We start from the raw sequence: 57,671 nt of genomic DNA, 5'->3' as shown, positions 1-57,671 counted from the left end.
GAAATCGCTTGCCGCGGTGCTGCGCCAGCGTCTTGAGAAGCTCACCTGCCATTTCCCGCTTCGCGAGAACTATTTCGCCTGGCAGGCTTTCGCGCGACGCTATCCGCAGCCCCACGAAGGTGAACTGCCGGCCTATCTGCAGGCCGAGAACCACGAAGCGATCCGCACCCATGCGGACCGCGTCGAGGTCCACCACGCAAGCGTTACCGAGTTGCTTGCCCGCAAGGTGGCTTCGTCCGTCGATCGTTACGTCCTGCTCGACGCGCAGGACTGGATGACCGATCGGCAGTTGAACGACCTTTGGACGGAGATCACGCGCACCGCGGATGCCGGCGCCATGGTGATCTTCCGCACGGCCGCGGAAGCAAGCATCCTGCCGGGCCGCGTTTCCGCGGCACTGCTCGACCAGTGGCACTACGATGCCGAAGCGTCCGTAAAGCTCGGCGCCGAGGACCGTTCTGCCATCTACGGCGGCTTCCACGTCTACCGGAAGAAAGCATGAGCGCCGCTCAGCCCTTGGAAAACAATCACGCCCGCCTCATGGACCAGATGTACCGCTATCAGCGGTACATCTATGATTTTACGCGGAAATATTATCTCTTCGGGCGCGACACGCTGATTCGGGAGCTCAATCCGCGGCCAGGCGCCTCCGTGCTCGAGGTCGGCTGCGGCACTGGCCGCAACCTCGCGATGATCGGTGAGCTCTATCCGGATACCCGCCTGTTCGGTCTCGATATTTCAGCAGAAATGCTCGCCACCGCGCGAACAAAACTTCAGCGACAGGGCCGGTCGGACGTAACTTTGCGCGTCGCCGATGCGACGAATTTCACACCCGCCGCTTTCGACCTGCCAGGTTTCGACCGGATCGTCATCTCCTATGCGCTGTCGATGATTCCCGAATGGCAGAGATCGCTCGACGCCGCGATCGCCGCGCTCAATCCGGGCGGTTCGCTTCACATTGCCGACTTCGGCCAGCAGGAGGGATGGCCCGGCGGCTTCCGCCGCCTGCTCCAGGCGTGGCTGAAACGCTTTCACGTGACGCCGCGCGAGACGCTTTTCGAGGTCATGCGCGAGAAGGCCGAGAGAAACGGGGCGACGCTCGAATTGAAGTCGATCGGCCGAGGATATGCCTGGCTGGCCGTCTACCGCCGCCCGGACCGGAACGGGGTCTGATAACACTCGATGCATCGCCGGCGAGGCAAGCGCTCGCGCCGGCGACACGGAGCCGTTCGTCCCGTCACAATTCCCGCTTGAGCTAACTCAATTTTTACGATGATATGGTGAAAATGGGGCACGCCTCCGAGGGGAAAATCATCATCATGGAAGCCATCGCGTGAGGCAGGATCGTCGATTGTCTCGAAACGGGAACCCCATGCGCCGGCTTCTCCTGGCTTTGCTGCCTGTTGCAACCCTCCTTTCCGCCTGCACCTCCACTGACTACGACCTGGTCCAGACCGCGTCGATATCACCGCGGTTCCACGATACGGACCCGCAGGATTTCGGCGGTCGCGCGCCGCATCGTCACAACATCCACGGCATCGACGTTTCCAAGTGGAACGGCGACATCGACTGGGCGCGGGTCAAGAATTCAGGCGTCTCCTTCGCCTTCATCAAGGCGACGGAGGGCAAGGACAGGATCGACACGCGCTTCAACGAATACTGGCAGCAGGCGCGCGCCGCCGGAATTCCCTATGCGCCCTACCATTTCTATTACTTCTGCTCCACCGCCGACGCCCAGGCGGACTGGTTCATCGCCAATGTGCCGAAGAGCGCCGTCTATCTGCCGCCCGTGCTCGATGTCGAATGGAACGGCGAGTCGAAGACCTGCCGCTATCGCCCCTCGCCTGCGACCGTGCGCGCCGAGATGAAGCGCTTCATGGACCGGCTTGAGGCGCATTACGGCAAGCGGCCGATCATCTATACGTCCGTCGACTTCCATCGCGACAATCTCGTCGACCAATTCAAGGACTATCACTTCTGGGTGCGCTCCACCGCCAAGCATCCGGGCGAGGTCTATGTCGAGCGCCGCTGGGCCTTCTGGCAATACACCAGCACCGGTGTAATCCCCGGCATCCAGGGAAGCACGGACATCAATGCCTTCGCCGGCTCCGCGAGAAACTGGCAGAAGTGGGTCGCGGCGGTTTCCCGTGGCGGATAGACGGGAATAGTCGTTCAGATTGCTCGCACAAACCCCGCGTTTCTTCATTCGGTCATAATGCTCTGAGAGAGCTTCGGCAGACTCCTTACGGCGCCGGCGTCTCTCAGACGCATGAAGGTCGCTGGGGGCATTTCAAATGGCTGCCTGTTTTCTCAAATCGATGCGGGTCTGAGAAACAGGCGTGAGACAGATTGCACGCTCGCCGGCCTTTGGGGCCGCGCGGCGACGGAAAGGAATTATGATGACTGGCACAGCCCGCAAAGCTCTTCTCACCCTCGGACTGCTGGCGCTCGCCGGCACGTCGGCACTGGCGCAAACCCAACCGCAAACGACGCCACGCGTGGCCTGCGGCGGTGATCTCGCCGCGTTCCTCGAGGGCGTCAAGGCCGAGGCCGTTGCCAAGGGTGTTCCTGCCGATGTCGCCGACCGTGCGCTCGCCGGCGCCGCAACCGACAAGAAGGTGCTGAGCCGCGACCGCGCCCAAGGCGTGTTCAAGCAGACGTTCACCGAGTTTTCCAAGCGCACCGTCAGCAAGGCGCGGCTCGATATCGGCGCGCAGAAGATGAGGGAATATGCCGACGTCTTCGCGCGGGCGGAAAGCGAATTCGGCGTGCCGGCGCCGGTCATCACTGCCTTCTGGGCGATGGAGACGGATTTCGGCGCGGTCCAGGGCGACTTCAACACGCGCAACGCGCTGGTGACGCTGGCACATGATTGCCGCCGCCCGGAAATGTTCCGGCCGCAGCTCGTTGCTGCGATCGAAATGGTGCAGCACGGCGACCTCGACCCGGCGACGACAAGCGGCGCATGGGCCGGCGAGATCGGCCAGGTGCAGATGCTGCCGGAAGACATCATCGCCTATGGCGTCGACGGCGACGGCGACGGCCACGTCAATCTCAAGAAGAGCTCACCCGACGCCATTCTCACGGCGGCAAAGTTCATCCAGAGTCTCGGCTTCAAGGCCGGCCAGCCCTGGATCCAGGAAGTCAGCGTTCCGGAGAACCTGCCCTGGGAGAAGACCGGGCTGCAATCCGGCATGACGGCGGGCGACTGGTTCGCGCTCGGCGTCGCGCCGCGTGACGGCAACACCGCCAACAGCGCGCTTGAGGCATCGCTTGTGCTGCCGCAGGGTCGCAAGGGCGTTGCCTTCCTGACCTATCCGAATTTCAAGATCTATCTCGAGTGGAACCAGTCGTTCATCTACACGACCTCCGCCGCCTATTTCGCGACCCGCCTTGCCGGTGCCCCGCCCTATCAGGCCGGCAATCCCGAGCCGGGCCTCGGCGACGTCGAGATGAAGGCGCTGCAGACACGACTCCAGGCGCTTGGCCACGATGTCGGCAAGATCGACGGCATTCTCGGTTCCGGCACGCGCACCGCATTGCAGAAGGAGCAGCTGAAGCTCGGAGTGCCCGCCGACGGCTGGGCAACGCCGGAACTCCTCGGCGCGCTCTGATCCACTGCATGTTTCCTTGATCGGACCCGATTCAAGGACAAAAACATGCAGCAATTCAAAGCGCTACAGCGACCTTTATGCGTCTGAAAAGACGCATGGCGCTTTAGAATTGCGCTCGTCACTGGACGACCGTGACGGGCATGAAAACATTCGAACCAAGCAAGAAGCGGGTGGCAACGCCCGCTTCTCTGTATTAGGGCTTGCGCATAACTTGCAGATTGGCACGGGCACGACCATGAGTTCACCGGCAAAAGCGATTAACACACAGATGACGATGCGCAATTGGGCGCTCCTGACCCTGCTCGGACTTATCTGGGGTGGCTCCTTCTTCTTCGCGCGGGTTGCCGTTGCCCATGTGCCGCCCTTCACGCTGGTTCTCCTGCGTCTCGGCCTCGCGGCGCTTGCTCTCCACATCTACATCCGCGGCCGCTACGGCATCTATCCGGCGCTCAAGGAACGCTGGCCCGAATTCCTGTTGATGGGATTGATCAACAACGCCATTCCGCACGCTTTCATCTTCCTCGGCCAGACCCATATCGGCGCAGGGCTCGCCGCAATCCTGAACGCGACAACCCCGATCTGGACCGTGCTGATCGCCAACATGGCAACAGACGACGAGAAGCTGAGCGCCGCCAAGATCAGCGGTTGCCTGCTGGGCTTGGCAGGCACCGTCGTGCTCATAGGGCCGAGTGCGCTTGCGGGCCTTGTCGGCAACTCCACAACGATCCCGCTTTGGGCGCTCGTCCTGCCGGTGCTGGCTGCCGTCAGCTACGGACTGGCGGCAACCTACGGTAAGCGCTTCCGCAGTCTGGCGCCGCCGGTGACGGCAGCCGGACAATTGACGGCATCGACACTGATGATGTTGCCGATCGCGGCCCTCGCCGATACGCCCTGGATGCTGCCCGCGCCGCCGATGACCGCCGTGTTCGCGATCCTTGGCCTCGCCCTTGTCTCCACCGCCTACGGTTACATTCTCTATTTCCGGATCATGGCGGAGGCCGGTGCGACCAACGCTTCGCTCGTCACGCTGCTCGTGCCGCCGAGCGCCATACTGCTTGGCTATCTCTTTCTCGGCGAGACACTGCAAGCGGCGGATATCGCCGGCATGGCGCTCATCGCAGCCGGCCTCGCGGTCCTCGACGGACGCATCCTGAGGCTTCGATATTCGACCTGAAACCGAATCAAAATGGCTTCGGCGAGGCTCACGGAGCATTACAAACGGTTACATTAATCAGCGCGAAGCAATTGTGAAAAAAATGTGGCAGTGGAAAATATCAAACAATTTCCGACACTTATGCCTGTGAACGACGTTTTTTGACATTCTGTCTTTCGCAGCGCAGCACAAGTTTCGCTTTCATGCGCCGTTTTTTCGCCCTATGTTTTACCGGTCAACGCAGGGAGGATCAGCTTATGGGACTTACACATTCGTTGAATGTCCTCATGATCAGTGCAGCGTTCGCATTCGTGGCCGTAATGCTTTTTGTCTGAGCAGGGCCGCTGAAAGTCCAAACCGAGACAAGGACTTAAATTTCCGGAAAAGCCATTTGCAGCAAGATTTGTAGGCAGGCCACTCAGAGAGTACCCGGTCAACAGGCTGCGATAAAAACCAAAGCCCATGAACGCCGATCCGTTCATGGGCTTTATCGTTGCCAGAAACCTGGCTTCCGAACGGCGACGTCTACGCGCTCGCCACCGCCCTCATCGGACGCTCGACAGCAGCCTCCTGCGCCGGCACACGCGCGTAACCGACAAGATCGCAAACGGCGGTGACAAGCGGCGAGCGGTTCATCGTGTAGAGGTGGAAATCGCGCACGCCGCGCCGGGCGAGGTCGACAATCTGTTCGGCGGCGATATGGGTCGCTTCCTTGAACCGCTCCGCGGGCTGATCTTCAAGATGGGCGAGCCGCGAAATGACCGCCTCGGGAATCCGCGCACCACACAATCCGGCGAACCTCTGCACCTGAGCGAGATTGTTGATCGGCAGGATCCCCGGCACGATCGGAACCTGGATGCCGGCCCTTCGCACGCGCTCCAGATAGCGCTCGAAATCATCGTTATCGAAGAAGAACTGGGTGATCGCCCGCGTCGCGCCGTTGTCGACCTTGCGCTTCAGCATGTCGATGTCGGCATCGACATCCGGGCTCTCCGGGTGCTTTTCCGGATAGGCCGAAACCGAGATTTCGAAGTCGCCACGGGCGCGCAGGGCCTTCACTAGGGCAGCGGCGTTTTCATAACCGCCCGGAAACGGTTGATAGGCGCTGCCGATGCCGCCCTGCGGGTCGCCCCGGAGCGCCACGAAATGCCGGACGCCGAAGGCCAGGAACTCCTCGATCACCGCATCGACTTCGGCTTTCGGGGCGCCGACGCAGGTCAGATGCGCCGCGGTGTTTCCAAGGCCCATCTCCCCGATCATGCGCCTGACCGCCGTCAGCGAACGGGCCTTCGTCGAGCCGCCGGCGCCATAGGTCATGGTGACGAAGGCCGGGTTGAATACGGAGAGATCGGCGACCGTCTGGAAGAGCTGCACCTCCATCTCGTCGGTCTTCGGAGGAAAATACTCGAATGACAGCCGGAGATTACCGCGCTCGGCCGGATAAAGCGTGCGTGTCGCCATTCTCAAACTCCCCCTGCCTGAACGCGCTGACGCGGCATATCGGCGATGTGATCGGCGACGCGCTGATCGCGCGCCAGCCAGATCGTCACTGTCAGTTTGCCCTCGTCCGCGCCTTCCGGCGCGAGGTCGGTTGTTTTCTCGAGCGCGAGGCCAGCCTTCTGCAGCCAATCGGCCATCGCCTGATGGGAGAAGCCGAGGCGTGCATGGGCATGCTCGTTACGCAGATATTCGAGCCCATGCGGTGCGAAATCGATGATGACGAGCCGGCCTCCGGGTGCGAGCATGCGCGCGGCCTCGGCAATCGCCGCTTCCGGCTCCTCCAGGAAATGCAGCACCTGATGGATCGTCACGAGATCGAAAGCCTGCCCGTCGAGCGGCAGGTTGAAGATATCGCCGTGGCGGATGGAAGCTTTCGTGATCCCGGCCTTATCGAGGTTGGAGCGCGCCACGGCAAGCATGTCGCGGCTGGCGTCGACGCCGATGCCGCGCCGGTAGATGCCCTCGAAAAGTTGCAGGATGCGACCGGTGCCCGTGCCGAGATCGAGCAGGCTTTCGACCGGCTCCTCCCCGACCATCTCCTTCAACGTGGCTTCGACATCGCCTTCGCTGATATGCAGCCGTCTCAGTTCATCCCATTCGGCGGCATTGCGGCTGAAATAGGCCTGCGCCTTCTCGGCACGCTGCCGTTTCAGGATGGCAAGCCGCGTGGCATCCCTGGCCAGAATGGCGTCTTCGGCCGCAGCCGCCGCGAGCAGCTCACGCACCAGCGCGACGCGCCCCCCCTCCTGCCGCAGGCGGAAATAGGCCCAGGCCCCTTCCTGGTAGCGATCAATGAGCGCCACTTCGGCAAGCAGCTTCAGATGCCGGGAGATACGAGGCTGCGATTGTCCGAGAATTTCGGTAAGATCGGTCACCGTGAGGTCGCCCGCGGAAAGCAGCGCGAGGAGGCGCATCCGCGTCGGCTCACCCGCCGCCTTCAGCACGTCCACCAACGCGTCCAACCCAAGCGTTCCTCGGCTCACCATCGTCTCCTCATCAACACATAAAGATATGTTTATGTAATTTGCGAGGCGTGCGCAAGCGAATTTGCGCGCAAAGACAATCGAATGACGCGGCGAAGACAGGATAAGGAGACGGGCGGACCCTGTGATCCGCCCGTCCAAAGATAGCCCTACTGCATGATTCCTTAAATCGATACCGATTTAAGGACAAAATCATGCGGCAATTCAAAGTGATACAGCTCCGCGCGTCCATTTGGATGCGCGGAGCTCTCGAACTTATGACTTTGGACGCTTCGCCCCCCAAAGCCGCCACCGACTAAAGCCGTCGTGTTCGGCAATCTCATGCGACGCGCTTTAGTTCCTAATTCTTATGCATGTCGTTGTCCCAAAACTGCTGCACACTTTTGGGCGACATGCATTAACGCGTCAGACGCTTGTAGGTCACGCGCTTCGGGTTGACCGAATCCGGGCCGAGGCGGCGGATCTTGTCCTTTTCGTAATCCTCGAAGTTGCCTTCGAACCACTCGACATGGCTGTCGCCCTCGAAGGCAAGGATATGGGTTGCCAGACGGTCGAGGAACATGCGGTCGTGGCTGATGATGACCGCGCAACCGGCGAAGTTTTCGAGCGCGTCCTCGAGTGCCGCAAGCGTTTCGGTATCGAGGTCGTTCGTCGGTTCGTCGAGCAGGACCACGTTGCCGCCGGACTTCAACATCTTCGCGAGGTGCACGCGGTTGCGCTGGCCGCCCGAAAGCGTGCCTACCTTCTGCTGCTGATCGCCGCCCTTGAAATTGAAGGACGAGCAATAGGCGCGCGAGTTGACCTCGTGCTTGCCGAGCTTGATGATGTCGCTGCCGCCGGAGATCTCCTCCCAGACGGTCTTGTTGGGGTCGAGCGCGTCGCGGCTCTGGTCGACATAGGCGAGTTGCACGCTGTCACCGATCCGGAACGAACCATCGTTCGGCTGCTCCTGGCCGGTGATCATACGGAATAGCGTCGTCTTGCCGGCGCCGTTCGGACCGATGACGCCGACGATGCCGCCGGGCGGCAGCTTGAAGCTCAGGCCGTCGATCAGCAGTTGGTCGTCATAGCCCTTGGAAATATTCTCCGCCTCGATAACCACCTGACCCAAGCGCTCGCCGACGGGAATGATGATCTGGGCGTCGCCGGGACGCCGGTCGGCGGCTGCCTTGACCAGTTCGTCATAGGCGCGGACACGCGCCTTGGACTTCGCCTGTCGGGCTTTCGGGCTCGCGGCGATCCACTCCTGCTCGCGGCTGATGGCCTTCTGGCGGGTAGCCTCCTCGCGTCCTTCTTGCGCCATGCGCTTGGCCTTCGCCTGCAGATAAGCGGAATAATTGCCCTCGTAAGGAATGCCGCGGCCGCGGTCGAGCTCGAGGATCCAGCCGGTGACGTTGTCGAGGAAGTAACGGTCGTGGGTGACCATCAGCACGGCGCCGGGATATTCACGCAGATGCTTCTCGAGCCAGGCGATCGTCTCGGCGTCGAGATGGTTGGTCGGTTCGTCGAGCAACAGAAGATCGGGCTGCGACAGCAGCAGCTTGCAAAGTGCCACACGGCGCTTCTCACCGCCCGACAGATTGTTGACGTCCGCGTCACTCGGCGGGCAGCGCAGCGCGTCCATCGCCATTTCCACCTGGCTGTCGAGATCCCAGAGGTTCTGGCTGTCGATGATGTCCTGGAGCTTGGCACCCTCTTCCGCCGTCTCGTCGGAATAGTTCATCATCAGCTCGTTGTAGCGATCGAGGATCGCCTTCTTGGTGGCAACGCCTTCCATGACGTTCTCGAGCACGGTCTTTGCGGGATTGAGCTGCGGTTCCTGCTGCAGAAAGCCGACGGTTGCGCCCTCGGCGACCCAGGCTTCGCCGGTATATTCATGGTCGAGGCCCGCCATGATCCTAAGGACCGTCGACTTACCGGCGCCGTTGGGGCCGAGAATACCGATCTTCGCGTCCGGGTAGAACGAAAGATGGATGTTCTCCAGGACCTTCTTGTTGCCATAGGCCTTGTTGAGCCCGGCCATGTGATAGATGAACTGACGTGCCATAAGGGAATGCTCCGCATCGGAAGGGAAATTTGCCCGCTATGTAGGCGAATTATGGTGGCGGGGCAATCCGCCAAGGGCCTGCCCACGCCAATCCCTTCCGGCAAGAACCGTCGCGGATCAGCTGCGCCCGGCAGCGTCGGCGATCCCTTTGGCGCACTTGAACTCGGTCGTCCCGGCCGCCTGGATCAGGCTTTTAAGGTCGTCCTTGCCTGCGAGATCCCCGGAAAGTCCGATGGTGAGGCCGGTGATGACGCTGCGGCCGTTGACCGTCTGGCAACGCATGCGCACCCGGTCACCAGCACCGGCGCCGAAGCTCCGGTCAAAAGCCTGCTTGATCTCACTTTCGCCGATCTCCGAACCAAGTTTGTCGGCAAAGAGGGTCTGCACGGGGGACGAGTTCAGTTCGTCGAGAAGACGCAGTTGCTGCTTGAAGTAATCCTCGGCCTTTGCCGTCTGGCACGTGCCGCTCTGGAGCCATTGGTGGCGATCGAGGCCTGATTTGACGCCCGGCATGGCGACAAGCAGACGCGCAGCGGTCTCGTCGGACATGGCAAGCTTCGGCAACTCCAGCCAATCGCCCTTCCGATCGCGCGCCTTGAGCTCCGCCTCGACGCCGCAATAGCTTTTCTTCAGCGGCCAGAGGCCATGAAGCGAAAAGTGCGTAGCATCATAGCGGTCTGCCGTCTGGTCCGCGCATTCGTTGCGGTTCGGCCGCGTTTCGCAAAATCCCGGCTGCCAGCTGACCGCCAGCACATATTGCGTCTTGCCGGAGCTTGCCACGCCCGTCGCTTCGTCCGTCGACACTTCCTCGGCTACAGCAAAGGAGGATAGTCCCAGCCCCAGAATGAGCGTTGCAACTCTCGCAAGATTCGTTTTCACCCTCGCCCGCATTTTCAAATAGCCTCCAACAGGAAAACAAAACGAGAACAAATATCGACAAAAGCGCGAAAATTGCAACCCCTAATCTTCATTTCCGGATTCGTTGTGACCTCATGCGCAACAAGCAACAAGCAGCGATTGCCTTTGCGGCGCAAATCGATTTGATATCGGCCGGAGTGCATTTTCCGCTGAGAAGCGCATTTTCCGCTGGAAAGTGTTTCCGGTTCGCGCAACGGACGCTCCGTTGGCAACCCGCACGCGAGAGTCTGACGATTGTTCCGGGGGCATGGCATGTTCGGGCAGGTGAGGACGCATCAAAGCCCGACGGGTGCTGCGCTCGGCTGGCGGCACTTCGCCGCCTCGATCGAGCCGCGGGGCATTCTCATCGTCAGCCATGGGCTTGCCGAGCATTCCGGCCGCTACGCGCGCTTCGCCGAGGCGATGGCGAAACGTGGCTTCCACGTCTATGCGCATGACCATCGCGGCCATGGCGCAAGCCGGGCGCCGGATGCCCCGCTGGCGACCTTCGCACACCGCGACGGGGCGGCGAAGGTCATAGCGGACGTGCGGGCGATGCGCGACGTGGCCGCCGCCGGCCATCCAGGGCTGCCGATTATCCTCTTCGGCCATTCGATGGGCGGCCTCATCGCGCTCAACGCCGCAGAAACCGATCCCGAGCTTTATGACGCGCTCGCCGTCTGGAACTCCAATTTCCGCCCCGGCATTGCCGGCCGAGGCGGCCAGGCGATACTGGCGATCGAGAGGATGCTGAAAGGTTCGGACGTGCCGAGTCCGCTGCTGACGAAGCTCACCTTCGGCGCATGGAGCAAGGCGATTGCCGATCGGAAGACCGATTTCGACTGGCTGTCGCGCGACGAAAGCGAAGTCGCCAAATATGTGGCCGATCCTCTCTGCGGTTTCGATGCGACGGTTTCACTTTGGATCGACGTGTTCAAATTCGCCTTCGCCGGCGCCCGTGTGGACCGGCTGGCGCGGTTGCCCGCCAATCTGCCGGTCCATCTGGTCGGTGGCAGCGCCGATCCTTCGACATCCAACGGCGCCGCCATTCGCTGGCTCGCCGGGCGAATGAAGGCACGCGGCATGACCGACGTGACCGTTACCATCCATGACGGCATGCGCCACGAGACGCTCAACGAGATCGGCCGCGAGAAGGCAATCGAAGACTTCGCCGCCTGGTGCCAGAAGGCGGTCGATAGGAAGCGCTGACGAGACGGAAGACCATGACCGACCTCTCCCTGCCCAAAATCGCTGCCGCTCACGACCGCGTTTCCTATGGCCTGACGCTGATGGTCATCGCCGTTCTGATTTCGCCGCTGATCGACATTTTCTCCAAGCTTGCGATCGCCACGGTTCCGTCGGCCGAGATCACCGCCGTCCGCTTCCTGCTGCAGGTCGTCTTCATCCTGCCGGTCGTGCTTATCCGCCGCACCCTCTTCGATCTCACCTGGCGCAAGAGCGCGCTGCATGCACTGCGCGGCGGGCTTCTGGTGCTGACCATGCTCTCCTTCATCACCACGCTGAAGGTGATGGAAGTGGCCGACGCGATCGCCATCTTCTTCGTCGAGCCGATCATCCTCACGATTCTCGGCAGCATCTTCCTCAAGGAAACGATCGGCTGGCGGCGCTACACCGCCTGCGCCGTCGGATTCTTCGGTGCGCTGCTCGTCATCCAGCCGAGCATGCAGGAGGTAGGCTTGATCGCGCTTCTCCCGATTGTCTCCGCCTTCGGGCTCGCCGTCTTTCTGCTCGTCACGCGCATGGTTGCGCAGAACGAGGACCCCTGGTCGATGCAGTTCCACGCGGGCATCTGGGGCGGCCTCTTCTGCTTCGTCCTGCTCTCGCTCGGTGAGGGCAGCGGCTCGAGCGTGTTCGATCCCGTCTGGCCGGAGGGCAACGCCTGGCTCTATCTACTCGGCGTCGGCGTCAGCGCGACGATCTCGGGCGTGCTTGGTGTCTATGCCTATCGCGCCGCCCCGGCCTCGGTTCTCGCGCCGCTGCAATATCTCGAAATCGTCTCGGCGACGATCTTCGGCTGGCTCGTCTTCGGCGATCTGCCGGACGCACTGAAGTGGCTGGGCATCGCGATCATCATCGGCTCGGGTCTCTATATTATCTGGCGCGAGCGCAATGTCGAGAAGACGGCAAGCATCGCACCGGTCTCGCCGGCGATCTGAGGCGTCCGTAAAATGAACAAATCCGCAAGCGGATAGAATGAAATGGCATTGGGAGGTGTGTGGATGAAAACGGGTGGTCAACTGATTGTCGAGGCGCTGGTCGCAAACGGCGTCAAGCGCATCTCGTGCGTGCCGGGAGAAAGCTATCTTGCCGTACTGGATGCGCTCCACGACACCGACATCGACGTCATCGTCTGCCGCCAGGAAGGCGGCGCGGCAATGATGGCGGATTGCTGGGGACGGCTCACAGGCGAGCCGGGCGTCTGCATGGTGACCCGCGGCCCAGGCGCCACCAACGCCTCCGCCGGCCTTCATGTCGCCAGACAGGATTCGATCCCGATGATCCTCTTCATCGGCCAGGTGCAGCGCGAAGCGCGCGAGCGCGAGGCCTTCCAGGAGATCGAGTATCGCCGCGCCTTTACCGAGGTTGCGAAATGGGTGGGGGAAATCGACGATCCGGCGCGCATCCCCGAATTCGTGACCCGCGCCTTTGCCGTGGCGACCTCCGGCCGGCCCGGCCCGGTGGTGCTGACACTTCCCGAGGACATGCTGACGGAGAGCACCGAGGCCCCTCTGGCCCGTGCCTACCAGCCGGTCGAGAGCCATCCGGGCCCGAGCCAGATCGCCCGGTTCGAGGAACTGCTTGCCGCGGCCGAGCGACCGATCGCCATCCTTGGCGGTACGCGCTGGTCTGCCGAAAGCGTGGCCGCGTTCCGGCGTTTCGCGGAGCGCTGGAGGCTGCCGGTCGGCTGCTCCTTCCGCCGCCAGATGCTCTTCGATCACGTGAATCCGGTCTACGCCGGCGATGTCGGCATCGGCATCAACCCCGCGCTGGCGAAGGAAATCAAGGAGGCCGACCTCGTTCTGCTCGTCGGAGGCCGTTTTTCCGAGATGCCCTCTTCCAGCTACACGCTGCTCGACGTCCCCTACCCCAGGCAGACGCTGGTCCATGTCCATCCCGATCCCGCGGAACTCGGCCGCGTCTACCGCCCGGATCTGGCGATCGCCGCAAGCCCGCGCGATTTCGTGGCGGCACTCGATGACGTCAGGCCTGCGGGCGGCGAACCCGCTTGGTCCGCTCGCACCGCCGCGATGCATGAAGCCTATCTCAAATGGTCGACGCCGCCCGAGAAGGGGCCCGGCGACGTACAGATGGGGCCGATCATGAACTGGATCGAGGCGAATACCGCGCCCGACACGATCTTTACCAACGGCGCCGGCAACTACGCCACCTGGCTGCACCGCTTCCACCGCTTCCGCCGTTATGGAACCCAGGCAGCTCCCGCTTCAGGCTCGATGGGTTATGGCCTGCCGGCGGCCGTCGCGGCCAAGCAACTCCACCCGGAGCGGGAAGTCGTCTGCTTTGCCGGCGACGGCTGCTTCCTCATGCACGGGCAGGAGTTCGCGACCGCCATCCGCTATCAGCTACCGATCATCGTGCTCGTCATCAACAATGGCATCTACGGCACGATCCGCATGCACCAGGAGCGCGAATATCCCGGCCGCGTCAGCGCCACGGACCTCACCAACCCGGATTTTGCAGCACTTGCACGCGCCTATGGCGGCCACGGCGAAACCGTGGTGCGGACCGAAGAATTCGCGGATGCGTTCCTCAGAGCCCGCGCCAGCGGCAAGCCGGCCATCATCGAAATCAAGCTCGACCCGGAAGCGATCACGCCCACGCGAACGCTCAGCGAAATTCGCAACGGTTGAGGGGAGACAAGAGCCGAACCCTGGCGCCTTGCACCTGGCGGGCGCCAAACCGGTCCCGTCAGCTGCGGATATGCTGTGTCTGCTGATAAACTGCAGTAGAGCGGGCGCCGGAACGGCAGTAGCCGAGCATCGGGCGCTGGAACTCGTCGAGTGCATCGACCATGCGGGTCACCGCATCGGCGGTCACGCCCATCGGACCCACAGGAATATGCGTGATTTCCAGGCCCAGCTCGGCGGCGCGCGCGGCGATCGCATCGAACGTCGGCTGATCAGGGGTCTCGAAATCCGGGCGGTGGCAGACGATGGACTTGAACCCGAGCGCCTTGATCTCGTCGAGGTCCTCGACCGTGATCTGGCCGGAGACCGAGTATTCATCGTTGATCTGGCGAATGTCCATGATGATGCTTCCTCTGACGGTGTTGCCTTGATTTAGGCCTCGCGTCAGGCGGCGTCAATCGCCGCTGCATGTTTCCTCAATCGAAGCCGATTTACGGACAAAAACATGCAGCAATTCAAGGTGCTACGGCGACCTTTGTGCGTCTGAAAGGACGCACGGCGCTGTAGTGCGGGGAGAAGAAGGGTTTCCGCTCACAGCCCGCTCTGGCAATTGCGATCGGTCAGGACACTGCGAAGCCGAGCGCATAGCCGTGCGACTGGCCGGGCTCGATGGCGCCGAGTTCGCCCGATGCGGCCAGTTCCCCCCGCTTTGCCAGGCGATGCGACGCCGGCTCGATGCTGATGACATTGGCGCCGCCGCGCTGGCAGCGCCACATCTGCAGGAATGGCAGCGTGTCCACGCGAAACCGAACGGCAAGCCGCCGCCCGCCAAGCCCCGGCAACGGCGCGAGCAAAACCTCCGACCAGCCTTCCTCGCCAACCGCCGGAATACAGAAATGGGCGCTCTCGCCCTCGCCGAACTGCCAGCCGAGCGATCCGCCTTCGATCGAAGGACTGACAATATGCGTTTCGGGGCCGAGCAGCCGGCCACCGATATTCATGTGGTACATCATCATCGGCGCGAAGGCCGATTGGCCGATGTTCGTTACGCGGTCCTCAAGCATCACGCTTTGCCCGTTTTCGCTAACGTACCACCGACGCTCGACGGCCGCCTTGCCGCCACAGGCGAGATCCACCTCGGTCAGGGCCTCGCAACGAGTGTCGTCGGCGGACATCTTCGCCCGGGTGACGGTCGTGCCTGCAAGCGAACCGTGCAGAGGGTAGCGCCTCCCTTCATCGCAGCCTTCGACGGGTTCGGGATGGCGGATGTGATCGGGACCGCAGGTAAAGAGAAAGCCGGCGAGCGCATGGTCGATCCGCGGGTCACCATCGGACGGAATGGCCGAACCTGGAGAAAGGTCCGTGCCATCGACCACGAAGGCGGCAATGTCGAGCGCCGACAAGCGGTCGAACAGGAGGTGGCCAGGGACGCCGTCACGTGTGCTGGTCAAGGTCGCTTCCATAGGTTGCTCCGGCTGGCACACGCGAATCGCGCAGGTGCAAACGCATGATAAAGCAAAGCAAAACGCCCCGAACATGATAATTTCCGACTGAACAATCGGGGTTCGCGAGCGTTAGTGGCATAGACGGCGGGGGAATGCAGGGTGAGGATCGCTTTCAGTCCCTGACCCACCCATTCTCCGCGGTTGAAACAGACGCCATACCGATCTACTACGGTTAACCGATCGGTCATGATGAATTTTAACCAACCGTTCACGATGGATTCACTTTTTTCACATTAACGTCCAAATCGGCATGTACCGCCCGGATCAATCATCATGAAAACAGGTTCTATCGTGACGACTGCGACCCGCACCGGCCTCTCGCTTCTCGCCGTAGCCGGCCTTTTGGCCGTGGAGCTTACACCTGCCGCCGCGCAGGAAGGCTATTACCGCGGCGGCGGCGATGTCATCCTGGTTACCCCCAACGGCGAAATTCTCGACTACATGCCGGGACAGGACGAGGTCCGCGCGATGCGGGACCACCGCGGCCGCACCGTTCTCGTCGATCCATGGGGCAATGTTGTCGCGACAGTGATGCCGTCGGACGGCTACGGCAGAGCCCGCCGCCGGCAAAGCGACGTCGACGTCTATTCGAACGACGGCTATGCTGACTACGGCGACCGCGGCTACGGCTATTCCGAGCCCGGCGAGTTTACGGGCACGGTCCCGGACTACCGCGAACGGGCCCCGGTCGAGCGCGAGGAGTTGCGGGACAACCTGCCGGGCTTGATGGATGGCAGCGAGCAGGCGGCCTACGATCCCCAATATGACGACCCGCTTAGGCAGCCGATGCCGCCGGCGATGTCGGTGAAGGGCAAATCGCGTGCGGAAATCACGGCACTGCAGGTGTTTCTCGACCGCGAGGGCTTCTCCCCGGGTGTGATCGACGGCAAGATGGGCTCGAACGTTACCAAGGCCATCGAAGCCTGGCAGCAGGCGACCGGCGAGACGCTCGATCCGAACAACACCGAAGACATTCTCGAACGCTTGCGTTTCAACGGCGGGCTGCCGATCACCACCTACACGATCACGGCTGCCGACGCGGCCGGGCCCTTCGTCGCCGCGATTCCCGAGGACTACGCCCACAAGGCGATGCTCCCGCATCTTTCCTTCACGTCCACGGTCGAGATGCTCGGCGAGAAATTCCACATGGACGAGAACTACCTGCGCGAACTCAATCCTGGCGTCGATTTTTCCATTCCGGGTACGATCATCAAAGTCATCAATCCAGGTCCGAACAAGGCGGGCAAGGTCGCGCGGATCGTGGCCGACAAGGGTCGCAAGCAGGTGCTCGCCTACGATGCGACCGATAAGCTCATTGCCGCTTATCCTTCTACGATCGGCTCGTCGGACACGCCCTCCCCGTCCGGCATCGTGTCGGTCGAGCGGATCGCCTTCGATCCGGGCTACACCTACAATCCGAGGATCAACTTCCAGCAGGGCGCGAACGACAAGATTCTGACGCTGCAGCCCGGTCCGAACGGTCCCGTCGGCACCGTCTGGATCGCACTGTCGAAGCCGACTTACGGTATTCACGGCACGCCGGATCCGTCGAAGATTGGCAAGACCCAGAGCCACGGCTGCATCCGCCTGACCAACTGGGATGCCACTGAACTCGGCAAGATGGTGAGCAAGGGCGTGACGGTCGAGTTCGTCGATTGATCATGTAGCGCGCCCGGCGAAGGGGACGTTCTCTTTCTCCGGTGAGCCCACCCGGAACCGGCTCTCCAAAAGTGCGTGCGCAGGCGATTTCCTGCTCGCATTTGCGGCGGCCACCCGGCATTGCACGTCTTCATGACCTCATGAAACATTGTCATGAAAAACTCTGCGGCAATGGTTCTATCACTGACGAAGAGTTTTCCATCACGATCAATCGGCGCAGGATAAAGATGGGCGTTTCCGCCTTCCTTGTCCCGCTTCGAAGACAAAGGAATGTCCGCAATGGCAACGGAGCGTGCTCTCCCCAACCTCTGGCATGCGACGGCACCGGCCGCGCCTGAAACCGGTCCGCTCGCAGGCGAGCTCGCCACCGACGTAGCCATCATCGGCGGCGGTTTTACCGGCCTCTCCGCCGCGCTGCACCTTGCGGAAAAGGGCGTGAAGGCAACCGTGGTCGAAGCGCGGATGATCGGTTTCGGCGGCTCCGGGCGCAATGTCGGTCTCGTCAATGCCGGCATGTGGGTAAAACCGGACGATCTCGTGGCAACCCTCGGCGCCGACGCAGGAAACCGCTTGTTGAAGGAGCTCGGCGACGGTCCGTCGCTTGTTTACGATCTCGTTGCGAAACACGGTATGCAGTGCGAAGCGGTGCGCAATGGCACGCTCCACATGGCTGTCGGCGCCGATGGCCTTAAGGACATCCAGGATCGCGAGGCGCAGTGGAAGAAGCGCGGCGCACCGGTCGAAGTGCTCTCGGCCGACAAGGCGCACGCGTTGTCAGGCGCCGAGGGTTTTGCCGGTGCGTTGCTCGACCGTCGCGCCGGAACAATCCAGCCACTCGCCTACGCAAGAGGGCTGGCGCACGCCGCCCTCGCCGCCGGCGTCAGGATATTTACCGACACACCTCTCCTTGCCGCCGAGCGCCAGGGCGATCTATGGAAGCTGAAGGCCGGCCGGGGCAGAATTACCACCCGCCATGTCATTCTGGCGACCAACGCCTATGGTGGCCTCGTTCCCGACGCGCCGTGGAAGGCGCATACCCAGGAACTGACGATCCTCCCCTATTTCCAGTTCGCGACCAATCCGCTTCCCGGAAAGGTGGCATCGCGAATCCTGCCGGAGCGTCAGGGCGCTTGGGATACCGGACTCGTGATGACCTCGTTCCGCATGGACCAGCAGAACCGTATGATCTTCGGTTCGATCGGCCGCCTCGACGCCATGGCCGAGGGCACACATCGCGCCTTCGCGGCCCGCTCGCTGCGCAAGCTCTTTCCCTATATCGGCGATTTTCACTTCGAGTACTGGTGGGACGGCAACATCGGCATGACGACCAACAACCTGCCCGCCATGCACGTGCTCGCGCCGAATGTCGTTTCGGTGAGCGGCTACAATGGCCGCGGCATTGCGCCCGGAACCGTCTTCGGCCGTGCGCTCGCCCAACACGTCATGGGCGACGCCTCGGCAATCCCGCTTTCAGAAACACCGATCACGCCGGATCCGTGGCGGACCGTGAAGTCCGCGTTCTATCAAGCCGGCGCGCAGGCAAAGCACTTCGTCGATCGGCGTTTTTAGTCATTCCTCCCGGCGTCTCACCGAGCGGCGATCTCTGCGCTCCCGTCACCCCTGTACTCGCCAGAGGGACCCGGCCGCGGCGCGTCCGCGCGTGGCGTGACAGCCATTCGGTGCAGGTACAACAAAAAGTTCAATCGGAACTGACGAACGTCAATTCCGGTCCGCAGAAAGATGATGATCGAGTTGGCCCGGACGCGACTATGCGGCGCGCAGTTGCGCCCAGGACGGCACCCGCGAAGCCCAGGAGCGCTGCGGGCGAGCAGGCAAAAGCGCCTGGACCTCTTGGGCAAGCGCAAGTGCATTCTCGCGCGCCTTGTCGAGATTGCTGACACGGCCCGCGTCCATCGTCTGCAGCGTTCCGCCGCATTCGAAAATCTCGCGATAGGCGGCGCGTTCGACGATTGGCGTTTCGAGCATTGCAACACCGCGCGACGCAAGGAGCGTCTTGATCGTCTGGAGCGCACGCGTCGTCACCAGCGAGTTGACGCGCGTGAGCACCACGGAATGCTTGATGCGAACCGTCGCCTTTTGTTCGATATGGCGGATCAGTTCCAGAATCTGCACGGCGCCCTGCGCGTCCATCGCGCACCCCTGGACCGGGATCAGCACCTGATCGGACAGGCCGAGTGCCAGCGCGACGATTGCATCCTTCGCGCCGGCGAGGTCGATCACGATGAAATCGACATCGTCTTTCAGTTCGCGGATATGACAGGGCAGCGAAGCCGGCGTGATGTGCGAAATCACTTCGAGATTGGCGACATGGCCGGAAACTTCCGACCAGCGCGTAATCCATCGCTGTGGATCCGCGTCGAGCACCACCACCCTGTTGCCCTGTCTCGCCAGTTCCGTCGACAGAATCAATGCCGCCGTCGTCTTGCCGGCGCCGCCTTTTGCGTTGGCAAATGTGATGACCGCCATCTTCCACCTCATTCCATCATTGTTTCGAGGCTCCGACCGATGCGTCAGCAGGCGGCGCCCTTAACAGAGCCTTTCAGAACATGGTTAACGAAATGGAAATTTTGGCGGGCAAAGATTAACCCGCACGCCCGGCTGTCAACGGCGACGGATTAAAAAGGCCCGGAAAACCAAGGTCTCCGGGCCTCAGAAAAATTAACACGATTCGGCTCAGATGCATTCTCTGAACAGTTTTTTCGCCGCTTCGACGGTCAGTTCGACCGGGTTGCCGCCAGCTGTCGGGTCGACGATCGCCATTTCCGCCATTTCATCGATACGATCGGTGCCGACGCCGAGCGCGGAAAGCTTGTCCGGCACGCCAAGTTCCTCGCGCAGCTTCAACACGTAGTCGTAGAAACCGTCGAAACCGCCGGCGATGCCGAGATAGCCCGCAGCCCGCGCGATCTTGTCCTCGATCGCGGAACGGTTGAAGCGCAGCACCGGCGGCATCACGACGGCATTGGTCATGCCGTGATGCGTGTTGTAGATCGCGCCGACCGGATGGGAGAGCGAATGGATTGCGCCGAGTCCCTTCTGGAATGCGACTGCACCCATCGCCGCGGCACTCATCATGTTCGCGCGCGCTTCGATATCCGCGCCGTCCTTGTAGGCGCGCGGCAGGTGTTCCTTGACGAGACGCATGCCTTCGAGCGCAATGCCCGCCGACATTGGATGATAGAAGGGCGAGGAATAGGCCTCCAGGCAATGGGCGAAGGCATCCATGCCCGTGCCGGCGGTGATAACCTTCGGCATGCCGACCGTCAGCTCTGGATCGCAGATCGTTACCCCCGGCAGGAACTTCGGGTGGAAGATCACCTTCTTCACGTGACTTGCCGAATTGGTGATGACGCTGGCACGCCCTACCTCCGAACCGGTGCCGGCGGTCGTAGGCACAGCCACGATCGGCGCAATGCCTTCGACGCTCGCGCGCGTCCACCAGTCGCCGATATCCTCAAAATCCCAGACCGGCCGCGTCTGGCCGACCATGAAGGCGACGCATTTGCCGAGATCAAGGCCGGAGCCACCGCCGAAGGCGACGACGCCGTCATGGCCGCCGTGCCTGAACGCCTTCACGCCGGCTTCCAGGTTCTTGTCGTTCGGGTTCGGATCGACATCGGCGAAGATGGCGCGGCCAAGGCCGCCCGCTTCCAGGATATCGAGAGCGTTCTGCGTGATCGCCATCGGCGCAAGGCCACGGTCGGTTACGAGCAGCGGCCTTTTCATGCCGAGCGCCTTGCAATGGTCGGCAAGCTCCTTGATCCGGCCGGCGCCGAACTTGACGGCGGTCGGGTAGCTCCAGTTGGCGGTGATCGTCATGCGGTTACTTTCTTCAGATGATAGGATTTCGGACGGGTGAGATTGTGGAAACCGAGGATCGAAAGCGAACCGCCGCGGCCCGTTTCCTTGACCCCCGTCCAGCAGAGCGCCGGATCGAGATAATCCGCGCGGTTCATGAAGACGGTACCGGTTTCAAGGTCGCGGCCGATGCGGGAGGCGCGCTCGGCGTCCTTTGTCCAGAGCGAAACGGTCAGGCCATACTGGCAATCGTTCATCAGCTCGATCGCTTCCGCGTCGCTTTTCACCTTCATGATGCCGACCGCCGGCCCGAAGGTTTCCTCGCGCATGAATTCCATCGAATGATCGACATCGACGAGGATCTGCGGCGCGAGATAGGCGCCGCCGTCGTCCTGCGGGAAAAGTTTGGGATCGATCAGCGCCTTGGCGCCCTTCGAAACGGCATCGGCGATCTGGTGGCGCACGGTTGCGGCAAAGCGCTTGTTGGCCATGGGCCCCAGCGTCGTCTCCGGGTCGAGCGGATTGCCGAGCTTGTAGTTGGAAACCCAGGCCACCGATTTCTCGACAAATGCGTCGTAGAGCGATTCATTTACATAGATGCGCTCGATGCCGCAGCAGCACTGGCCGGAATTGTAGGTTGCGCCGTCCATCAGCGTGTCAACAGCGGCATCAAGGTCCGCATCTTCCATCACATAGCCCGGATCCTTGCCGCCGAGTTCGAGGCCAAGGCCGGTGAAGGTACCGGCTGCTGCACGTTCAATCGAGCGCCCGCCTTCGACCGAGCCGGTGAAGTTGATGAAGTCGAAGCTCTTGGCCGCAATCAGCGCCGCCGTCGTGTCATGATCGAGGAAAAGGTTCTGGAACACGTCCGCCGGCACGCCCGCCTCGATGAACGCGCGCACCATGCGCTCGCCGACAAGGATCGTCTGGCTCGCATGCTTGATGATGACCGTGTTGCCGGCCATCAGCGCCGGGGCGACCGTGTTGATCGCGGTCATGTAAGGGTAGTTCCACGGCGCGATGACGAAGACGACGCCATGCGGTTCGCGCTCGATGCGCCGCTCGAAGCGATCGCTCTCTTCGACAATGATCGGCTTCAGCGCGTCGGCGGCGATGGCAGCGACATAGTTCGACCGCTCGTTGAAACCCTTGAACTCGCCTCCATAGCGCACCGGCCGGCCCATCTGCCAAGCAAGCTCGGGCACGACCTCGTCGACCATCTCGTTCAGCCGCGCGACGCCCGCGAGCACGAGCTTGACGCGTTCCTCGACCGGGCGCTTCGCCCAGCTTTTCTGCGCCAGACGCGCATGGGCCACGGCCTGTCTGGCGAGTTCCAGCGGCATTGCGGGGCGCTCGGCGTAGACCTCGCCGTTCACCGGGGAAATGCATTTGATCATCGTCATGATCGTCATCCTGCTTTTGCTTTCAATTGAATTTACCTTCCCCCATTTCCCCCTCCCAACACCTCGCCACAAGCGGGAAGGGGCTTGCGGGCGGCATCACCTCGTCCAACCCAATGTCTCCACATTTGGCGACGGCTCAGGCGAGCAAGAGGCGGCCGCCGCGGGGAAGCCCCTCCCCTTGTGGGGAGGGGGGAGCGGAATTCTTACGCCCTTTCGAAACCGCGCGCGACCTCCCAGTCGGTCACGCGCCGGTCATATTCCTCCTGCTCCCAGCGTGCCGCGCGCGTATAGTGGTCGATGACGTCATCGCCGAAGGCGGCGCGCAACATCTCAGAGCCGGTCAGTGCCTCGGTCGCATCCCGCAGCGTGTGCGGGATCTCGCGTATGTCCTTGCCATGATAGGCATCGCCGACGAACGGCGCTTCGAGTTCCATCTTGCCTTCGATGCCGGATATGCCGGCGGCGATCAAGGCGGCAAAGGCTAGGTATGGGTTGAGGTCGGAGCCGCCGACGCGGCATTCGATGCGGATCGCCTTGGTGTCCTCGCCGCAGAGGCGATAGCCGGCGGTACGGTTGTCCTTGCTCCAGATCGCCTTGGTGGGCGCGAAGGTGCCGGCCATGAAGCGCTTGTAGGAGTTGATGTAAGGCGCAAGGAAATAGGTGATCTCGCTCGCATGGGTCAGAAGTCCGGCCACGTAGTGCCGCATCAGCTCGGACATGCCGTAACGCGCGTTCTTGTCGAAGAAGAGCGGCGTCTCGCCATCGGCACTCCAAAGCGACTGGTGGATATGCGAGGAGGAGCCGGCAGCCGAGTAATTCCACTTGGCAAGGAAGGTGATGGCCTTGCCGCGCTGCCAGGCGATTTCCTTGCAGCCGTTCTTGATGATCGCATGGCGGTCGGCCATGGTCAGCGCATCGGCATAGCGGACGTTGATTTCCTCCTGGCCGGCGGAGGCCTCGCCCTTGGAATTTTCGACCGGGATCCCGGCCCCCTGAAGGCCGTTGCGGATCGCCCGCATCACGTCCTCTTCCTTGGTCGTCTGGAAGATGTGGTAGTCCTCGTTGTAGCCGCTCGCGAGTTGCAGGTCGCGATAGCCGGACTGGCGCGCATCGTCGTAGGATTGGTCGAAGAGGAAGAACTCCAGCTCGCTCGCCATGAAGGCCTTGAGGCCCATCGCCTCGAGACGCGCGATCTGCTTCTTGAGGATCGCCCGGGGCGAATGTGGCACCTCTTCGTGCGTGTGGTGGTCGAGCACGTCGCAGAGCACCAGCGCCGTGCCTTCGAGCCACGGAATGCGCCCGAGCGTCGCAAGATCCGGCTTCATCGTATAGTCGCCGTAGCCCTTCTCCCAGCTCGTCGCCTTGTAGCCGGAGACCGTCTCCATCTCGATGTCGGTCGCAAGCAGATAGTTGCAGCTATGCGTTTCCTTCCACGCGCTTTCGACGAAATATTCCGCGTGGAAGCGCTTGCCCATCAGGCGGCCCTGCATGTCCACCTGGCAGACGAGCACCGTGTCGATGCGGCCGGCGGCTACATCCTCTTTCAGTTCATCGAACGAATAGCTCATGAAAGTATCATCCCATGTTTCGGTACGGCCGTTCCCGTCGCCGCAAAAAGTGGGGCGGAAACCGCAGTCGCGGCCCCGCCCTCTTGTTGTTTGATCAGGCTTCCCCGACGGCTTTTTCGGCCGCGGCGATTTCGGCCTGGCGGCGCGCAACTTCGTCGCCGATCGGCGGCCCACGGAACCGGCGGCTCTCGAAACCGAACCAGACGATGCCGGTCACGATCAGGAAGCCGACGGTGATGTAGAGCGCCCAATCGTTCGGCGGCTGAATGCCGAGCACGAAGATCAGCACCATCGCGATGATCGACAGGATGGCGAAGAGCTTGAATGTGCCCTCGCCGAGATCCCACGGACCCATCTTGTCCCACTTCGACGTCCCCCAGGCGAAAAAGCCGAGCGTGATCGGGATTGCGAAGGAGAAGAAAAGGAAGATGACCGTGCACGAGACGACGATGGTGTAGACCGGCGTATCGCCGATCGAGACGAGCGACGAGCCCCAGACGAAGAGCACGGCAAGGATCGACCCGGTCCAGATCGCCGCAACGGGCGTACGATAGGTCGGGCTGACCTTGGCGAGCGCCTTCGAGGCCGGCAAACCGCCGTCGCGCGAGAAGGCGAAGATCATGCGCGAGACCGAAGTCACCGTCGCCAGGCCGCACAGCCACTGGCTGACGAAAATGGCGAGATAGAGAATATCCTTGATGACCGGGTTCACCTGCGTGTCCATCGCCCAGAAGAACACGTTCCAACCCTGCTTCGCGGCTTCGTCCATGTTCGGGATCATCAACACGAAGGCGCACAGCATGATGTAGCCGAATAGCGCCGACCACAGCACAGACGAGACCATGCCGCGTGGCACGGAATGCGCCGCCTTGACCGTTTCCTCCGACGTATGCGCCGAGGCGTCGTAGCCGGTGATCGTGTAGATCGGCAACAGGAGGCCGAGCAGGAAGACCCAGGTCCCGGACGTCTGCGGCCAGACGCTACCGCCGGCTTCCCCAGAATAGTTCGAGAAGGTGAAGAGCCTGCCGATCTCGTAGGTATCGGCGACCGCAAGGCAAACGACGGCCAGCAGAATCGATGTGGCGAAGATCAGGTAACCGGAAAAGTCTGTAAGCTTCGCCGTCAGCCCGATACCCATATGGTTTACCAGTGCCTGCGCGCCGGTGATGATCGCCAGGAAGACGATGCGGGTGGTCGTGGTGTCTTCCAATCCGAAATACGGCGCGCCGAAGGAGCCCATGAAGAAGTAATAGGTGCCAACGTTGATCGCGCCGAGGACGGTCACCAGCCCGAGGAGATTGAACCAGGCCGTCAGCCAGCCGGTGAAGCGGTTGCCGAGGATCGAGCCCCAGTGATAGAGGCCGCCGGCAGTCGGATAGGCGGAGCCGATCTGCGCCATGGCGACAGCGAAGACGAGCGAGATAAAGCATCCGAGCGGCCAGCCGATGCCGATCGCCGCGCCACCCGCACCGGATGTCGCCTGCGCCAGCGAGTTGATACCGCCTGAAAGAATGCAAATGATCGAGAATGACACGGCGAAGTTCGAGAACTGGCTCATGCGCCGCTCGAGCTCCTGGGCGTAGCCCATCGAATGCAGGACCTGCATGTCCTGCTTCTTATCGACATCGGTATAGTCTGACATCTTCTTCCCCTGTTTCTCCATGACCTCGCGCGCCATTGCAGGAGGCCCCATCACACCCGTTCCCATCGGAACGGAACCGCGGCTATGCCGCTCCCCAGGGTCTTCTTATCGTGCCGGAAGGGCGGCCGCGCTCTTTGCGAGCAGCCCCTCCAGATAATCAGCCATGACCCTCTGGCTAATCTCGTCGCGAATGAGATCGTTTCTGATCTCAATCATCACGTTCGGCAGTCCGTTTCGCACGCCGTACTCCACCAGACTGTGCGTAACGCCGTCCGCCGGCCCGTAGGGCTCATTCCGGCGGATATCGTAGGCGACCTCTCCGTCCGTAGCGATCTTAAGCATGCGGTCGGCAAGCCGGCTGTCGGCATCGTGCAGGATGCCGATTTCGACGGTGCGCGGGTTGCCGAAATAGACGGGCGTGAAACTGTGCATGGTGACAAGGATGAGACGCCGCCCGGCAGCCCTGCGCTCGGACACGAACCGCGCCACGGCATCACGAAACGGCAGGTAGATCTCCTCCACCCTCGCCCGCCTTTCTGCGGCCGACATCGCCCTGTTGCCCGGCACCTCGTAAATTTCGCTGACGGCCGGCATCGCCGCATCGGACTCGGGCGGCCGATTGCAGTCATAGGCAAGGCGCGAAAAGCGTTGATGGATGAGCGTGCCATCGAACCTCTCGGCAAGATGCCTGGCGACCGCCAGCGCGCCGGGGTCCCAGGCGATGTGGCTCTCGAGTGCATCTTTTGAAAGGCCGAGCGTCCCTAGGCGCTCCGGCAGGCGGCGCGACGCGTGCTCGCAGACGAAGAGGAACTCTCCCCTCCCGTCGGCATTGTCGATGGCGACCGGATCGCCCTCTGCCTGCGTCAAAAGTCCCGTCAAAACCGGCACCCCCAAATTGCCTCGTCAGACGATCTTAATGAAAAGAATTCTTCACGAATCAGGGAGTGTCAACGAAAATCTGAAACGATCTCTTCAAAAAGCTGATTGACTCCGATTGTGACAGCGATGTTTAATTCGTCACAAGCTGGCAGTAGACCAGTTCAGGGGCACGACATTGACCAGCAAAGCGGCATCCATGACGGTGTCGGATGTGATCAACGCACATTTCGCGGCGCTGACGCGCGCCGAGAGGCGATTGGCGGAGACACTCCTCGACAACTATCCAGTCTCCGGGCTCGGTTCGATCACGACGGTCGCCGAGAACGCCGGCGTTTCGACGCCAACCGTGGCGCGCATGGTCCAGAAGCTGGGTTTCCGCGGATTTCCGGACTTTCAGTCAAGGCTGCACCAGGAGCTCGAGGCGACGATTTCCAATCCGATCGCCAAGCATGATCGCTGGGCTGCCAGCGCCCCCGGCACGCACACACTCAACCGGTTCGCCGATGCGGTCATGGGAAACATGCGCCAGACGCTGTCCCAGATAGAACCGCGCGAATTCGACCAAACCGCCACCCTAATCGCCGATCGCAAGCGCAATATCTATCTTGCCGGCGGTCGTATCACCCGCTCGGTGGCTGATTACTTCTTCACCCATCTCCAGGTCATCCGCACCGGCGTCACGCAGATCGCCGCCAACCCCAGCTCCTGGCCGCATTACGTCTTGGATATGAAGCAGGGCGATGTCCTGATCCTGTTCGATATCCGCCGATACGAACAGGAGATGGAAACGCTTGCCCGTTTCGCCCGCGATCGTGGCGTCGAAATCGTTCTCTTCACGGACCAGTGGGGTTCGCCGGTCGCCAAATCCTCTTCCAAGGTCTTTCGCGTGCAGATCGAAGCGCCCTCGGCCTGGGATAGTTCGGTCATGCTGCTCTTTCTCGTCGAGGCGCTGATCGAAGCGGTGCAGAACATGAACTGGGACGAGACACGGGACCGGATGAAGATGCTTGAAGGCCTGTTCGATTCGACGCGCATCTTCCGCAGGCCGGTCTAGGGAGGAATCGGCTGTGTCTATGGACCAAGCTTCGCAAGATACCAGCGACAGTTGCGCAAATCGGGCGACCGCCGTCCCGCGACCGACACGTATGGCGTGAACGAGACAGAGCCTGTCACACAGGCTTCATCGCGTCTCATTAACAGCATCGCCGAACTTACAACGAACGATTTCAGTTGAAAGCACATAAGGAGAACGTCAGTGATTTCAAAGACTCAACGCCTGCTCTCGCTTTCCACCGCCATTCTGCTCGCAACGTCGGCGATCGCCGTCGCCGAGCCGAGTGAGGAGCTTATCGCCGCCGCCAAGAAGGAAGGCACGCTGACCACGATCGCGCTTCCGCACAACTGGTGCGGTTACGGCGACGTCATTGCCGGCTTCAAGGCCAAGTACGGCATCGAAGTCAACGAACTGAACCCGGACGCAGGTTCGGGCGACGAAATCGAAGCCATCAAGGCCAACAAGGGCAACACCGGCCCGCAGGCTCCCGACGTGATCGACGTCGGTCTCTCCTTCGGTCCGTCGGCGAAGGCCGAAGGCCTGATCCAGCCCTACAAGGTCTCGACCTGGGACACGATCCCGGATAGCGCCAAGGACGCCGACGGCTTCTGGTACGGCGACTATTACGGCGTTCTCTCCTTCGTGGTGAACACCGACATCGTCAAGGACGTGCCGAAGGACTGGGCCGACCTCAAGAAGCCGGACTACGCGAACTCGGTCGCGCTCGCTGGCGATCCGCGTGCGTCCAACCAGGCCGTCCAGGCGGTCTATGCGGCCGGCCTCGCTGCCGGTGAGAAGGATGCCGCCAAGGCCGGCGAAGCCGGTCTCGGCTTCTTCGCCGAAGTCAACAAGGCTGGCAACTTCGTTCCGGTGATCGGCAAGTCCGCCTCGCTTGCACAGGGCTCCACCCCGATCATCATCGCCTGGGACTATAACGGCCTCTCCTGGCGCGACAGCCTGAACGGCAACCCGCCGGTCGAAGTCGTCGTTCCGAATTCGGGCGTCGTGGCCGGTGTTTACGTGCAGGCGATCTCGGCTTTCGCTCCGCATCCGAACGCTGCCAAGCTCTGGATGGAATACCTCTATTCGGACGAGGGCCAGCTCGGCTGGCTGAAGGGCTATTGCCACCCGATCCGCTTCAACGATCTCGCCAAGAACGGCAAGATCCCGCAGGAAATGCTCGACAAGCTGCCGCCGGCAGCAGCCTATGAAAAGGCTGTCTTCCCGACGCTTGAAGAGCAGGAAGCCGGCAAGACGGCAATCACCACCAAGTGGGATAGCGTCGTCGGCGCCAACGTACAGTAATCGCAAGATCGGCCTCCCCTCCGCACGCGCGGCGGGGAGGCTTCCTTTGACGCCGGGACAGCCGAAACGCGATGACCACGACAACAGCCGCAGTACCTTTGATCAGCAAACGGGCGATTATCGATTGGCTCGGCATCGCGCCGTTCATGATTTTCGCGCTGATGTTCCTGATCGTCCCGACGCTCTATCTCGTGACCGGCGCGTTTTTGACGCCAGAGGGCGAGCTCACTTTCAAGAACATCGCCGATCTCTTCACGCCCTCGATTCTCTCCGCCTATTGGATCTCCATCCGGGTCTCGGTCGCCTCCTCGCTCGGCGGCGCGCTGATCGGTTTCTTCCTCGCCTGGGCGATCGTGCTCGGCGGCGTGCCGACCTGGGTCCGCTCCGGCCTCCTCACCTTCTCCGGCGTCGCTTCGAATTTCGCCGGCGTGCCGCTGGCATTCGCGTTTCTCGCAACCCTTGGACGCACCGGCCTCGTGACGGTTTTCCTGCGCGACTGGTTCGGTTTCAATCTCTACTCGACCGGCTTCAACCTCCTGAGTTTCTTCGGCCTCACCATCACCTACATGTATTTTCAGATCCCGCTGATGGTGCTGATCCTGACGCCGGCGCTCGACGGCATGAAGAAGGAATGGCGCGAGGCATCCGAGATCCTCGGCGCCTCGACCTGGCAATACTGGCGCATGGTGGCGCTGCCGATCCTCTGGCCGAGCCTGCTCGGCACGACCCTTCTGCTTTTCGCCAACGCTTTCGGCGCGATCGCCACGGCCTACGCGCTGACCGGCAGTTCGCTCAACATCGTTCCGATCCTGCTTTATGCGCAGATCCGCGGCGACGTGCTGCACAACCCCAACCTCGGTTACGCCCTGGCGCTCGGCATGATCGTCATCACCGGCATTTCCAACATTCTTTATATCTGGCTGCGGATGCGCGCCGAACGGTGGCAGAAATGAAAGCACAACGCCTCGGCGCCTGGATCGCCATCGCCATCGGAGCGAGCTATTTCATCATTCCGCTGCTGGGGACCCTGGAATTCTCGCTGCGCATGCGCCGCGGCGAATATTCCTTCGATGCCTACCAGTCGGTCTTTGCCGATATCCAGTTCCGCGAGACCTTCGGCTATTCGATGCTGATGGCGCTGTTGACCATCATCTTCGGCATGCTGCTTGTCGTGCCGACCGCCTACTGGGTGCGGCTGCGCCTGCCGCAGGTGCGGCCGGTCGTCGAGTTCATCACGCTGCTGCCGCTCGTCATTCCGGCGATCGTCATCGTCTTCGGCTATCTGCGCCTTTATAACTCCTCCTCGGTGCTGCCGCTGACCGGCTCGACTTCCGGGACAACCGCGCTCCTGATGTTCTCCTATATGACGCTGTCGCTCCCCTACATGTATCGCGCCGTCGATACCGCCATGCGGGCGATCGACGTCCGGACGCTGACGGAAGCGGCCGAGAGCCTCGGCGCCAAATGGCCGACGATCCTCTTCCGCTGCATTTTCCCGAATGTGATGAGCGGCGTGCTGTCCGGCGCCTTCATCACCTTCGCGATCGTGATGGGCGAATTCACCATGGCCGCGCTCCTCAACCGGCCCGCCTTCGGCCCCTACCTGCAGCTCGTCGGCGCCAACAAGGCCTATGAACCTTCGGCGCTCGCCGTCATCGCATTCGCCATCACCTGGCTCAGCATGGGTCTTATCCAGCTCGTCTCCCGCTTCCAGAAATCCGCTCCGGCCAAGGCTTGATCACATGGCATTCCTGACACTGACCAACATCCAGAAGTCCTTCGGCCCGGTTCAGGTCGTGCACAACTTCAACATGGGCATCGACAAGGGCGAGTTCGTTTCGTTCCTCGGCCCCTCGGGTTGCGGCAAGACCACGATCCTGCGCATGATCGCCGGCTTCGAGACCCCCTCGGGCGGCTCCATCGTCATCGACGGCAAGGACCAGGGTGCATTGAAGCCCAACCAGCGCAACATCGGCATGGTATTCCAGGCCTATGCGCTTTTCCCGAACATGAACGTTCACGACAATGTCGCCTTCGGCCTCAAGGTCGCCGGCGCTCAGAAAACGGAAGTTGATCAACGGGTGAAGCAGATGCTCGGGCTGATCAAGCTCGAGCACCTGGCGGACCGCTTCCCCTATCAATTGTCCGGCGGCCAACAGCAGCGCGTGGCGCTCGCCCGCGCGCTCGCCGTCAAGCCGCAGGTATTGTTACTCGACGAGCCCCTCTCCGCACTCGACGCGAAGATCCGCGTCTCGCTGCGCGAGGAGATCCGGCAGATCCAGCAGCAACTCGGCATTACCACCGTCTTCGTGACGCATGACCAGGAGGAAGCGCTGTCGATCTCCGACCGGATCGTCGTCATGAATGCGGGACACGCCGACCAGATCGGTACCCCCTTCGAGATTTACAACACGCCGGCAACCCGTTTCGTCGCCTCCTTCGTCGGCACGCTGAACATCATCGAGGGCAAGGTCGCGGACCCCTCTGCCGGCGCCGTCACCATTGGCGACCAGAGGATTTCGCTGAAAGCGCCGATCGCCGGTCTGAAGGGCGGCGACAGCATCTCGCTCGCCCTGCGCCCGGAAGCGGGCTCGATCGTCGAAAGTGCCAAAGGCGATACCGCGCTTATCGGCGAGGTCGTCTCCACAAGCTTCCTCGGTTCGGTCATCCGGACAAAACTGCGTGTCGGCAGCGACATCATCTCCTTCGACACGTTCAACGATCCCGGCCTCACCCCGCCGGTCTCCGGCGAAAACGTCACGCTGCGCTTCGCCGCCAAGGACCTGCTCGTCATTCGTGAATAGGTGCCTTTGAACGGTCTGTTCCGATGAAGCGCCGTTGTTGGAAAAATCTGTCGCGATTTCCCGTTTTTCCGTCGCAGTGCGCGTTTGACCGCACCCTGCCGGCCTATATAGTCGCAGGCGTTCTCAGGGCGGGGCGAAATTCCCCACCGGCGGTAGCAGCCTGAAGGCTGGAGCCCGCGAGCGCTTCGGGCAACTTCAGCGCCTGAAGGTCAGCAGATCCGGTCAAATTCCGGAGCCGACGGTTACAGTCCGGATGGAAGAGAGCAAGCAGGAGCGGAGTCCCTTCTCGGGCTCTCCGCGCGTGCATGTTCGCCCGACGGGATCATTGGAAAAACGCCAAACCCTGAAAGGCTTGAGACCATGACCATTCTTTCCCAACCCGCCGCCAGGATTGCAATTGTCCGCGCCCGCTGGCACGCCGACATCGTCGATCGCTGCGTCGATGCTTTCGTCGCACAATGGACGGAACTCGGCGGCAACTCCGCCGACGTCGAGATCTTCGACGTCCCGGGTGCTCTCGAAATCCCGCTGCACGCACAGACGCTCGCCAGGACCGGCCGTTATTCGGCGATCCTCGGGACGGCCTTCGTGGTCGATGGCGGCATCTACCGCCACGACTTCGTCGCCGGCACGGTGCTCGACGGCATGATGCGCGTGCAGCTCGACACCGACGTGCCGGTCCTTTCTGCCGTGCTCACCCCGCACAATTTCCAGGAAAGCGAGCCGCTGATCGCCTTCTTCCGCGATCATTTCGTCATCAAAGGCGAAGAGGCCGCCAACGCCTGCGCCCAGATTCTCGACGCCCGCGCCAAGCTGGCGCTGTTGAACGCCTAGCCAGGGCGCCCCTCATCCGCCTTCCGGCACCTTCTGCCCGCATGCGGGGCGAAGGCATAAGCGGACCCACTCGGCCCTCCTGTCTCGCGTGTAAGCGTGGCGCTGGCGGCAAGCTCAGTCCCCTCTCCCCGCTTGCGGGGTGAGGGGCAATCGTCGCCAACTCAAAACCCTGTCGCGATCAAGCGGATTCGTGCCAGCGTATCGGTCACGTCGCGCATTTGCGACAGCCATTGAAAGTTCCAGCGGACTGCGCTAGTAAACTTGACTAAAATATGAAGGAATAGGCTGGGCAGGGGCACCCGCCCAAGGAATGCGACGATGACATTTCAGCCGCGCATGCAAAACAAGATCAGCGGTTTCTCTGTCATAGGCGGACTGCACCGGCGTCATTGGAACGGTGTCGTTGCGGATGTGTGGGACGTCGAGTGCATTCCTCACGCCGGCGGCTACTACGTCGCGGCGGACCCGCGCATGTTCATCGTACTCGATGCTAAGGGCGGAGGAAATTGCCGCGTCAAGCTGGCCTCGAACGGCAGAAGCACCGTCCAGAACTATCATCGGCAGGCCCTTTCCTACATACCGGCCGGCGTGGAGCTCTGGACCGATGTCGTCGATATCCGGTACCTGCGGCATCTCGACCTGCATTTCGATGTCGATGTGCTCAGCCGCCGTCTGATGGAAGACCTTGACCCCAGCGCGATCGAGACGCCTCGGCTGATGTTTCAGGACCCTCGGTTTCTCCAGCTTGCCGAGCTGATCGCCGCCGAATGCCTCAATCCGCAGCCGCTACACGACCTCTACGGCGATGGACTGACGCTGGCGCTGTTCATCGATCTGATGAAGATCAACCGGAGCGTGAGCCGCAAACGCAGCCAGTTGGCAGCCTGGCAACTGCGCCGCGCGGTGGACTACATCGGGGAAAATGTCGCCCGCAATGTCCGGCTCGAAGAGTTGGCGAACCTCACCGGGCTGTCGCAATCGCATTTCAGCCACGCCTTCAAGGCATCGACCGGCATGGCGCCGCACCAGTGGCAGACAAAGGCCCGGATCGAGCGCGCAAAAGAGATGTTGCTTGAGAACAACGCATCGCTAACCACAGTGGCGGCGGAAACAGGTTTCGCCGATCAGGCGCACTTCACCCGCGTGTTCCGCAAGACGGTCGGCACGACGCCGGCGCTCTGGAAAAAGAGCCGTCTCTCCTGAAAGCGGCTCAGCCGACCTTTTGGTGCAGTGCGCAAATTTGCCCAGGATCGTTCAATTTTCACGGATCCGGACAAGCCCGGCCGATATACTTGAGATAAACGCTCATCTTATCGACAGGACGACTGGCCAGGTCGCGTTCTCCGGGGGGGATGGAGCGCGGCATGGCCGATTGCGGGGCAGAGATACGATGCAGAGCAATGGCAACGGGGTGCGCGTGAGGGATGTATTGGCGGGCGGAGTGGCATTCGCGGCACTGCTGGTCGCCGGTGCGGCGCAGGCGCAGGATGGCAGCGCCACCCAGCTTGAACGGCTGGTGGTCGAAGGCGGAGCGTCGGCGAACGGCAGCGCCACCGGCCCGGTTGACGGCTACGTGGCCAAGGCAACCACAACGGGGTCGAAGACCGCCACACCGCTGAGCGAAATCCCCCAGTCTGTCTCCGTCGTCGGTCGCGAGGAGCTGGACGATCGCGCCGTGGTCAACAAGGTCGATGAAGCCTTGCGCTATACGCCCGGCGTCATGGCCGCGCCCTTCGGCGTCGACGCCGATACGGACTGGTTCTATATCCGCGGCTTCGACGCGGCGCAGACCGGCGTTTTTCTCGACGGCCTCTCCCTCTTCAGCTACGCCTTCGGCAATTTCCAGATAGACCCCTTCATGCTGGAGCGGATCGAGGTGCTGAGGGGGCCGGCCTCCGTGCTCTATGGCGGCGCCAATCCGGGCGGCATCATCAATCTGATCAGCAAGCGGCCGCTTGACGAGCCGCTCTACTACACGGAAATCGGTATCAACAGCGATGGCAACGCCTTCACCGGCTTCGATGTCAACGACGGGCTGACCGAAGACGGTACGGTTCGCTACCGTCTGACCGGCAAGATCGCCGGCGGCGACAATTACTCGGATTTCTCCGAAGACCTGCGGGGCTTCATCCTTCCGCAAGTCACCTATGCCCCGGACGACACAACCAGCCTGACCGTCTACGGCCTGCTGCAAGGGCTCGACCAGGTCCATGTCGGCAACGGCTTCCTGCCCTATGTCGGAACGGTGGTCGACGCCCCCTTCGGCAAGATCGACCGGGATGCCTACTTCGGCGAACCCGATATCGATGAGGGAACCTACGCCCAGCAGATGCTCGGCTATGAGTTCAAGCACGATTTCGACAACGGCTGGACCTTTAGCCAGAACGCCCGCTACGCCCATCTACACAAGCACGAGCGGTACCCATACCCCTACGGCTATGTCGGCCCCGGCTTTGGCAATGTGGAGCCCATCGGTCCGGACTACCTTCTGAATCGCATCGGCTTCGAGGCGACGTCGAAGGTCGACAGCTTCTCGATCGACAACCGGGCGGAGACGGATTTCGATCTCGGCGCCACGAATCACACTTTTCTCGTTGGCCTCGACTACAAATACTACCGCCTCGACCATATAGGGGCGTCGGGAGGCGCAACGCCGATCAGCCCCACCGATCCGGTCTATGGTGTGCCCCAGGGACCGACGGCCGTCTATGTCAACCAGATCTTCACACAGCAGCAGATCGGCATCTATGCCCAGGATCAGGTGCGCTTCGGCGACGGTTGGCTCGTAACGCTCAATGGGCGCTACGACTATGTCGATACCGACCTCAAGAACGTCGCTACGGCCTGGGCCGGAGCTTCCGACTTCGGATATGATGACGGCGCGCTCAGCGGCCGGGCCGGCCTCGCTTACGAGTTCGACAACGGCTTCACGCCCTATGTAAGCGTCGCGACCTTCTTCAACCCTCTCGTGGGCTCACGCGACTCGAACCCTGATCCCGCGGTCACGACTTTGGTGCCCCTGAAGCCCGAAGAAGGCTACCAGTACGAAGCCGGAATCAAATACGAGCCGACGTTTATCGACGGATTGTTCACCGCCTCCATCTTCGAGATAACCAAGCAGAACGTCCAGGTGAATGAGCCCGTCCTTGGGCTCTCCACCCAGCTCGGCGAGGTGCGCTCCCGCGGGGTCGAGCTTGAAGGCAAGGTCAACCTTGATGAAAACTGGAAGGTCATCTCCGCTTTCAGCTATACCGATCTCGAGATCACGGAAGACACCAACCCGTCGCTGCTCGGCAAGTCGCCCTATCTCATACCCGAAACGCAGGCTGCGCTGTGGCTCGACTACACGGTGACCAGCGGCGCTTTCGAAGGCATGAGCCTTGGCGCAGGCGTCCGTTACCAGGGCGAATCTTGGGCCGATGCGGAAAATACGAAGAAGGTTCCGGACGCCGCGCTCGTCGATGCCGCCATACGCTACGAGAAGAACGACTGGGCCGCCTCCCTCAACGTCGCCAATCTCTTCGACAAGGAATATGTCAAGGGATGCCAGGGGCTCTTGACCTGCGGCTACGGTGAAAGCCGGACTTTCACGCTGAAGCTCAGCAAGACGTGGTGAGCGGCTCCTGAATCACTTCGTGAAGCGCCTGAAGCGGGTCATCAGGCGCCTCACGCAAAGCCTTGATTTGACTCGCGCCTAAGCAAGACTTCAATGCGCGCTCTGCTCGCCCCCGAGCACGCGTTCGAGCGACCGTGCCTTGTGGCGATGGCCGGCGCGTTCATAACCGATGACGGTGATGACCGGCGCGAACATCAGAATGATGAGGCAGACCGCCATGTCGATTCCCACCATCGCCGCGCCAACGGACGCGGCCAGCACCAGGACCGTGGCGCAGAACTGCCAGATGTGCCGGCGCTCCATCGCCCTGACCAGATAGACGTACATGGCGTAGATCGAGCCCACATAGACCGCGACGGGCACGGCGACGGTCAGCACCGCCGCGACGGACGAGATATGCGCCTTGTGCTCGATGTAGTAGGCAGCGACGTGCAGACCCGCGCCCGTCGCAACGATGGCGGCGAAGATCGCCATTTGCCCATAACCCCAGACGAAGGCGCGCTTGCGAAACCTGTGAAGGATTTCCGCGCTCGGGAGCGTGAAGTAGATCCACCACATGCCGAAGGTCAGCCCGGTGCCTGCGATGCAGACAAGCACCACGTCAAGGTTCCAGCCGCGCCCCTCGACGACCGCTGTCACGGAGGCCACCGTTCCAACCACGCCCTCACCAAGTGCGATGATCGCAAGGAGGCCGTAGCGCTCAGCGATATGGTGCGCGTGCCAGGGGGTACCACCCTGCAGCGACTCCGCGATCACCGGCCCGGCCATTTCGACCAGGGTCAGTACGACGACGAAGGCAAGCGTCACGAGCAGGGAGAAATCGATGAAGATCAGCACGATCCAGCCGATCTGCGCAATGGAGATCGCTATGGCATAGGTCGTGCAAGCCTTGCTGCGGAGCGGATCCTGTCGCGCCGCTCTGAGCCATTGGAACACCATGGCGACCCGCATCACCACGTAACCGAGCACCATGATGCCGTTGTTGAGATCTTCACCCTTGTCGACCGACTCGAACATCGGCGGCAGGCCGATGGCGAGAATAAGCACGCCAACCATCTGCACCATCGTCACGCAACGAAACACCCAGTCGTCGGTATCGTAGGCGGAAGCGAACCAGGAGAAATTCACCCAGGCCCAGCAGATCGCGAAGCTCGCGAAGCCGAAGCCGATGAGCCCGGCCTTGAAGTGTCCCTCGGCCAGGAGGTGAGCGAGTTGCGCGGCAGCAAGACTGAAGGCGATGACGAAAGTCAGGTCGAAGAGGAGTTCCAGCGGCGTGGCTACGCGATGCCCCTCATGCGGATCGCGTCCCGTCATCCTCGAAACATGATGAGCAACCGAATGCGGCTTGGATGGCGGGATCTCGGACATTGAAGCGCTCCTGCTCTTCGAGGCAATGCGAGCATCCTCAAAGATTCAGCGGAAAACAGTCAAGGCCGCACCTTTGAAACGAAGCCACTACTGCATGTATCCTCAAATCGTCGCCGATTTAAGGATAAAAACATGCAGCAATTCAAAGTGCTACAGCGTCCTTTGCGCGTCTGATAAAACGCGCAAAGGACGCTGTAGCGACATCACCACACGCTTGCCAGTCATCGTCGCGCCCCTTACTGGCCGAGATTCTTGAGGTAGAGCGAAAGAAGCTGGGTCTGAGACGAGATGCCGAGCTTGCGATACACGTTGCGCCGGTGAACCTTGACGGTGCCTGTCGAGATGCCGAGCTTGAGGCCGATCGACTCCGACGAATGCCCCTGAAGCACCAATTCGATGATCGCCGCCTCCCTTTCCGTCAGGTTCAGATGTTGCCAGACGCCATCGGCGGGCGGATGCGCCGCCTTGCGGCGGCTCCGTCCCGTTTTCGCCAACGCCGCGTCGAAGCGGCGGCCGAGATCGGCCCAGTGATGGCGCACCAGCGCCGCCACCAGCGGCTCCACCTTCTTGAGCAGAGCGAATTCCGCCGCGCTGAACGTACCGGTCGCCTCGCGCCGCATCAGCGAAAGGACCACCGTGATCTCGCCGCTGATCGGCACAAAGAAGCCCACCTCCTCCGCAAGCCCGGTCTGGACGTAATAGGTGCGGTAATACTCGCTCGAAAAGAAACGATCGGGCGCCAGCTCCCGCATCCGCCAGACGCCGGGCTTCGGCGCGCATGCGGCGTGGTAAAAGGGGTCGAGCAGATAGGGCCCTGCCTGATAGAGGCTGACGAAGAGAACGTGATCCTTCGCGTCGAAGGTGCTGTAGAGATCGATCGGGCGTTCCTTGCCGCGATAGGCGAAAACGACGACATAATCGAAGTTCATCAGGGTCGACATCAGCCGACGAAATGCGCCGCCGACGGCCTGATCCTCCATCGGTACACCGTCGACCAGGGGCGCGAGCGCCCGAAAAAGTCCATCGAGGTCGATACTCAAACCGCGCTCCCCGCCCGATTTTCCCGCTTCGGGGTATACTCCTTCCGCAGGGCAATTGGGGTTGAAATACCTCTCTTGGGGTATATACCAGCGCCACGGCATTTGACTAGGCTGCTTGGCAATGACGGTGGAAGATGGGGCCTGGGAGTGCCGCATCTTCGAAGAACAACCGCAGGGAACAGACGTGACATCCGCTTCGACGAACGACATCGAATTCCGTTCGGTCGCCAAACGCTATGGCAGCGTGACGGCAGTCTCGGACATCAACCTCGCGGTGCCCAAAGGCGCCTTCGTAGCGCTGCTTGGCCCTTCCGGCTGCGGCAAGACCACCTGCCTGCGCATGATCGGCGGCTTTGAGCAACCGAGCGAGGGCACGGTCTATGTCGGCGGCCAGCCGATGAACGGCGTGCCCGCCTATCGCCGGCCAGTCAACATGGTGTTCCAGCAATATGCGCTGTTCCCGCACCTCGATGTCGAGCAGAACGTCGCCTATGGCTTGAAGCAGATGCGCCCGCGTATCGCTGCCGCGGAAATCGCCCGCCGGACGCAGGAGGCGCTGGAGATGGTTCGCCTTAGCGGCTTCGCCAAGCGCCGCATTCACGAAATGTCAGGCGGACAGCAGCAGCGCGTGGCGCTCGCCCGCGCGATCGTCAACAAGCCGAAGGTGCTGCTTCTCGACGAGCCGCTTGCCGCTCTCGACAAGAAGCTGCGCACCGCCATGCAGATCGAGCTCCAGAGCCTGCAGCGCGAACTCGGCATCACCTTCGTGCTCGTCACCCACGACCAGGAAGAGGCACTGTCGATGAGCGATCTCGTCTGCGTCATGAGCACCGGCCGCATCGTCCAGGTCGGCCCGCCGCAGGAAATCTACGACCGCCCGGCCACCCTCTTCGTCGCCGATTTCGTGGGCAAGACCAACCGTATCGCCGCCACCGTCGACGCGGGCACGAATTCGATCCGGCTGGCGAACGGCGTCGGCCTTGCGAAGCCCGCGAGCGCCAACGGCACGCTCGTCGCGGCCATGGTTGCACTCCGCCCGGAAGCGATCAGCCTCGTCCGCAACGGCGCCGCGACGCTTCAGGGCACCGTGACGCACCGCATCTTCTTGGGGTCGTCGGTCGAATATTCGGTCGAGGTCGATGGCCTCGGCGACTTTCTGGTAACCGCCGACCGCCGGAGTCTCAACGAAAGCGATCTCGCGGAGCCCGGCGAAAGAATCGGGCTCTCTTTCGATCCCAACGCGCTTCACGTCTTTCCGGCCTGAACCGCCGGATCTGCTGCCATCACTGCACGTCAACGATAAGGGAACAGCATCATGACCAAGTGGTACAGAGAGAATGCCCCGATTACCGCCGACAAGCTTGCCGACGAGCTGATGCGCCTGAAGCGCGGCTCGGTCACGCGCCGCCACTTCCTCGGCGTTACCGGCCTTGGCCTTGCGACCGCCGTCCTCTCGCGCCAGCCCGGCCTCTTCAGTTCCACCGCCTTCGCCGGCGATCTCGGCACGCAGATGTCGATCGCGACCTGGCCGAACTACCACGATCCCGCCACCTTCGAGGCCTTTACCGCCGCAACGGGCGTTGCCGTCGAGGTCAATGTCTTCGGCTCGAACGAGGAAATGCTGGCAAAGCTGCAGGCGGGCGGCACCGGCTGGGACCTCTTCGTGCCCACCAATTACACGATTTCCACTTATGTGAAGCTCGGCCTGATCGACGAGCTCGATATGTCGAAGCTGCCGAACTACGACGGCTCGACCGAGACCGCGCGCTTCACCAACGAGGGCATCGTCGACGGCAAGACCTATGCCGTGCCGAAGAACTGGGGCACGACCGGCATCGCCGTGAACTCCAGCAAGATAAAGGCGCCGGTTACGAGCTGGAAGGAGTTCTTCGACGTGGCGATGACCGAGGCGGATGGCCGCGCCATGGTGCACGACTACCAGCTCACCACCATCGGTAATGCGCTCGTCTCGCTCGGCTACTCCTTCAACTCCGTCAAGCCGGACGAACTTGCCAAGGCCGAGGAACTGCTGATCAAGGTGAAGCCGCATCTTTATGCGATAAACAGCGATTACCAGCCCTCGATGCGCGCCACCGACGCCTGGATGACCATGTGTTGGACCAATGACGGCGCCCAGCTCAACCGCGACATGCCGGAAATCCAGTTCGTGCTCGGCAAGGACGGCGGCGAGATCTGGTCGGATTTCTACGCCATCCCGAAAAGTGCGGCCAACAAGGCGGCCGGCTATGCGCTGCTCAACTACCTGATGACACCGGAAAACGCCGTCAAGGAACACATCGTCAACGGCGCGCCGACGACCGACAGCCGCGTCCTGAAGCTGCTGCCGGCCGAGGTCACCTCGAACAAGATCGTCTATCCGGACGAAGCGGCTCTCACGCCGCTCGAATTCGGCGCCGCCGTGACACTGACCGACCCCGGCCGCGCCGAGCTGATGGCGCGCTTCAAGTCGGCGTGAGCGAGAATATGGCGTGTTTGCCCCTCATCCCGCTGCCGCGACCTTCTCCCCGTTCGCACGGGGAGAAGGGACAAGCCGCAAACGCCCCCACTCCTCTCTTCACGCTATCGAGAGGACAGAGCGGGCGCCACGACTCCCCTTCGCCCCGCTTGCGGGGAGAAGGTGGCCGACAGGCCGGATGAGCGGCCTCATTCAAAGTGCACCTTCTGGTGGGACGACTTCCATGCAAGCGGCAATGAAGACGAAGAGGAATCTGGTGACGGCGGCGCTGGTGGCGCCGGCAGCCGCATGGCTCACAGTCTTCCTGGTTCTCCCCTTCATCGCCATGCTCGTCTTTGCCTTCGGTGAACGCGCGCCGGAGGGCGGATATCAGGCCGCCTTCACCTTCGCCCAGTTCGCCAACCTGCCGACGCGGGCGGCAGCATTCTGGAATACACTCGTGCTTGCGCCCGCCGGCGCCCTGCTCTGCCTGCTGGTCGCCTATCCGGTCGCCTATTATCTCGCCGTCAAAGCGAACCCGCGTTATCGCCTCATCCTCGTTTCGCTGGTAGTCGTGCCGTTCTGGACGAGCCTGCTCGTGCGCACCTACGCCTGGATGTATATCCTTGGTTCACGAGGCATTCCCAATCTGCTCGCGATGATCGGCATTGAGGATGTTCGTATGCTGAACACGCCTGGGGCGGTGCTGCTCGGCATCGTCTACGGCTATCTGCCGCTGATGATCATGCCGATCTATGTGAGCTTGGAAAAGCTCGACCGGCGCCTGCTGGAGGCCTCGGCCGATCTCGGCGCGAAGCCGGTCTCCACCTTCTTCGGCGTCACCTTGCCGCTGTCGCTGCCGGGTGTGATGACCGGCGTCGCGCTCGTCACCATCCTGCTCCTCGGCGAGTACCTGATCCCGCAGCTTCTCGGCGGCGGCAAGGTCTTCTTCATCGGCAACGCGCTGGTCGACCTCTTCCTGCAGTCGCGCAACTGGCCGTTCGGCTCGGCGATTGCCGTCACCCTCGTCGCGGTGGTCGTCGTGGTGCTGATGGTGGCGATGCGGATCGCCTGGAAAGTCGCCGGAACAAGACAGGTGGATCTCGTCTGATGCGCGTCTTCATCTCCTCCGTCTATCTCTTCCTCTACGCGCCGATAGCGTTGGTCGTGCTGTTCTCGTTCAATGCAGGCCGCAGCGCGAGCGAGTTCACCGGCTTTTCGACCGCCTGGTACGGTAAGGCGCTCGGCAATACGTTCCTCGTCGCGGCGCTCGAGAACAGCCTGATGATCGCCTTTACGAGTGCTGCGCTCGCCGCCATCTTCGGCACCATGGCCGCACTCGGCATGGAGCGGCTTGGCACGCGCACGCGCGCCGTCTTCGATGCCCTGTTCGCTGCAGCGATCGTTGTGCCCGGCGTCGTCATCGGCATTGCCACGCTGGTCGCGCTCGTCGCCGTCTTCTCCTTTGTCAATCCGGCGCTCGCGACGATCTGGCCGGGCGACCAGCCGCCGCAGCTCGGCCTGGGTTATGGTTCGATCATTGCCGCCCACGGCCTCTTCTCGATGGCGCTGGTGACGATGATCGTCAAGGCGCGGATCGCGAGCCTCGGCCGCGACATCGTCGAGGCGTCGAGCGATCTTTACGCGACGCCGCTCACCACCTTCCGCCTGATCGTGCTGCCGCAAATCCTGCCGTCGATCCTCGCCGGCTTCCTGCTCGCCTTCACCTTCTCGTTCGACGATTTCATCATCGCCTTCTTCGTCGCCGGCTCGAAGACGACCCTGCCGATCTACGTCTTCGCCTCGATCCGCCGTGGCGTGACGCCGGAGATCAACGCGATCGCGACCCTGGTTCTGGTCGCCTCGCTGCTCCTGATCCTCACAGCGCGCGTGCTCATGCGCGAAAAGAAAAGCAAATCCGGGGAGTGAAACAATGATCCTGAAAGACCGGATCGCGATCGTCACCGGAGCAGGCTCCGGGATCGGTCAGGCAGGCGCCGCCATCATGGCGTGCGAAGGCGCCCATGTCATTGTCATCGACCGCAGCCGGAAGGCCGCGGAAGAGACGGTGGCAGTCATCGCCGCCAGGGGCGGCAGCGCCGAGGCGCTCGCCATCGACGTCACCGACGACGATGCGCTCTCGGACGGGATCGCCGATATCCTTTATCGGCACGGCCGCATCGACATCCTGCACAATCACGCCGGCGCGCAGGTCGCCGGCGATCTGGAAGGTGTCGAAGTGGCGGGCTTCGACCGCTCCTGGAACCTCAATGTCCGCGCCCATTTCATGGCCGCCCGCCTGGTCATGCCGTCGATGAAGGCGGCGGGCCGCGGCGTCATCCTCAATACCTCCTCGTCCTCCGGCGTACTCTACGATCGCGAGATGATCGCCTACACCACGACGAAACACGCCGTCATCGCCATGACCCGCCAGATGGCGGGCGACTATGCGAAATATGGCATCAGGGTGAACGCGCTCTGCCCCGGCTGGGTGAATACGCCCTTCAACGAGCCCTTCATTGCGCAAATGGGCGGCCGCGGGGCCATCGAGGCTTATATCCGCGAGAAGGTTCCGCTCGGCCGCTGGGCAAGCGTCGACGAAATCGCCGAGTCGATCCTCTTCCTCGTCTCCGACCGTTCTTCCTACATGACCGGGCAGATACTTGTGGTCGATGGCGGGGAGACGGTCGTCTGATACGCCGCGCCATCAAACCTTCACGTGCGCGATGCCCTTTGCAGCGATCTCCTCGAAGGATTCTTCATACCCCGCGTCCGCATAGCGGATAACGCCGAGCGAAGTGTCGTTGGTCAGCGCATGGTCGAGCCGCTCGTCGGCGGCCTTCGTGCCGTCAGCAACGACGGTCACCCCGCAGCTCGTCATGTAACCGGCATAACCTCCCCCACCCGAATGGACGACGACGAGGTCGGCCATCGAGCAGCAAAGCAGCATGGCGTCAAGCAGCGGCCAGTCGGCGATCGCGTCGGAACCGTCCTTCATCCGCTCCGTCATGATGTTCGGATGCGCCATCGCGCCGGCATCGAGATGATCGCGTGAGAAGGCGACCGGCCCCTTGAGCCCGCCGCTGGCGACCAATTGATTGACGCGCCGGGCGAGCGCCGTGCGTTCGCCGTGGCCGAGCCAAGCGATGCGCGCCGGCAGGCCCTCGAAGGGAATGTGCTGGCGCGCGAGCCGCATCCAGTTGGTGATGATCCGATTGTCCGGGAACATTTCGAGGAGCAGGTCGTCGATCAGGGCGATGTCGCTCTCTTCGCCGGAAAGCGCCATCCAGCGGAACGGGCCGATGGCGCGGGCAAAAAGCGGCCGCAGATAGGCTTCGGTGAAGATCGGAATGTCGAAGGCGTTGGCAACGCCCCCTTCCCGCGCCTGCGTGCGGATCAGGTTGCCGTTGTCGAAGACCTCCGCTCCCTTTTTCTGGAAGTCGAGCATGGCCTTCACATGCTCGACGATCGAGGCGCGGCTTGCGGCCATCAACTGGCCCTGCCCATCTTCGCGCAGCGAGCGCACCTGGTCGAGGCTCATGCCCTTCGGCACATAGCCGTAGACGAGATCATGCGCAGAGGTCTGGTCTGTCACCACATCCGGAACGATGCCGCGCCGGGCGATCTCCGGATAGATTTCGGCTGCGTTGCCGACGAGGCCCACGGAAAGCGCCCGCCTCTCCTTGACTGCCGCGTCAATCATCGCGAGCGCCGCGTCGAGATCAGGCGCGATCTCCTGGAGATAGCCGACCTGCTGGCGCTTCTTCGCCCGTTCGGGATCGATGTCGATGCAGAGGATGGCGGCCCCCGCCATGCGGCCGGCAAGCGGCTGGGCGCCACCCATGCCGCCGAGCCCGGCGGTCAGCACGAAACGTCCGGAAAGATCTCCGCCGAAACGCCGCTCAGCAATCCGCATGAAGATCTCGTAGGTGCCCTGGATCACCCCCTGGCTGCCGATATATTGCCAAGCGCCGGCCGTCAGCCCGCCCCAGCAGATCAGACCCTTTCGCTGCAGCTCGTAAAAGACCTCGGCCTTCGCCCATTGGCCGACGATGTTGCAATTGGCCATGATGACGAGCGGCGCCCTGGCATGGGTCTTCAACAGGCCGACGGGCTTGCCGGACTGGATGACCAGCGTCTGGTCCTCGTCCATCTCGGTGAGCGTCTTGACGATTGCCCGATGGGACGGCCAGTTGCGCGCGGCCTTCCCCAGGGCCGCGTAGACGACGAGATTGTCCGGATCCTCGCCAACGGAAAGCACGTTTTCGAGCAACCGCAGCAGCGCCTCCTGCCGCCAACCCTTGGCACGCAGCTCCGGCCCCCCGGGAATGGGAAAGTTCGGGTGACGGGGATTGGGTTTGGGCATGGTGGTCGTCCTTTGTTACGCGGATGTCGAATCTGCCCCCCACCCTAACCCTCTCCCCGCAGGCGGCGAGAGGGCACTGGGAAGGCGCGGCATATTCCTTCTCCCCGCCTGCGGGGAGAAGGTGCCGGCAGGCGGATGAGCGGCAACCCACGCCGCCCATCATTCACTTCGACGGCAGCGAAAACACGTAGCTGAGCGCCGCATCCAGCAGGCGCTGGCGCAAGGCGTCATCGCCATAGACCTCCGCGCCGGCGCGCACCCAGCCGTGCATTCGGCGCTCGCCCATCACCATCTGCACGATGCCGGGCAGCGCCAAGGCCCAATGGTCATTGCCCTTGCCAAGCCGCACCAGCATTCCATCCTCTCGTGCGCCGCAGAGCAAATTGCCGTTCAGAAGAAAGGCCAAACCACCGAACATCGGCTTTTCCGAAAGCCCCGGCTGATTGCCGAGGTCTTGCCTCACCAGTTCCTCAAGCCCGGTATCGCGCGCCACATCGTCCTCCCGTCAACGCTTCCCGGCTAAGGCATAGCGCGCAATCTCGATCCCCATCGCCTTTTCGACCGGCGGATAGACGGACGGGTCAAGCACGCTGGAAGCGAGCGGGATCACCGACTTCGGTACATGCAGCACGAAGACCGTCATGCCTACCTGCAACTGCCCGACGCTTAAAGGTTCGCCTTCCGGCGACAGCGTGGTGATGACATCCGGGAACGTGGCAAGGCGCGCACCGTCAGCCGTTTCCACGGCCATGTATTCGTTCATTACATGGAGTATCGTTGAGTCATCGCCCTTCCCAAGCGTGACCGTGCCGATGTCGAAGGCCTCCTTGGTATAAGCCACGGATTTATCGGTGATCGTTCCCTCGGCAAGAATGGAGCCATTGGTGGTATTTGTGATGGCATCGATGACGGCACTGCCGCCCTTGCCTTCCGCTGCGATAATCGCCTCTCCCAGAGTCAGCGCCATGGAGATGCCGCCAAGCGCGGCATTGGCCTTGACGTAGGACGCGTGGACGGGATTGCGGCAGGAGGCGATGAAGCCGCCCGACATGTCCGCCGCGGTCCTCAGGATCGGCGACACCTTGGCCGTCGCACCCCGGACCACGAGCTCGATATAGCGGTTCTCCTCGCGGTTTCCACCGACTGCCGTCTGGATCATCGGCTCGGGCAAACCGGCAAGGCCAATCGATCCCATGTCGCCTGTGGGATGAGCACGGATATCGCCGACGGCATCGACAACCTTGGTGCCGAGGATCGCCGATGGCAGCCACCCATTCAGCGTCGAGGATTTGCCGTTCTGCCCGATGATCAGGCCCGTAAGCTTTTCACCGAGCGCCTCCTGCAGCAGTTCAACCGCCTTCACGTAATCGACTCCACGCATCTCCCACGGCGTCGTCGAGGCCGGCGCGCCGATTGCAGCGGCGGTCGCCACCCAGTCGTCCGGCTCCAGCTCGTTGATCGAAACCAGCTCCGGCTTGCCGATCGAGACGGCCGCAAGCCCCAGCATGCGCCCGTGATCCGCCCAGCCGCCGCCGCCCGCCGCATAGACGGAGCCGCCCTTGACCGCCGCCTCGACATCCTTTTCCGTCAATATCCGGCCCATCTACTTCTTCTCCTGCAATTGTCCGTCGAGCCGTCGCACGGCCTCGAGCAGCACCGCCGCGCCAAGCGCGATATCGTCGTTTTCCGCCCATTCCTCGGACGCATGCGACCGGCCATCGCGACAGGGAATGAAGATCATAGCGGCTTTCGTTATCCGGCCCATCCAGGCCGTGTCGTGCCCCGCCCCTGACGCCATCAGCCGGTGACGCGCGCCGACGCGCCCGCAGGCCGCTTCCAGCGTGGCAAGAACCAAGGGATCGCCGGGTGTCGGGTGATTGTCGGAGATTACTTTCGGCGGCGTGATCGCGACGCCGGTCTCCTCGGCGATGCGGGCGGTAAGCGCCTCCACCTCGGTGATGAACACCTCCATCTGCGGCCGCCGCTCCGCACGGGCATCGATCAAGAGCCGTGCCCGCGAGGGCACGACATTGGCGGCATTGGGTTCTATTTCGAATTCGCCGACGGTCGCGGTGAAGTGCCCCTCACCTGCCGCATGGGCAAAGCCCAGCTTCTCGATCTCCAGCACAAGGCGCGAGGCGACAACAAGCGCGTCGCGACGGCGCCCCATCGGCGTCGTGCCCGCATGATCCGCCTGTCCCTCGACGACGATCTCGATCCGCGTGATCCCGGAGATCGCCGTCACGACGCCAATATCCAGGCGCTCGGTCTCGAGCACCGGCCCCTGCTCGATATGCAGCTCCAAGAATGCCTTGACGTCGGAGCGCTTAGACGAAGGCAGACGGGAAGGATCACCACCGGCCTCGACGATACCCTGGCGGAGCGTCAGCTCGTCGTGTGTGCGGCTCAGCCAGCCATCCGGAAGAAGGCCGGCCATGCCGCGGCTGCCGACGCAGGAGACGCCAAAGATCGACACCTCCTCGGCAAGGAAATCGACGATCTCGAGATCATGGTCGAGCTCGATGCCGGCGTCGGAAAGAGACCGCGCCACTTCGAGCGCGGCCGCAACGCCGGCGATCCCGTCGAAGCGGCCGCCTTCCGGCACCGTGTCGGAATGCGAGCCGAGCATGATCGTGCCGAGCGCCGGCTTGCGCCCCTTGCGCCGGCCGATGAGGTTGCCGGCCGCGTCGATCCTCGTATCGAGGCCCGCGGCCCTGAACCGTTCTTCGAGGAAGGCGCGACCTTCGAGGAAGAGCGGCGTGAAGGCGCGGCGGGTGTAGGGGCGGTCGGGCTCGGTGATGCGTGCCAGCCCCTTGACGATATCGGCGATGCGGCCTGCATCGACCGGTAGATTGGTTTGCGTTGCGATCATTGCCGCGGCTCCCGAATCGGCAGGCTCGGCAACGGCCGCACGAAGGCGCCGGTGCCCGGCTCCGCGACCACGCGGCGACCGTCGAAGGCAAGCCGCCCGCGCAGATACGTGGCGGTGACCCGCCACGGCAGGCGAATACCGTTATAGGGCGACCAGCCGACGACATTGTTGCCGCTTGTCGCCGCATCATAGACATAGGATTCCGGCGTCATGACGATGATATCGGCGTCCTTGCCGGCTTCGAGCGCGCCCTTGCAATGGTCGAGCCGGAAATGCCGTGCGGGGTTGAGCGCCATCAACTCGGCCGCGCGCGTCAGCGGGATGCTGCGCTCAAGCGCACCCTTGACGAAAAGCGGCACCATCACTTCAAGGCCTGGCACGCCGGAGGCGTTGGCCAGCATATCCGGATTGGTCTTGCGATCCTCCGACCAGCTGACATGATCGGTCGATACCAGCGTCACATTCCCGCCAGCCACATGCCGCCAGAGTTTTTCGACCTCTGCGCGCGGGCGGATCGGCGGGTTGATCTTGGCCTTGCCGCCGAGGCGGCGCACGTCGTTCTCCTCGTCCAAAGTGAGATAGTGGATACAGCACTCGATCGTCGCGGCATGACCCTGTGCCCGATAGGCGGCGGCGATTTCATAGCCGCGACCGAGCGAGCAATGCACCACATGCGCCGGGCAGCCTGTTGCCGCACCCGTCTCATAGATCTGGATGGTGGCTAGAAGCTCGGTCAGCGGCGGACGCGAAAGACCATGTGCCCGATAGTCGCTGATTCCGGCGGCCTTGACCTTATCGATTGCGGCCCGCACCGCCTCGTCATCCTCATTGTGAACGCCGGCCGCCAGTCCCGTCGGGGCGATGGCCCGGAAGCACTCTTCCAATAGCGCGGCGGGAATTCGCGGGAACCGTTTCGGGTCCGTTCCAAATGTCGAGAACTTGAAGGCGGCAACACCCGCCTCCACCATCTCACCAATCCGCGACGGCCCCTCTGCGGGATCGATCGTGCCATAGAGCGCAAAGTCGACGCGGGCCTGCGGACCGGCATGGGCGACCTTGCGTCGGACCGCCTCCGCCGATGAGACGAGATTGCCCTCGTCGTAGGGCATGTCGACGATCGTCGTCACGCCGCCGGCGGCGGCCGAGCGAGTCGACCAGATGAAATCCTCCTGGTTTTTCTGCGACAGCGAATGTACCTGGGCGTCGATCGCGCCGGGAAGAATCAGCGCCTTGCCGAGCTCGTGCCTTTCGCGCGCCGACGGGGCTGCTCTCTGCCCGACATGCGCCACCTTGCCGTCTCGCACCGCCACGTGGCCGCCTTCGACGATGCGATGCGGCAGGACGACAGTGCCCTTCAGAACGAGATCGAAATCGGACATAGCGCTTATCCTTCCCGTTCACTTTGCCAGTTCATTTGGCCAGCGCGAAGAAGTCGTCGAATTCCGGCATGGGCGCCGTCTCGACGAAGGCGCGCAACAGGTCGTGATCGGTGAACGCCGCCTGGAGCGCTTCGATCTCCTTCGAGAGCGGGCGGTCCTTGAGATAGAACGGGCTGACCGAGCGGGTGCGGTCATAGGCAAGCCTGACGACGCCCTTCGGTTCGTCGCCGACGAGATCGATCGCCTGCGCCGATAGCATCGCCTCGATCGCAGCCAGCTGGCGGAGGTCGCGAACCTGCGCCTCCATGCGTTCGACGATCAGCGGCAGGAAGGTCGCCTCCTCTTCCAATCCGCCAGCAACGACGATCGATTGCGCCGACAAGGGTACGGCAAGCGACTGGACACGCATGTAGAGCTCGACCGCGAGCTTCATCAGCGGCCCGAGCCCCGTGGCGATCTCTCCGGGCGCGACGAGATTGACCGACAGGTTGCGCCGCCCGCCGTTCGAAAGCAGGATGCAGCGATTCAACACATTGCGCGCCACATGCGAAAAGGCGATCTGCGCCGCCTCGACATAGAGCGTCGTCGTCAGCGGCAGCGACGCGCCGGATGAATGCACCTGGCCGCCGAGCACTACGGGATTGTCGTCCGAGAGATAGGTCGCCTCGACCAGCCGGCCCGCGGCCACCAGCAGGGTGTCGACCACCGCGCCGAAGACCTGGGCGGTCATGCGAAGGCTCAGCGGATCGTGGATCGCCGTCGGCAAGGGCCAGTCGGCAATGCCCGACTGGCCGTAGAGCCAGGAGCCGACGAGCGCTTCGCCACGCGTCGAAAGCGTCGCCGCAACGAGCCACGGATCGGCCGAGGCGCCGAGCGACCGGGACGACATCACGCCGGTGACGAGCAGGACACGAATCGCCGCCGCCGCCTCGCGCAGGACGTCGCCCGCCGCCGCGTAGGAGATTGCATTGACGCTGAGAGCGGCGAGCGCATCGCGCGGCCGCATGACGAAGGGGGTCAGCCCGGCCTCCCTCAGCGCCGACTCCGCTGTCATCAGTTGGCCGTTATAATAGGCGTCGCCGACGCCGGTCAGCACGGAGGCCACCTGGCCCATCAGTCCGATATCGGCGCAGCCCATCGAGCCATGACGGCGCACGGCCGGGATGATGCCACGCTCGAGGAGCGCAACGAAGGCGTTGATAAGTTCCGGGCTGCAGCCGGTATGTCCACGCATCGCGGTGTTGACGCGGATGGCGATCGCCTTGCGGATGATCGGAGCGGCAAAGAATTCGCCGGTGCCGAAGTGATGGGCGCGTACGAGCGACGCGTTGAATTCGGGGAGATCGTCCGCCGTCCAGAGACGGTCCTTCATCGAGCCGACCCCGGTGTTGGAGCCGTAAACCGGCAGGCCCATGGCGACGCGGTCGGCAATCACCTTGTGGGCAGCGGCCACCCGCTCCATGCCGGCATCATCCGCGACGGGTCGCGCCAGCCCCGAGCCGATTTCTTCGAGTACCCCGAAGTCGAGCGGTTTTCCGCAAAGTACGATGGTTTTAACCGATTGCAGCATGCTGAAATGAAACCTCTTTTGCGAGCATGCTATGCGCACAGTGCCGATGCATGGTATATCCCAAATTCGGAACGAATGATGCCGAAATCCGAACGATCGGATCGACGTCGCTGTTCGAGGCGCGGGTAGATATCGTGGATATTGCAACGATCGTCCTTGTCGACGCGACGCTGCGTGAAGGCGGCATACGGCGCGCGGCAAAGCTCAGCGGGCGCCCGCCGTCGAGTGTCAGCGCCGCCGTCAGGCGCTTCGAGCAGACGATTTCCGTGCCGCTGCTTCGCCGCGAGGGCGCCATGCTCGTGCCGACGCTCGAGGCGCAGGCGCGCATTGCGGACATAGCGGAGGCAGCCGACACCGCAACGCTTCTCGCCAGCCGCCCCGGGAGCCCAGCGTCAGGCTCGATACCTCCCGTCAGCCTGGCTGCGCTCGACCGTTTCGTGAGGATCGCCCGCAACGGCAGCATACGCTCCGTCGCGCGGACGCTCGGCCTCGGCCAGCCCCAGCTTACGCGTCAGATGGCAGGCCTCGAACGCCATCTCGGATATCGGCTGTTCGAGCGCGCTTATCACGGGGTGGCCTGCACCGAGGAGGCACTAGCCGCCATTCCGCTTGCGGAAAAACTGCTTCAATGCTGGGGACGCCTGACGCGTGCATCGGACGACCGCTTTCGCCGCGACGCGACGACATGGCGTCTCGGTGCGGTGATGCCGCTCGGCCCCGAGAGCGAGATCGCGCGCATGCTTGCGGCGCTGACGGCCGCCTGGCATGCGGCGCGCCCCCGCCAGCACCTCTTCGTTTCGAGCACGACGGCGGACGAACTCATCGCCGGGCTGAAGAGCCGGCGCTTTGACGCCGCACTCCTCGACGTCGCCGACTTTCCCAACGAGTTCGATGGCCGGCTCGTATCGGAAACGCCCCTGGCGCTCGCCGGCGCCGCGGCGACACTTTCCGAAATGGACGGTGACTTCGCCCGCCTGCTCTGCACCTCCCCGATCGCCGTGCCGAGTGCCAAGAGTGGGCTGAGGCGCGAGGCGACGCGTTTTCTGGAAGATACGCTCAGCGAAAGTGAGCGGCGGCGCGTCACCCTGATCGAAGTGGACTCGATCCCGGTGATCATCAATCTCGTCAGCCACCACGGCTATCTCTCGATATTTGCCGGAAAGCTCGCTTGCCCGCGTCCATCGCCCACCGGCGATGATCCGCCTCGCGCCCCAGTACAGACAGTCCTTGACGCTGGTATGGCCAAGAAAAGCCCTTTGGGCCCAGGCCGGCGAAGCCATGTTCAGAATGATGAAGACCGGAGCGGCGCGGACCTGAATCGCCTTCTGACGATGCAGCACCAAGCCGCTGTCTCGGTTCGCCAATTCGCCGCCGGCTGAATTGCGATCTGAAGCTCTTGAATCAGCTCTTGAGCTTCAGCCGCCGACGCGTTTCGCTGGGGCTTTCGCGGTAATGCGCGCGGTAGCTGCGCGAAAACGAGGACGAGGAGTTGAAGCCGGCGATGGCGGCGATATCGGCGAACTCCATTCGCGTCTCGATCACCTTTCGACGCGCGGCATTCAGACGGAGAGCGAGATAATGCTCATGCGGGGCAACGCCCATCGTGTCCTTGAAGAGATCCTGCAGATGCCGGGCGCTGACGCCGACGCGGCGTGCGAGGCGCGCGAGCGTCAGCGGCGCCTCGACCGTCTCCTCCATCAGCCTTACCGCTGCGCCGACGCGCGCATCAAGAATGCGCATGTTGCCGATCGCGGGCACCTGCAGCAGGTCGCCACGCGTGCGCTCCTGCTCGTAAATAAAGAGGCGCGAGACCTCGAGCGCCAGTGAATAGCCATGCGCCCGGCGGATCAGTTCCAGCATCAGGTCGAGCGTCGGCAGCGACCCGCCGGTGGTGATGCGTTTGCCATCGATGACGAAACGCTCGCGCACCATGGTCACCTGTGGATAGGCGGCGGCGAAATCCTCAAAATCCTCCCAATGGGTGGTGGCCGAAAAATTGTCGAGCAGGCTGGTCTCGGCAAGCAGCCACGAGCCGGATTCGATCCCCGCCATGACATCCCGATGCCGCGCCGTCTGCGACAGGAGCATCTTCAACTGCGAGGTGGCACTGCGCTCCCAGTTGTAGCTCGAAAGCACGAAGAGCGGCGCCGTCTCGCGTTGAGGCCGGAAGGGACCGGAAACAGGAATGGGAATGCCGCTCTTGGTCTCGATCGCCTCGCCGTTCGGGCTGAAGATCGTCCAGGTATAGAGCGCCCGCCCGGCAATGCGGTTGGCGGCGCGCAGCGGCTCGACGACAGAAGCGACGAGGATCAGGTTCGTCTCCGGCAGGACCAGCAAATCGATGTGCTGCACCTGCGAAACGATCTGGTCCATGCCAAAACTTCCTCTCCATACTGCCGATAATGTATAGGATACAACCGATAATGAAAAGCAGATCCAACCTTTCTGGCTCGTAATAGCTCCCAACAAAAGGGAGACAGCAATGCCGCTCAGCATGAACCGCGAGGTATTCATCACCTGCGCCGTTACCGGTTCGGGAGACACCGTTTCCAAATCCAGCCACGTCCCGATCACGCCGAAGCAGATCGCCGAAGCGGCGGTCGAGGCCGCCAAGGCGGGTGCGGCGATCGTCCACTGCCACGTCCGCGATCCGGAGACCGGCGCACCGGCCCGCCGCCTCGACCTCTACAAGGAGGTGACCGACCGCATCCGTTCCGCCGACATCGATGTTGTGCTCAACCTCACGGCCGGCATGGGTGGGGATCTCGTTTTCGGCAATGTCGAAAGCCCCCTCCCGGTCAACGAGAAGGGCACCGACATGGCCGGTGCCACCGAGCGCGTCGCCCATGTTGCCGAATGCCTGCCCGAGATCTGCACGCTAGACTGCGGCACCATGAACTTCTCGCTCGGCGACTATGTCATGACCAACACGCCGTCGATGCTGCGCGAGATGGCCCGCCAGATGACCGCCCTTGGCGTGCGCCCCGAGATCGAGGCCTTCGACACCGGCCATCTCTGGTTCGCCAAGCAGCTCGTCGAGGAAGGCCTGATCGAGGATCCGGTGCTGATCCAGCTCTGCATGGGCATTCCGTGGGGAGCGCCGGACGACCTCAACACCTTCATGGCGATGGTCAACAACGTGCCCGCGAACTGGACCTTCTCTGCCTTCTCGATCGGTCGCAATGCGCTCGCCTATCCGGCCGCGGCGATCCTTGCCGGCGGCAACGTCCGTGTCGGCCTTGAAGACAACCTTTATGTCGGCAAGGGCCAACTCGCGACCAATGGCCAGCTCGTCGAAAAGGCGGTCTCGGTCATCGAGGGCATGGGCGCGAAGATCATCGGACCGGCAGAGGTTCGCGAGACGCTGAAGTTGACGAAGCGGTAAGAGCGAGTTCGGCCCCTCATCCGCCTGCCGGCACCTTCTCCCCGTCGAGACCGGGAGAAGGACGCAGCCGTAGGCGCCCAGTCCCCTGTCCCCGCCTGCGGGGAGAGGGCTAGGGTGAGGGCAGACTGAGATTTCAAGGAATCGAGGAGAGGGAATGAGCATCATCACCAAGGCCGCCTGCATCGGCGGCGGCGTCATCGGCGGGGCCTGGGCGGCGCGTTTCGCGCTTGCCGGCATCGACGTCAAGATCTTCGATCCGCATCCGGAAGCCGAGCGCATCATCGGCGAGGTCATGACCAATGCCGAGAAGGCCTACGGCATGCTGACCATGGCGCCGCTGCCGCCGCGCGGCAAACTCACCTTCTGCAAGAGCATTGAGCAGGCAGTCGAAGGCGTTGACTGGATTCAGGAAAGCGTCCCCGAGCGGCTGGAGCTGAAGCGCGGCGTCATCACCGAAATCGATGCTTTCGCCCGCCCCGACGCGCTCATCGGCTCATCAACCTCGGGCCTCCTCCCCTCGGACCTTCAGGCCGACATGAAATACCCCGAACGCATGTTCGTGGCGCATCCCTATAACCCGGTCTATCTCCTACCGCTGGTCGAGCTCGTCGGCGGCAGGATGACCTCCGCGGCAACGATCAAGCGGGCCGAGGAAGGTGTTGCCGAAATCGGCATGAAGGGCGTCGTCATAGCCAAGGAGATCGAGGCCTTCGTCGGCGACCGTCTGCTCGAGGCGCTCTGGCGCGAAGCGCTCTGGCTGATCCAGGACGACATCTGCGATACCGAGACGCTCGACAACGTCATGCGCTATTCCTTCGGCATGCGCTGGGCGCAGATGGGCCTGTTCGAGACCTATCGGATCGCTGGCGGCGAAGCCGGCATGCGCCACTTCCTCGCCCAGTTTGGCCCTTGCCTCAAATGGCCCTGGACGAAGTTCACCGACGTCGTCGACCTCGACGATGCGCTCGTCGAAAAGATCGGCGCGCAGTCGGACGCGCAAGCCGCCGGCCGCTCGATCCGCGAACTCGAGCGCATCCGCGACGAAAACCTCGTCGGCATCATGCATGCGCTCAAAGCCGGCAATGGCGGCGAAGGCTGGGGCGCCGGCAAGCTGCTCGCCGATTTCGAGAAGCGCCTTTGGGTGAAGGGCTGCAATCAGGCGAAAACCTATGACGCCTCCGGCCCGCTGCACCTCGTCGAGACCAAGGTCAACGCCGCCTGGGTCGATTACAACGGTCACATGACCGAGCACCGCTACCTGCAGCTCTTCGGCGACACCTCCGATGCGCTGCTGCGGCTGATCGGCGTCGATTTCGCCTATGTCGAAGCGGGCCACAGCTACTACACTGTGGAAACCCACATCCGCCATCTCGGAGAAGCGAAGCTCGGCCAGGCGCTCTACACAACGCTGCAGCTTCTCGCCTCGGACGAGAAGCGGATTCAATTCTTCACCAGGATCCACGACGCCGCATCGGGCGAGGTGATCGCGACCGCCGAGCAGATGATGCTGCACGTCGACGCCAAGGCCGGCAAGTCGGTTCCGGCGCCGGCGGAAGTGCTGGCGAAGTTGAAGCCGATCGCGGAAGGGCATGCGAAGCTTGAGGTGCCGGAAGGCGCCGGGCGGCATGTGGGGCAGAAACGCTGAAGTTGATCATGGCGGATGATTGCCCCTCATCCGCCTGCCGGCGCCTTCTCCCCGTAGGCGGGGAGAAGGGACTCGCGGCAACCACTGGCGCCCCCTCTTCCGTCGCGGCGGGGAGCGGGCAGCAAGAGCGTCCCCCTCCCCGCGCGCGAGGAGAGGGTTAGGGTGCCAAGCAAGCAAAGGGCCGATGGGGAGATCGGCCCAATAGCAGGCGGACCAAAATTGACGAGGGAGAACAATGAATTTCGCACTGACCGAAGAACAGCAGATGATCGTCGACACGGTTCGCAGCTTCGTCGAGACCGAGATCTATCCACATGAAAACGAGGTCGAGCGCACCGGCATCGTGCCGCGTGAGCTCGGCCAGGAAATTGCCCGCAAGTGCAAGGAGCTCGGCTTCTTCGGCTGCAATTTCCCGGAAGAAGTCGGCGGCGCCGGGCTCGATCACCTGACGTTTACGCTCGTCGAGCGTGAGCTTGGCCGCGGCTCGATGGGCTTGACCGTATTCTTCGGCCGCCCCTCCGGTATCCTGATGGCATGCAACGAAGAGCAGCGCGAGCGTTACCTGCTGCCGGCCGTCCGAGGCGACAAGTTCGATGCACTCGCCATGACCGAGCCCGACGCCGGCTCCGACGTGCGCGGCATGAAATGCTTCGCCAGACAGGACGGTGACGACTGGATCGTCAATGGCACGAAGCACTTCATCAGCCACGCCGACATCGCCGATTTCGTCATCGTCTTCATCGCCACCGGCGAGGAGCAGACGCCGCGCGGCCCGAAGAAGAAGATCACCTGTTTCCTGGTCGATCGCGGCACGCCGGGCTTCCAGATCCGCGACGGCTACAATTCCGTCTCGCATCGCGGCTACAAGAACTGCATCCTGACCTTCGACGATTGCCGGCTGCCCTCTGCGCAGATCCTCGGCGAGGTGCACAAGGGTTTCGACATCGCCAATGAGTGGCTCTATGCGACCCGCCTGACGGTCGCCGCCACCTCGGTCGGACGGGCGCGGCGCGCCTTCGACTATGCGCTTTCCTACGCCGCCGAGCGCAAGCAGTTCGGCAAGCCGATCGGTGCCAATCAGGGCGTCTCGTTCAAGCTTGCCGACATGATCACCGAGATCGACGCCGCCGACCTCCTGACGCTGTCGGCCGCCTGGCGGCTCGACCAGGGCCTCCCGTCGAACCGCGAGATCGCCTCGGCCAAGGTCTTTGCCACGGAAATGCTCGCCCGCGTCACCGACGAGGCCATCCAGATCTATGGCGGCATGGGGCTGATGGACGACCTGCCGCTCGCCCGCTTCTGGCGTGACGCGCGCGTCGAACGCATCTGGGACGGCACTTCGGAAATCCAGCGCCACATCATCAGCCGCGACCTCCTGCGGCCGCTGGGGGCTTGAGGATGGGCGAGTTCCCGCAAGTCACC

General features: G+C 62.7%; 48 protein-coding genes and 1 riboswitch (1 of these 49 cut by a window edge). Of the genes, 27 read left to right on the top strand and 21 right to left on the bottom strand.

Features of this window, described 5'->3' with window-relative positions; genetic code table 11:
* The 5 genes from PZN02_RS12445 to PZN02_RS12425 form a co-directional block, all read left to right on the top strand.
* Positions 1–502 carry the end of a BtaA family protein gene (locus PZN02_RS12445; RefSeq protein WP_280658296.1) on the top strand. The gene continues 749 nt to the left of window position 1, outside the view, so only the last 502 of its 1,251 coding nucleotides appear in the window; the start codon falls outside the window, past its left edge; it ends in the stop codon at positions 500–502.
* Positions 499–1,173: a class I SAM-dependent methyltransferase gene (locus tag PZN02_RS12440; RefSeq protein WP_280658295.1), complete on the top strand. Its 675-nt coding sequence runs from the start codon at positions 499–501 to the stop codon at positions 1,171–1,173. The genes PZN02_RS12445 and PZN02_RS12440 overlap by 4 nt, the downstream gene beginning before the upstream one ends.
* A gap of 199 nt (positions 1,174–1,372) precedes the next feature.
* Complete coding sequence (locus tag PZN02_RS12435; RefSeq protein ID WP_280658294.1) at positions 1,373–2,158, top strand: glycoside hydrolase family 25 protein; 786 nt, start codon at positions 1,373–1,375, stop codon at positions 2,156–2,158.
* Positions 2,159–2,399: 241 nt separating this feature from the next.
* Positions 2,400–3,614, top strand: coding sequence for a lytic murein transglycosylase (locus PZN02_RS12430; RefSeq protein ID WP_280661477.1), 1,215 nt, complete (start codon positions 2,400–2,402; stop codon positions 3,612–3,614).
* Positions 3,615–3,849: 235 nt separating this feature from the next.
* The gene (locus PZN02_RS12425) at positions 3,850–4,788 is read left to right on the top strand and encodes a DMT family transporter (RefSeq protein ID WP_280658293.1); all 939 of its coding nucleotides are present in this window, start codon (positions 3,850–3,852) and stop codon (positions 4,786–4,788) included.
* A 504-nt stretch (positions 4,789–5,292) separates the two neighbouring features.
* On the opposite strand, the gene metF is transcribed toward PZN02_RS12425, so the two are convergent.
* The 4 genes from metF to PZN02_RS12405 form a co-directional block, all read right to left on the bottom strand.
* The gene (metF, locus tag PZN02_RS12420) at positions 5,293–6,228 is read right to left on the bottom strand and encodes a methylenetetrahydrofolate reductase [NAD(P)H] (protein WP_280658292.1); all 936 of its coding nucleotides are present in this window, start codon (positions 6,226–6,228) and stop codon (positions 5,293–5,295) included.
* A 2-nt stretch (positions 6,229–6,230) separates the two neighbouring features.
* Positions 6,231–7,253, bottom strand: coding sequence for an ArsR/SmtB family transcription factor (locus PZN02_RS12415; RefSeq protein ID WP_280658291.1), 1,023 nt, complete (start codon positions 7,251–7,253; stop codon positions 6,231–6,233).
* A gap of 394 nt (positions 7,254–7,647) precedes the next feature.
* A complete protein-coding gene (gene ettA / locus PZN02_RS12410) occupies positions 7,648–9,297 on the bottom strand; it encodes an energy-dependent translational throttle protein EttA (RefSeq protein ID WP_280658290.1) in 1,650 nt (549 codons plus the stop codon).
* 117 nt (positions 9,298–9,414) lie between these two features.
* Complete coding sequence (locus PZN02_RS12405) at positions 9,415–10,188, bottom strand: ribonuclease T2 (RefSeq protein ID WP_280658289.1); 774 nt, start codon at positions 10,186–10,188, stop codon at positions 9,415–9,417.
* Between the two features lie 279 nt (positions 10,189–10,467).
* Between PZN02_RS12405 and PZN02_RS12400 the strand changes: the two genes are divergently transcribed.
* From PZN02_RS12400 to PZN02_RS12390, 3 genes are all read left to right on the top strand, one after another.
* Positions 10,468–11,403, top strand: coding sequence for an alpha/beta hydrolase (locus tag PZN02_RS12400; protein WP_280658288.1), 936 nt, complete (start codon positions 10,468–10,470; stop codon positions 11,401–11,403).
* A gap of 14 nt (positions 11,404–11,417) precedes the next feature.
* Positions 11,418–12,371 (top strand): DMT family transporter, encoded by a 954-nt coding sequence (locus tag PZN02_RS12395; protein WP_280658287.1) that lies wholly within the window; start codon positions 11,418–11,420, stop codon positions 12,369–12,371.
* Positions 12,372–12,434: 63 nt separating this feature from the next.
* Entirely contained in the window at positions 12,435–14,084 is a 1,650-nt protein-coding gene (locus PZN02_RS12390; protein ID WP_280658286.1) for a thiamine pyrophosphate-binding protein, read from the top strand.
* A gap of 58 nt (positions 14,085–14,142) precedes the next feature.
* On the opposite strand, the gene PZN02_RS12385 is transcribed toward PZN02_RS12390, so the two are convergent.
* Together PZN02_RS12385 and PZN02_RS12380 are read right to left on the bottom strand one after the other, a co-directional pair.
* Positions 14,143–14,481 carry a protein tyrosine phosphatase family protein gene (locus tag PZN02_RS12385; RefSeq protein ID WP_180938446.1) on the bottom strand — a complete coding sequence of 113 codons (339 nt, stop codon included), beginning with the start codon at positions 14,479–14,481 and terminating at the stop codon, positions 14,143–14,145.
* A gap of 220 nt (positions 14,482–14,701) precedes the next feature.
* Complete coding sequence (locus PZN02_RS12380) at positions 14,702–15,544, bottom strand: DUF4432 family protein (protein ID WP_425336240.1); 843 nt, start codon at positions 15,542–15,544, stop codon at positions 14,702–14,704.
* A 315-nt stretch (positions 15,545–15,859) separates the two neighbouring features.
* Here PZN02_RS12380 and PZN02_RS12375 point away from each other — a divergent pair, with 315 nt between their 5' ends.
* Both PZN02_RS12375 and PZN02_RS12370 read left to right on the top strand, forming a co-directional pair.
* Positions 15,860–17,245: a L,D-transpeptidase family protein gene (locus PZN02_RS12375; RefSeq protein WP_280658284.1), complete on the top strand. Its 1,386-nt coding sequence runs from the start codon at positions 15,860–15,862 to the stop codon at positions 17,243–17,245.
* A 279-nt stretch (positions 17,246–17,524) separates the two neighbouring features.
* Complete coding sequence (locus PZN02_RS12370) at positions 17,525–18,814, top strand: NAD(P)/FAD-dependent oxidoreductase (protein WP_280658283.1); 1,290 nt, start codon at positions 17,525–17,527, stop codon at positions 18,812–18,814.
* Between the two features lie 198 nt (positions 18,815–19,012).
* Here PZN02_RS12370 and PZN02_RS12365 read toward each other — a convergent pair whose 3' ends face one another.
* The 6 genes from PZN02_RS12365 to PZN02_RS12340 all read right to left on the bottom strand — a co-directional run bounded on the left by PZN02_RS12365 (position 19,013) and on the right by PZN02_RS12340 (position 26,556).
* Positions 19,013–19,732, bottom strand: coding sequence for a ParA family protein (locus PZN02_RS12365; protein WP_280658282.1), 720 nt, complete (start codon positions 19,730–19,732; stop codon positions 19,013–19,015).
* Between the two features lie 207 nt (positions 19,733–19,939).
* Positions 19,940–21,085 (bottom strand): iron-containing alcohol dehydrogenase, encoded by a 1,146-nt coding sequence (locus PZN02_RS12360; RefSeq protein ID WP_280658281.1) that lies wholly within the window; start codon positions 21,083–21,085, stop codon positions 19,940–19,942.
* Complete coding sequence (locus PZN02_RS12355) at positions 21,082–22,467, bottom strand: aldehyde dehydrogenase family protein (RefSeq protein ID WP_280658280.1); 1,386 nt, start codon at positions 22,465–22,467, stop codon at positions 21,082–21,084. The genes PZN02_RS12360 and PZN02_RS12355 overlap by 4 nt, the downstream gene beginning before the upstream one ends.
* 203 nt (positions 22,468–22,670) lie before the next feature.
* Entirely contained in the window at positions 22,671–24,035 is a 1,365-nt protein-coding gene (locus tag PZN02_RS12350) for a glutamine synthetase family protein (protein WP_280658279.1), read from the bottom strand.
* A 94-nt stretch (positions 24,036–24,129) separates the two neighbouring features.
* Entirely contained in the window at positions 24,130–25,677 is a 1,548-nt protein-coding gene (locus PZN02_RS12345; protein ID WP_280658278.1) for an amino acid permease, read from the bottom strand.
* 105 nt (positions 25,678–25,782) lie between these two features.
* Positions 25,783–26,556 (bottom strand): N-formylglutamate amidohydrolase, encoded by a 774-nt coding sequence (locus PZN02_RS12340; protein ID WP_280658277.1) that lies wholly within the window; start codon positions 26,554–26,556, stop codon positions 25,783–25,785.
* Positions 26,557–26,752: 196 nt separating this feature from the next.
* Here PZN02_RS12340 and PZN02_RS12335 point away from each other — a divergent pair, with 196 nt between their 5' ends.
* The 8 genes from PZN02_RS12335 to PZN02_RS12300 all read left to right on the top strand — a co-directional run bounded on the left by PZN02_RS12335 (position 26,753) and on the right by PZN02_RS12300 (position 36,169).
* A complete protein-coding gene (locus PZN02_RS12335) occupies positions 26,753–27,610 on the top strand; it encodes a MurR/RpiR family transcriptional regulator (RefSeq protein WP_280661476.1) in 858 nt (285 codons plus the stop codon).
* Between the two features lie 201 nt (positions 27,611–27,811).
* The gene (locus tag PZN02_RS12330) at positions 27,812–28,915 is read left to right on the top strand and encodes an ABC transporter substrate-binding protein (protein WP_280658276.1); all 1,104 of its coding nucleotides are present in this window, start codon (positions 27,812–27,814) and stop codon (positions 28,913–28,915) included.
* Between the two features lie 71 nt (positions 28,916–28,986).
* Positions 28,987–29,868 (top strand): ABC transporter permease, encoded by an 882-nt coding sequence (locus PZN02_RS12325; RefSeq protein ID WP_280658275.1) that lies wholly within the window; start codon positions 28,987–28,989, stop codon positions 29,866–29,868.
* A complete protein-coding gene (locus tag PZN02_RS12320) occupies positions 29,865–30,653 on the top strand; it encodes an ABC transporter permease (protein ID WP_280658274.1) in 789 nt (262 codons plus the stop codon). Before PZN02_RS12325 ends, PZN02_RS12320 begins: the two co-directional genes overlap by 4 nt.
* Positions 30,654–30,657: 4 nt before the next feature.
* On the top strand, positions 30,658–31,719 hold the full coding sequence (locus tag PZN02_RS12315) for an ABC transporter ATP-binding protein (protein WP_280658273.1): 1,062 nt from the start codon (positions 30,658–30,660) through the stop codon (positions 31,717–31,719).
* Between the two features lie 115 nt (positions 31,720–31,834).
* A riboswitch (FMN riboswitch) is annotated at positions 31,835–31,988 on the top strand.
* 91 nt (positions 31,989–32,079) lie between these two features.
* A complete protein-coding gene (locus PZN02_RS12310) occupies positions 32,080–32,553 on the top strand; it encodes a 6,7-dimethyl-8-ribityllumazine synthase (RefSeq protein WP_280658272.1) in 474 nt (157 codons plus the stop codon).
* A 318-nt stretch (positions 32,554–32,871) separates the two neighbouring features.
* A complete protein-coding gene (locus PZN02_RS12305) occupies positions 32,872–33,756 on the top strand; it encodes a helix-turn-helix domain-containing protein (RefSeq protein WP_280658271.1) in 885 nt (294 codons plus the stop codon).
* A gap of 187 nt (positions 33,757–33,943) precedes the next feature.
* Complete coding sequence (locus tag PZN02_RS12300) at positions 33,944–36,169, top strand: TonB-dependent siderophore receptor (protein WP_280658270.1); 2,226 nt, start codon at positions 33,944–33,946, stop codon at positions 36,167–36,169.
* Between the two features lie 90 nt (positions 36,170–36,259).
* Here PZN02_RS12300 and PZN02_RS12295 read toward each other — a convergent pair whose 3' ends face one another.
* Both PZN02_RS12295 and PZN02_RS12290 read right to left on the bottom strand, forming a co-directional pair.
* Positions 36,260–37,537, bottom strand: coding sequence for a low temperature requirement protein A (locus tag PZN02_RS12295; protein WP_280658269.1), 1,278 nt, complete (start codon positions 37,535–37,537; stop codon positions 36,260–36,262).
* A gap of 236 nt (positions 37,538–37,773) precedes the next feature.
* Positions 37,774–38,577: a helix-turn-helix transcriptional regulator gene (locus PZN02_RS12290; RefSeq protein ID WP_280658268.1), complete on the bottom strand. Its 804-nt coding sequence runs from the start codon at positions 38,575–38,577 to the stop codon at positions 37,774–37,776.
* 184 nt (positions 38,578–38,761) lie between these two features.
* Between PZN02_RS12290 and PZN02_RS12285 the strand changes: the two genes are divergently transcribed.
* The 5 genes from PZN02_RS12285 to PZN02_RS12265 all read left to right on the top strand — a co-directional run bounded on the left by PZN02_RS12285 (position 38,762) and on the right by PZN02_RS12265 (position 43,727).
* Positions 38,762–39,841 carry an ABC transporter ATP-binding protein gene (locus PZN02_RS12285; RefSeq protein WP_280661475.1) on the top strand — a complete coding sequence of 360 codons (1,080 nt, stop codon included), beginning with the start codon at positions 38,762–38,764 and terminating at the stop codon, positions 39,839–39,841.
* A gap of 51 nt (positions 39,842–39,892) precedes the next feature.
* Positions 39,893–41,053 carry a polyamine ABC transporter substrate-binding protein gene (locus PZN02_RS12280; protein ID WP_280658267.1) on the top strand — a complete coding sequence of 387 codons (1,161 nt, stop codon included), beginning with the start codon at positions 39,893–39,895 and terminating at the stop codon, positions 41,051–41,053.
* A 223-nt stretch (positions 41,054–41,276) separates the two neighbouring features.
* Positions 41,277–42,143 (top strand): ABC transporter permease, encoded by an 867-nt coding sequence (locus tag PZN02_RS12275; protein WP_280658266.1) that lies wholly within the window; start codon positions 41,277–41,279, stop codon positions 42,141–42,143.
* Positions 42,143–42,961: an ABC transporter permease gene (locus tag PZN02_RS12270; protein WP_280658265.1), complete on the top strand. Its 819-nt coding sequence runs from the start codon at positions 42,143–42,145 to the stop codon at positions 42,959–42,961. The genes PZN02_RS12275 and PZN02_RS12270 overlap by 1 nt, the downstream gene beginning before the upstream one ends.
* Positions 42,962–42,965: 4 nt before the next feature.
* Positions 42,966–43,727, top strand: coding sequence for an SDR family NAD(P)-dependent oxidoreductase (locus tag PZN02_RS12265; protein WP_280658264.1), 762 nt, complete (start codon positions 42,966–42,968; stop codon positions 43,725–43,727).
* Between the two features lie 12 nt (positions 43,728–43,739).
* On the opposite strand, the gene PZN02_RS12260 is transcribed toward PZN02_RS12265, so the two are convergent.
* The 6 genes from PZN02_RS12260 to PZN02_RS12235 all read right to left on the bottom strand — a co-directional run bounded on the left by PZN02_RS12260 (position 43,740) and on the right by PZN02_RS12235 (position 51,219).
* A complete protein-coding gene (locus PZN02_RS12260) occupies positions 43,740–45,398 on the bottom strand; it encodes a thiourocanate hydratase (protein ID WP_280658263.1) in 1,659 nt (552 codons plus the stop codon).
* Positions 45,399–45,561: 163 nt separating this feature from the next.
* Entirely contained in the window at positions 45,562–45,891 is a 330-nt protein-coding gene (locus tag PZN02_RS12255; RefSeq protein ID WP_280658262.1) for a TfoX/Sxy family protein, read from the bottom strand.
* Positions 45,892–45,903: 12 nt separating this feature from the next.
* Complete coding sequence (locus PZN02_RS12250; RefSeq protein WP_280658261.1) at positions 45,904–47,001, bottom strand: thiohydantoin desulfurase; 1,098 nt, start codon at positions 46,999–47,001, stop codon at positions 45,904–45,906.
* Positions 47,002–48,270 (bottom strand): Zn-dependent hydrolase, encoded by a 1,269-nt coding sequence (locus PZN02_RS12245; RefSeq protein WP_280658260.1) that lies wholly within the window; start codon positions 48,268–48,270, stop codon positions 47,002–47,004.
* Positions 48,267–49,649 carry a dihydroorotase gene (locus PZN02_RS12240; RefSeq protein WP_280658259.1) on the bottom strand — a complete coding sequence of 461 codons (1,383 nt, stop codon included), beginning with the start codon at positions 49,647–49,649 and terminating at the stop codon, positions 48,267–48,269. Before PZN02_RS12240 ends, PZN02_RS12245 begins: the two co-directional genes overlap by 4 nt.
* A gap of 31 nt (positions 49,650–49,680) precedes the next feature.
* Positions 49,681–51,219 carry an aromatic amino acid lyase gene (locus PZN02_RS12235; RefSeq protein WP_280658258.1) on the bottom strand — a complete coding sequence of 513 codons (1,539 nt, stop codon included), beginning with the start codon at positions 51,217–51,219 and terminating at the stop codon, positions 49,681–49,683.
* Between the two features lie 50 nt (positions 51,220–51,269).
* Between PZN02_RS12235 and PZN02_RS12230 the strand changes: the two genes are divergently transcribed.
* Positions 51,270–52,598 (top strand): LysR family transcriptional regulator, encoded by a 1,329-nt coding sequence (locus tag PZN02_RS12230; protein WP_280658257.1) that lies wholly within the window; start codon positions 51,270–51,272, stop codon positions 52,596–52,598.
* Positions 52,599–52,620: 22 nt separating this feature from the next.
* On the opposite strand, the gene PZN02_RS12225 is transcribed toward PZN02_RS12230, so the two are convergent.
* Positions 52,621–53,592 carry a GlxA family transcriptional regulator gene (locus PZN02_RS12225; RefSeq protein ID WP_280658256.1) on the bottom strand — a complete coding sequence of 324 codons (972 nt, stop codon included), beginning with the start codon at positions 53,590–53,592 and terminating at the stop codon, positions 52,621–52,623.
* A gap of 109 nt (positions 53,593–53,701) precedes the next feature.
* Between PZN02_RS12225 and bcoG the strand changes: the two genes are divergently transcribed.
* From bcoG to PZN02_RS12210, 3 genes are all read left to right on the top strand, one after another.
* Complete coding sequence (gene bcoG, locus PZN02_RS12220; RefSeq protein WP_280658255.1) at positions 53,702–54,604, top strand: 3-dehydrocarnitine:acetyl-CoA trimethylamine transferase BcoG; 903 nt, start codon at positions 53,702–53,704, stop codon at positions 54,602–54,604.
* A 154-nt stretch (positions 54,605–54,758) separates the two neighbouring features.
* Positions 54,759–56,249: a carnitine 3-dehydrogenase gene (locus PZN02_RS12215; protein WP_280658254.1), complete on the top strand. Its 1,491-nt coding sequence runs from the start codon at positions 54,759–54,761 to the stop codon at positions 56,247–56,249.
* A 235-nt stretch (positions 56,250–56,484) separates the two neighbouring features.
* A complete protein-coding gene (locus PZN02_RS12210) occupies positions 56,485–57,645 on the top strand; it encodes an acyl-CoA dehydrogenase family protein (RefSeq protein ID WP_280658253.1) in 1,161 nt (386 codons plus the stop codon).
* Positions 57,646–57,671 lie beyond the last annotated feature (26 nt).

It is taken from the genome of Sinorhizobium garamanticum, from assembly GCF_029892065.1.
Classification (GTDB): Bacteria; Pseudomonadota; Alphaproteobacteria; order Rhizobiales; family Rhizobiaceae; genus Sinorhizobium; species Sinorhizobium garamanticum.
Note: the sequence above shows the minus strand (reverse complement) of the source record. Positions and strands in the feature narration are given on the sequence as shown.

Coding starts and splice junctions, on each gene's coding strand:
- PZN02_RS12440 (WP_280658295.1), top strand. CDS start 499: ATGAGCGCCGCTCAGCCCTTGGAAAACAATCACGCCCGCCTCATGGAC.
- PZN02_RS12435 (WP_280658294.1), top strand. CDS start 1,373: ATGCGCCGGCTTCTCCTGGCTTTGCTGCCTGTTGCAACCCTCCTTTCC.
- PZN02_RS12430 (WP_280661477.1), top strand. CDS start 2,400: ATGACTGGCACAGCCCGCAAAGCTCTTCTCACCCTCGGACTGCTGGCG.
- PZN02_RS12425 (WP_280658293.1), top strand. CDS start 3,850: ATGAGTTCACCGGCAAAAGCGATTAACACACAGATGACGATGCGCAAT.
- metF (WP_280658292.1), bottom strand. CDS start 6,228: ATGGCGACACGCACGCTTTATCCGGCCGAGCGCGGTAATCTCCGGCTG.
- PZN02_RS12415 (WP_280658291.1), bottom strand. CDS start 7,253: ATGGTGAGCCGAGGAACGCTTGGGTTGGACGCGTTGGTGGACGTGCTG.
- ettA (WP_280658290.1), bottom strand. CDS start 9,297: ATGGCACGTCAGTTCATCTATCACATGGCCGGGCTCAACAAGGCCTAT.
- PZN02_RS12405 (WP_280658289.1), bottom strand. CDS start 10,188: ATGCGGGCGAGGGTGAAAACGAATCTTGCGAGAGTTGCAACGCTCATT.
- PZN02_RS12400 (WP_280658288.1), top strand. CDS start 10,468: ATGTTCGGGCAGGTGAGGACGCATCAAAGCCCGACGGGTGCTGCGCTC.
- PZN02_RS12395 (WP_280658287.1), top strand. CDS start 11,418: ATGACCGACCTCTCCCTGCCCAAAATCGCTGCCGCTCACGACCGCGTT.
- PZN02_RS12390 (WP_280658286.1), top strand. CDS start 12,435: ATGAAAACGGGTGGTCAACTGATTGTCGAGGCGCTGGTCGCAAACGGC.
- PZN02_RS12385 (WP_180938446.1), bottom strand. CDS start 14,481: ATGGACATTCGCCAGATCAACGATGAATACTCGGTCTCCGGCCAGATC.
- PZN02_RS12380 (WP_425336240.1), bottom strand. CDS start 15,544: ATGGAAGCGACCTTGACCAGCACACGTGACGGCGTCCCTGGCCACCTC.
- PZN02_RS12375 (WP_280658284.1), top strand. CDS start 15,860: ATGAAAACAGGTTCTATCGTGACGACTGCGACCCGCACCGGCCTCTCG.
- PZN02_RS12370 (WP_280658283.1), top strand. CDS start 17,525: ATGGCAACGGAGCGTGCTCTCCCCAACCTCTGGCATGCGACGGCACCG.
- PZN02_RS12365 (WP_280658282.1), bottom strand. CDS start 19,732: ATGGCGGTCATCACATTTGCCAACGCAAAAGGCGGCGCCGGCAAGACG.
- PZN02_RS12360 (WP_280658281.1), bottom strand. CDS start 21,085: ATGACGATCACCGCCAACTGGAGCTACCCGACCGCCGTCAAGTTCGGC.
- PZN02_RS12355 (WP_280658280.1), bottom strand. CDS start 22,467: ATGACGATGATCAAATGCATTTCCCCGGTGAACGGCGAGGTCTACGCC.
- PZN02_RS12350 (WP_280658279.1), bottom strand. CDS start 24,035: ATGAGCTATTCGTTCGATGAACTGAAAGAGGATGTAGCCGCCGGCCGC.
- PZN02_RS12345 (WP_280658278.1), bottom strand. CDS start 25,677: ATGTCAGACTATACCGATGTCGATAAGAAGCAGGACATGCAGGTCCTG.
- PZN02_RS12335 (WP_280661476.1), top strand. CDS start 26,753: ATGACGGTGTCGGATGTGATCAACGCACATTTCGCGGCGCTGACGCGC.
- PZN02_RS12325 (WP_280658275.1), top strand. CDS start 28,987: ATGACCACGACAACAGCCGCAGTACCTTTGATCAGCAAACGGGCGATT.
- PZN02_RS12320 (WP_280658274.1), top strand. CDS start 29,865: ATGAAAGCACAACGCCTCGGCGCCTGGATCGCCATCGCCATCGGAGCG.
- PZN02_RS12315 (WP_280658273.1), top strand. CDS start 30,658: ATGGCATTCCTGACACTGACCAACATCCAGAAGTCCTTCGGCCCGGTT.
- PZN02_RS12310 (WP_280658272.1), top strand. CDS start 32,080: ATGACCATTCTTTCCCAACCCGCCGCCAGGATTGCAATTGTCCGCGCC.
- PZN02_RS12305 (WP_280658271.1), top strand. CDS start 32,872: ATGACATTTCAGCCGCGCATGCAAAACAAGATCAGCGGTTTCTCTGTC.
- PZN02_RS12300 (WP_280658270.1), top strand. CDS start 33,944: ATGCAGAGCAATGGCAACGGGGTGCGCGTGAGGGATGTATTGGCGGGC.
- PZN02_RS12295 (WP_280658269.1), bottom strand. CDS start 37,537: ATGTCCGAGATCCCGCCATCCAAGCCGCATTCGGTTGCTCATCATGTT.
- PZN02_RS12280 (WP_280658267.1), top strand. CDS start 39,893: ATGACCAAGTGGTACAGAGAGAATGCCCCGATTACCGCCGACAAGCTT.
- PZN02_RS12275 (WP_280658266.1), top strand. CDS start 41,277: ATGCAAGCGGCAATGAAGACGAAGAGGAATCTGGTGACGGCGGCGCTG.
- PZN02_RS12270 (WP_280658265.1), top strand. CDS start 42,143: ATGCGCGTCTTCATCTCCTCCGTCTATCTCTTCCTCTACGCGCCGATA.
- PZN02_RS12265 (WP_280658264.1), top strand. CDS start 42,966: ATGATCCTGAAAGACCGGATCGCGATCGTCACCGGAGCAGGCTCCGGG.
- PZN02_RS12260 (WP_280658263.1), bottom strand. CDS start 45,398: ATGCCCAAACCCAATCCCCGTCACCCGAACTTTCCCATTCCCGGGGGG.
- PZN02_RS12250 (WP_280658261.1), bottom strand. CDS start 47,001: ATGGGCCGGATATTGACGGAAAAGGATGTCGAGGCGGCGGTCAAGGGC.
- PZN02_RS12245 (WP_280658260.1), bottom strand. CDS start 48,270: ATGATCGCAACGCAAACCAATCTACCGGTCGATGCAGGCCGCATCGCC.
- PZN02_RS12240 (WP_280658259.1), bottom strand. CDS start 49,649: ATGTCCGATTTCGATCTCGTTCTGAAGGGCACTGTCGTCCTGCCGCAT.
- PZN02_RS12235 (WP_280658258.1), bottom strand. CDS start 51,219: ATGCTGCAATCGGTTAAAACCATCGTACTTTGCGGAAAACCGCTCGAC.
- PZN02_RS12230 (WP_280658257.1), top strand. CDS start 51,270: ATGGTATATCCCAAATTCGGAACGAATGATGCCGAAATCCGAACGATC.
- PZN02_RS12225 (WP_280658256.1), bottom strand. CDS start 53,592: ATGGACCAGATCGTTTCGCAGGTGCAGCACATCGATTTGCTGGTCCTG.
- bcoG (WP_280658255.1), top strand. CDS start 53,702: ATGCCGCTCAGCATGAACCGCGAGGTATTCATCACCTGCGCCGTTACC.
- PZN02_RS12215 (WP_280658254.1), top strand. CDS start 54,759: ATGAGCATCATCACCAAGGCCGCCTGCATCGGCGGCGGCGTCATCGGC.
- PZN02_RS12210 (WP_280658253.1), top strand. CDS start 56,485: ATGAATTTCGCACTGACCGAAGAACAGCAGATGATCGTCGACACGGTT.